44 protein-coding genes, 1 tRNA gene and 1 pseudogene (1 of these 46 cut by a window edge) are annotated in these 42,321 nt (G+C 73.4%); 30 read left to right on the top strand and 16 right to left on the bottom strand.

Going from position 1 to position 42,321, the window contains the following annotated elements:
- Positions 1–292 precede the first annotated feature (292 nt).
- Entirely contained in the window at positions 293–2,716 is a 2,424-nt protein-coding gene (gene fxsT / locus D7294_RS17905; protein ID WP_422070713.1) for an FxSxx-COOH system tetratricopeptide repeat protein, read from the top strand.
- A gap of 1,097 nt (positions 2,717–3,813) precedes the next feature.
- Here fxsT and D7294_RS17895 read toward each other — a convergent pair.
- Positions 3,814–3,885 (bottom strand) — tRNA-Arg (locus D7294_RS17895).
- A gap of 136 nt (positions 3,886–4,021) precedes the next feature.
- Here D7294_RS17895 and D7294_RS17890 point away from each other — a divergent pair.
- The 24 genes and pseudogenes from D7294_RS17890 to D7294_RS17770 all read left to right on the top strand — a co-directional run bounded on the left by D7294_RS17890 (position 4,022) and on the right by D7294_RS17770 (position 29,101).
- The gene (locus tag D7294_RS17890; protein WP_120680878.1) at positions 4,022–4,462 is read left to right on the top strand and encodes a response regulator; all 441 of its coding nucleotides are present in this window, start codon (positions 4,022–4,024) and stop codon (positions 4,460–4,462) included.
- A complete protein-coding gene (locus D7294_RS17885) occupies positions 4,459–5,577 on the top strand; it encodes a DALR anticodon-binding domain-containing protein (protein ID WP_120680876.1) in 1,119 nt (372 codons plus the stop codon). Before D7294_RS17890 ends, D7294_RS17885 begins: the two co-directional genes overlap by 4 nt.
- A 49-nt stretch (positions 5,578–5,626) precedes the next feature.
- Entirely contained in the window at positions 5,627–7,018 is a 1,392-nt protein-coding gene (lysA, locus tag D7294_RS17880) for a diaminopimelate decarboxylase (RefSeq protein ID WP_120680874.1), read from the top strand.
- Between the two features lie 142 nt (positions 7,019–7,160).
- The gene (locus tag D7294_RS17875; protein ID WP_120680872.1) at positions 7,161–8,453 is read left to right on the top strand and encodes a homoserine dehydrogenase; all 1,293 of its coding nucleotides are present in this window, start codon (positions 7,161–7,163) and stop codon (positions 8,451–8,453) included.
- A 67-nt stretch (positions 8,454–8,520) separates the two neighbouring features.
- Positions 8,521–9,606: a threonine synthase gene (thrC, locus tag D7294_RS17870; RefSeq protein ID WP_120680870.1), complete on the top strand. Its 1,086-nt coding sequence runs from the start codon at positions 8,521–8,523 to the stop codon at positions 9,604–9,606.
- 319 nt (positions 9,607–9,925) lie between these two features.
- On the top strand, positions 9,926–10,852 hold the full coding sequence (gene thrB / locus D7294_RS17865) for a homoserine kinase (RefSeq protein ID WP_120680868.1): 927 nt from the start codon (positions 9,926–9,928) through the stop codon (positions 10,850–10,852).
- Between the two features lie 481 nt (positions 10,853–11,333).
- Positions 11,334–13,298, top strand: a complete 1,965-nt coding sequence (rho, locus tag D7294_RS17860) for a transcription termination factor Rho (protein ID WP_120680866.1) — start codon at positions 11,334–11,336, stop codon at positions 13,296–13,298.
- A 174-nt stretch (positions 13,299–13,472) separates the two neighbouring features.
- The gene (locus D7294_RS17855; protein ID WP_120680864.1) at positions 13,473–14,624 is read left to right on the top strand and encodes an LCP family protein; all 1,152 of its coding nucleotides are present in this window, start codon (positions 13,473–13,475) and stop codon (positions 14,622–14,624) included.
- A 120-nt stretch (positions 14,625–14,744) separates the two neighbouring features.
- Positions 14,745–14,969: a 50S ribosomal protein L31 gene (rpmE, locus tag D7294_RS17850; protein WP_120680862.1), complete on the top strand. Its 225-nt coding sequence runs from the start codon at positions 14,745–14,747 to the stop codon at positions 14,967–14,969.
- A 137-nt stretch (positions 14,970–15,106) separates the two neighbouring features.
- Positions 15,107–16,177, top strand: a complete 1,071-nt coding sequence (gene prfA / locus D7294_RS17845) for a peptide chain release factor 1 (RefSeq protein WP_120680860.1) — start codon at positions 15,107–15,109, stop codon at positions 16,175–16,177.
- 25 nt (positions 16,178–16,202) lie between these two features.
- Positions 16,203–17,102: a peptide chain release factor N(5)-glutamine methyltransferase gene (gene prmC, locus D7294_RS17840; RefSeq protein WP_120680932.1), complete on the top strand. Its 900-nt coding sequence runs from the start codon at positions 16,203–16,205 to the stop codon at positions 17,100–17,102.
- Between the two features lie 34 nt (positions 17,103–17,136).
- Positions 17,137–17,784, top strand: a complete 648-nt coding sequence (locus tag D7294_RS17835) for an L-threonylcarbamoyladenylate synthase (RefSeq protein ID WP_120680858.1) — start codon at positions 17,137–17,139, stop codon at positions 17,782–17,784.
- Positions 17,781–18,476: an arsenate reductase/protein-tyrosine-phosphatase family protein gene (locus D7294_RS17830; protein WP_120680856.1), complete on the top strand. Its 696-nt coding sequence runs from the start codon at positions 17,781–17,783 to the stop codon at positions 18,474–18,476. Before D7294_RS17835 ends, D7294_RS17830 begins: the two co-directional genes overlap by 4 nt.
- A gap of 219 nt (positions 18,477–18,695) precedes the next feature.
- Positions 18,696–19,860: pseudogene (locus tag D7294_RS17825) on the top strand (MraY family glycosyltransferase); the annotation flags it as partial.
- A gap of 776 nt (positions 19,861–20,636) precedes the next feature.
- Positions 20,637–21,062 carry a Cg1360 family ATP-synthase-associated protein gene (locus D7294_RS17815; RefSeq protein WP_120680854.1) on the top strand — a complete coding sequence of 142 codons (426 nt, stop codon included), beginning with the start codon at positions 20,637–20,639 and terminating at the stop codon, positions 21,060–21,062.
- 269 nt (positions 21,063–21,331) lie between these two features.
- Positions 21,332–22,141: a F0F1 ATP synthase subunit A gene (atpB, locus tag D7294_RS17810; protein WP_120680852.1), complete on the top strand. Its 810-nt coding sequence runs from the start codon at positions 21,332–21,334 to the stop codon at positions 22,139–22,141.
- Positions 22,142–22,286: 145 nt separating this feature from the next.
- On the top strand, positions 22,287–22,517 hold the full coding sequence (gene atpE / locus D7294_RS17805; RefSeq protein WP_120680850.1) for an ATP synthase F0 subunit C: 231 nt from the start codon (positions 22,287–22,289) through the stop codon (positions 22,515–22,517).
- Positions 22,518–22,565: 48 nt separating this feature from the next.
- Positions 22,566–23,111 carry a F0F1 ATP synthase subunit B gene (locus D7294_RS17800; protein ID WP_120680930.1) on the top strand — a complete coding sequence of 182 codons (546 nt, stop codon included), beginning with the start codon at positions 22,566–22,568 and terminating at the stop codon, positions 23,109–23,111.
- Entirely contained in the window at positions 23,108–23,938 is an 831-nt protein-coding gene (locus tag D7294_RS17795) for a F0F1 ATP synthase subunit delta (RefSeq protein WP_120680848.1), read from the top strand. The genes D7294_RS17800 and D7294_RS17795 overlap by 4 nt, the downstream gene beginning before the upstream one ends.
- Before the next feature lie 135 nt (positions 23,939–24,073).
- Positions 24,074–25,645 carry a F0F1 ATP synthase subunit alpha gene (atpA, locus tag D7294_RS17790; protein ID WP_120680846.1) on the top strand — a complete coding sequence of 524 codons (1,572 nt, stop codon included), beginning with the start codon at positions 24,074–24,076 and terminating at the stop codon, positions 25,643–25,645.
- Between the two features lie 3 nt (positions 25,646–25,648).
- The gene (locus tag D7294_RS17785; RefSeq protein ID WP_120680844.1) at positions 25,649–26,626 is read left to right on the top strand and encodes a F0F1 ATP synthase subunit gamma; all 978 of its coding nucleotides are present in this window, start codon (positions 25,649–25,651) and stop codon (positions 26,624–26,626) included.
- Between the two features lie 2 nt (positions 26,627–26,628).
- Entirely contained in the window at positions 26,629–28,083 is a 1,455-nt protein-coding gene (gene atpD / locus D7294_RS17780; RefSeq protein WP_120680842.1) for a F0F1 ATP synthase subunit beta, read from the top strand.
- A gap of 117 nt (positions 28,084–28,200) precedes the next feature.
- A complete protein-coding gene (locus tag D7294_RS17775; protein WP_174248375.1) occupies positions 28,201–28,584 on the top strand; it encodes a F0F1 ATP synthase subunit epsilon in 384 nt (127 codons plus the stop codon).
- 70 nt (positions 28,585–28,654) lie between these two features.
- A complete protein-coding gene (locus D7294_RS17770) occupies positions 28,655–29,101 on the top strand; it encodes a DUF2550 domain-containing protein (protein ID WP_120680838.1) in 447 nt (148 codons plus the stop codon).
- 56 nt (positions 29,102–29,157) lie between these two features.
- Here D7294_RS17770 and D7294_RS17765 read toward each other — a convergent pair whose 3' ends face one another.
- The 12 genes from D7294_RS17765 to D7294_RS32490 all read right to left on the bottom strand — a co-directional run bounded on the left by D7294_RS17765 (position 29,158) and on the right by D7294_RS32490 (position 36,464).
- On the bottom strand, positions 29,158–29,433 hold the full coding sequence (locus D7294_RS17765) for a gas vesicle protein K (RefSeq protein WP_120680836.1): 276 nt from the start codon (positions 29,431–29,433) through the stop codon (positions 29,158–29,160).
- Complete coding sequence (locus D7294_RS17760) at positions 29,430–29,660, bottom strand: gas vesicle protein (protein ID WP_120680834.1); 231 nt, start codon at positions 29,658–29,660, stop codon at positions 29,430–29,432. Before D7294_RS17760 ends, D7294_RS17765 begins: the two co-directional genes overlap by 4 nt.
- A complete protein-coding gene (locus D7294_RS17755) occupies positions 29,647–30,495 on the bottom strand; it encodes a GvpL/GvpF family gas vesicle protein (protein ID WP_120680832.1) in 849 nt (282 codons plus the stop codon). Before D7294_RS17755 ends, D7294_RS17760 begins: the two co-directional genes overlap by 14 nt.
- The gene (locus D7294_RS17750; protein ID WP_174248374.1) at positions 30,492–30,875 is read right to left on the bottom strand and encodes a gas vesicle protein; all 384 of its coding nucleotides are present in this window, start codon (positions 30,873–30,875) and stop codon (positions 30,492–30,494) included. Before D7294_RS17750 ends, D7294_RS17755 begins: the two co-directional genes overlap by 4 nt.
- Entirely contained in the window at positions 30,872–31,951 is a 1,080-nt protein-coding gene (locus tag D7294_RS17745; protein ID WP_120680829.1) for an SRPBCC family protein, read from the bottom strand. The genes D7294_RS17750 and D7294_RS17745 overlap by 4 nt, the downstream gene beginning before the upstream one ends.
- A gap of 6 nt (positions 31,952–31,957) precedes the next feature.
- Entirely contained in the window at positions 31,958–32,551 is a 594-nt protein-coding gene (locus D7294_RS17740; protein WP_120680827.1) for a hypothetical protein, read from the bottom strand.
- A complete protein-coding gene (locus D7294_RS17735) occupies positions 32,544–32,822 on the bottom strand; it encodes a gas vesicle protein GvpG (protein WP_120680825.1) in 279 nt (92 codons plus the stop codon). The genes D7294_RS17740 and D7294_RS17735 overlap by 8 nt, the downstream gene beginning before the upstream one ends.
- Positions 32,822–33,583 carry a GvpL/GvpF family gas vesicle protein gene (locus D7294_RS17730; RefSeq protein WP_338325662.1) on the bottom strand — a complete coding sequence of 254 codons (762 nt, stop codon included), beginning with the start codon at positions 33,581–33,583 and terminating at the stop codon, positions 32,822–32,824. The genes D7294_RS17735 and D7294_RS17730 overlap by 1 nt, the downstream gene beginning before the upstream one ends.
- Positions 33,580–34,002: a gas vesicle protein GvpJ gene (gvpJ, locus tag D7294_RS17725; protein ID WP_120680821.1), complete on the bottom strand. Its 423-nt coding sequence runs from the start codon at positions 34,000–34,002 to the stop codon at positions 33,580–33,582. Before gvpJ ends, D7294_RS17730 begins: the two co-directional genes overlap by 4 nt.
- Positions 34,003–34,041: 39 nt before the next feature.
- Positions 34,042–34,383 carry a gas vesicle protein GvpO gene (locus D7294_RS17720; protein WP_120680819.1) on the bottom strand — a complete coding sequence of 114 codons (342 nt, stop codon included), beginning with the start codon at positions 34,381–34,383 and terminating at the stop codon, positions 34,042–34,044.
- Positions 34,384–34,599: 216 nt separating this feature from the next.
- Entirely contained in the window at positions 34,600–35,262 is a 663-nt protein-coding gene (locus D7294_RS32495; protein ID WP_120680817.1) for a response regulator, read from the bottom strand.
- Positions 35,259–36,464, bottom strand: a complete 1,206-nt coding sequence (locus tag D7294_RS32490) for a sensor histidine kinase (RefSeq protein WP_120680815.1) — start codon at positions 36,462–36,464, stop codon at positions 35,259–35,261. Before D7294_RS32490 ends, D7294_RS32495 begins: the two co-directional genes overlap by 4 nt.
- A 221-nt stretch (positions 36,465–36,685) precedes the next feature.
- Here D7294_RS32490 and D7294_RS17705 point away from each other — a divergent pair, with 221 nt between their 5' ends.
- Positions 36,686–37,228, top strand: coding sequence for a hypothetical protein (locus D7294_RS17705; RefSeq protein ID WP_120680813.1), 543 nt, complete (start codon positions 36,686–36,688; stop codon positions 37,226–37,228).
- Positions 37,229–37,321: 93 nt separating this feature from the next.
- On the opposite strand, the gene D7294_RS17700 is transcribed toward D7294_RS17705, so the two are convergent.
- The 3 genes from D7294_RS17700 to D7294_RS17690 all read right to left on the bottom strand — a co-directional run bounded on the left by D7294_RS17700 (position 37,322) and on the right by D7294_RS17690 (position 39,657).
- Complete coding sequence (locus D7294_RS17700) at positions 37,322–37,894, bottom strand: cob(I)yrinic acid a,c-diamide adenosyltransferase (RefSeq protein ID WP_120680811.1); 573 nt, start codon at positions 37,892–37,894, stop codon at positions 37,322–37,324.
- Between the two features lie 51 nt (positions 37,895–37,945).
- On the bottom strand, positions 37,946–38,701 hold the full coding sequence (locus tag D7294_RS17695; protein ID WP_120680809.1) for an ABC transporter permease: 756 nt from the start codon (positions 38,699–38,701) through the stop codon (positions 37,946–37,948).
- 164 nt (positions 38,702–38,865) lie between these two features.
- Positions 38,866–39,657 carry an ABC transporter ATP-binding protein gene (locus D7294_RS17690; RefSeq protein WP_120680807.1) on the bottom strand — a complete coding sequence of 264 codons (792 nt, stop codon included), beginning with the start codon at positions 39,655–39,657 and terminating at the stop codon, positions 38,866–38,868.
- Positions 39,658–39,738: 81 nt separating this feature from the next.
- Between D7294_RS17690 and D7294_RS17685 the strand changes: the two genes are divergently transcribed.
- The 4 genes from D7294_RS17685 to D7294_RS17670 all read left to right on the top strand — a co-directional run.
- Positions 39,739–40,407 (top strand): TetR/AcrR family transcriptional regulator, encoded by a 669-nt coding sequence (locus D7294_RS17685; RefSeq protein WP_120680805.1) that lies wholly within the window; start codon positions 39,739–39,741, stop codon positions 40,405–40,407.
- A gap of 103 nt (positions 40,408–40,510) precedes the next feature.
- Positions 40,511–41,362 (top strand): 3-hydroxyacyl-CoA dehydrogenase family protein, encoded by an 852-nt coding sequence (locus D7294_RS17680; protein WP_120680803.1) that lies wholly within the window; start codon positions 40,511–40,513, stop codon positions 41,360–41,362.
- Positions 41,363–41,604: 242 nt separating this feature from the next.
- Positions 41,605–41,898, top strand: a complete 294-nt coding sequence (locus D7294_RS17675; protein ID WP_120680801.1) for an STAS domain-containing protein — start codon at positions 41,605–41,607, stop codon at positions 41,896–41,898.
- A gap of 126 nt (positions 41,899–42,024) precedes the next feature.
- Positions 42,025–42,321, top strand: partial view of an ATP-binding protein gene (locus D7294_RS17670; protein WP_120680799.1) — the 5' end (the start) only. It continues 2,091 nt past the right edge of the window; the window shows 297 of its 2,388 coding nt (coding positions 1–297); it begins with the start codon at positions 42,025–42,027; its stop codon lies beyond the right edge, outside the window.

Here is a 42,321-nt window from a genome sequence, read left to right as displayed (position 1 = left end):
TCCCCGAGGGTGAGCGGGACGAAGCCGGCCGTCTCCTGCGGGTGTTGCTGGAGGAGCACCGCCGGTCTGCCGGTGGGGCGTCGGCCGGGGAGGGGGGCCTGGCCGTCGCGGGGGATGTGAGCATCACTGCTGAGGGCGGTTCCATCGCTGCGGGCGTCGTGCACGGAGGCGCGAGCATCGGAAACCCTTCCGTGCCGGCTCCGCCTCAGGGCTGAGCGGAGACCCGGCGCACCCAGGCCCACGCCACCCCCGGCCGTCCTCTGACCCGGGCGCGCCTGCGCCTTCGGGCGGCGTGTCCGCTTTCGGTGGGGGGATCGCGGTCGGTGGCGATGTCCACGGCGACGTCACGGTGAAGGCATATCGCCCGCCAGTCACGTGGCCGCATCAGGTTGGGGTGATTCCGCCGCGGGCTGGGGCCTTCCAGCGGCGGGTGCAGGCGGGGTGGTTGGGGGAGGCGGTTGCCGAGGGGGGCACGGTGGTGCTGTGCCAGGTGCTGTCCGGGATGGGCGGGGTGGGCAAGACGCAGCTGGCGGCCGAGTATGCCCGCATGGCCTGGGAACGGGGGCGTGAGTCGGGTGGGGTGGATGTGCTGGTCTGGATCAGTGCGGGCAGCCGCGAGGCGATTGTGGCTGCCTATGCCCAGGCGGGTGCGGACCTGTGCGGTGCCGACTCCGGCGATGCCGATCAGGCGGCGCGTGCTTTTCTGGCGTGGCTTCAGCCCAAACCCGGGGCCAGGCCGTGCCGTTGGCTGGTGGTTTTGGACGATGTCACCGATCCCGCCCACCTGCGGGGTCTGTGGCCGCCTGCCTCCCCGTTGGGGCGGGTTCTGGTCACCACCCGCCGCCGTGACGCGGCCTTGACGGGCCGGGGCCGTGTGGTGAGTGTCGGCGTGTTCACCGAGGCCGAAGCGGTCGCCTACCTCACCCAGGCCCTGAGCGCCTTCGGCCGCAGTGAACCCGACGGGCAACTCGCCGCGCTCGCCCGCGACCTGGGATTCCTGCCGCTGGCCCTGGCCCAGGCCGCCGCCTACCTCTCCGACACACTTCTGTCCTGCGCCGGCTACCGTGCCCTGCTGGCCGGCCGGAAGGGGAGGCTCGCCGACCTGGTCCCCGAGGACGGTGCTTTGCCCGACGACCAGCGTGCCACCGTGGCCGCCACCTGGGCCCTGTCCATCGAGCACGCCGACACCCTGCGCCCGGCGGGGCTGGCACGCCCCATGCTGCACCTGACAGCCCTGCTGGATCCCAACGGCATCCCCGCCACCGTCCTGACCTCCCAGCCCGCCCTCACCTACCTGACCGAGAACCGCACCCCCACCAGCACAGGCACCTCCCACCTGCCGGACCGGGTCACGGCTGAAGATGCCACGCTCGCGTTGCGCGCGCTGCACCGGCTCAGCCTCATCGACCACGCCCCCGCCACCCCCCACATCGCCGTCCGCGTCCACCAGCTCATCCAGCGCGCCACCCGTGACACCCTCACTCCCACCCGGCACGACCACCTCGCCCGCACCGCCGCCGACGCCCTCACCGACGCCTGGCCCGGCATCGAACGCGACACCGGCCTCGCCGGTGCATTGCGCGCCAACGCCGCCGCCCTCACCCACGCCGCCGAAGACGCCCTCTACCGGCCCGACGCCCACCCGGTGCTTTTCCGCACCGGCCGGAGCCTCGGCGAAGCCGGCCAGGTCACTGCCGCCCTCACCCACTTCCACCGCATGGCCCAAGCCATCTACCACCACCTCGGCCCCGACCACCCCCACACCCTGATCACCCGCAGCAACCTCGCCCGGTGGCGGGGTGAGGCGGGGGACGTGGCGGGTGCCGCGGCTGCGTTGGAGGAGTTGCTGGCCGACATGGTGCGGGTGCTGGGTCCCGACCACCCCGACACCCTGACCACCCGCCACAACATCGCCTCCTGGCGGGGTGAGGCGGGGGATGCGGCGGGTGCCGCGGCTGCGTTGGAGGAGTTGCTGGCCGACGTGGTGCGGGTGCTGGGTTCCGACCACCCCGACACCCTGACCACCCGCAGCAACCTCGCCTACTGGCGGGGTGAGGCGGGGGACGTGGCGGGTGCCGCGGTTGCGTTCGAGGAGTTGCTGGCCGACGTGGTGCGGGTGCTGGGTTCCGACCACCCCGACACCCTGACCACCCGCCACAACCTCGCCGGGTGGCGGGGTGAGGCGGGGGACGTGGCGGGTGCCGCGGTTGCGTTCGAGGAGTTGCTGGCCGACGTGGTGCGGGTGCTGGGTTCCGACCACCCCGACACCCTGACCACCCGTAACAACCTCGCCCATTGGCGGGGTAGAGCGGGGGATGCGGCGGGTGCCGTGGCCGCGTTGGAGGAGTTGCTGGCCGACTCGGTGCGGGTGCTGGGCCCCGACCACCCCGACACCCTGACCACCCGCCACAACATCGCCTACTGGCGGGGTGAGGCGGGGGACGTGGCGGGTGCCGCGGCTGCGTTCGAGGAGTTGCTGGCCGATCGGGTGCGGGTGCTGGGCCCCGACCACCCCCACACCCTGACCACCCGCCACAACATCGCCTACTGGCGGGGTGAGGCGGGGGACGCGGCCGGTGCCGCGGCCGCGTTCGGGAAGCTGCTGGCCGACGTGGTGCGGGTGCTGGGTCCCGACCACCCCCACACCCTGACCACCCGCAGCAACCTCGCCCGATGGCGGATTAGAGCGACCATTGACAAACCGACCGATTCCTGAACAAAACCGTTAACCGGCGGCGCATGGCCGGAACGAGCCCGAATCGTGCGCCAGAAACGGCGTCAAAGAGTCGGCGGGCACTCAACAACTCGTCTCCCACCGGTTTCTGTGCGATCCCCGGCTGTGCCCGACCGCCCCCCGACGACACCCGCGACGGCGACCTCCTCGCCGCGTTCCCGCCCGAGCCGACGGCGCCCTCATCGGCCAAGCCCGCGTCTCCACCAAGGGCCAACTGCTCGACTGCCGGCTCACGTCGTCCCCTCCCCCGACAGGCTCGGCCGCTCCCTCCGGGACCGGAACCGGCCTGGATCTGCCAGGGCGGTGGAGCCCCTGCCGCCCCGGGTGCGAGCGCTCTGCGGGCGGGCCGCACGGTCGTTGGGCGGCGGCCCCCGCGCGGCTCAGCCGTCGGAGCCGTCCACCTGGCAGTGGTGGCGCTTCCTCGCCGCTCGCCTGCGAGAACACCGCCGTCGGAGCAACAGCCGCCGGCGCGGCCACCGGCCGGCCGTCAGGCCCTGCCGGTGCTGGCGCAGCTGCGGAACGGCAGCACGTGTGCGGGGGAAAATGAGGTCATGGCGATGTGCAAGAAGTGCGGTGCGCGAAAACGCCGTTGGCCCCGTTCTTGCTCCCGGTGCCGTTTCGATGCGGACCCGGTGGACGCGGCCGCGGCCGCCGCCGACATGGCTGTGGCGGCAGGACTGCTCGGCTGGATCAGGCGAGGGGTCATGGGAGTTGTACGGCTTGTGCAGCGCACCCTGGACTGACCGGACCCGGCAGGTGCAATGCGACCAAGAGATTGTTTTCATGTCGAAACGATGTGAAGCGGTACATCGGTGACTCTCGGAGTCATCGACATTGATCACGGCTCCGGACGCCCGCCGACTTCAGGAGCCGTCGAGAAACGCCCGTTCTCGTGCCGGTGGCGATCGTGCCTCCCGGTGAACGAACGCGGCAGGCTCGTCGTCTCGTCCACTCCCGCCACGGATACGCCACAGCCGCCGACGAACAGCCGCACAGCGCTGCCTCCGGCCGCGTACACACGAAAGCCCCGCCTCAGCCAAAACGGCTGGTCGCGGGGCTGATCGGCACCTCAACGAGGGTGCCCCCGGCAGGATTCGAACCTGCGCACACGGCTCCGGAGGCCGTTGCTCTATCCCCTGAGCTACGGGGGCGACGGGAAGAACAGTACCAGGCTCTGGGGTGGGGTCCGCACGCGCGTTTCCGTACGTGGGTGCGGGGGGCGCTACCTGCGGGTAGAAGTTTGGGAAAGGCCGGACGGGGCGCGGGGTACGCGCTTACTCTGGCTGTGTGCCAGGCGCTCCCGGCCGGGTCCTCGTCGTCGACGACAGCCAGGTCATCCGGCAGTTGATCAGGGTCAATCTCGAGCTTGACGGGTTCGAGGTCATGACCGCGTGCGACGGCGCCCAGTGCCTGGAGGCCGTGCCGCTGTTCCGGCCGGACGTGATCACCCTGGACATCGCCATGCCGCGGCTGGACGGGCTGCGGACCGTCGATCGGCTGCGGCTCGATCCCTGTGCCGGGCACATTCCGCTGGTGCTGGTCAGCGCGAGCGTCGGCGGCGGGCGGGAGCTGCCGTGCGGGATCGATGCCGTCATGGCCAAGCCCTTCGAGCCGGCGGAGCTGGTGCACCTGGTGCGCAGGCTCTGTGACGAGGGGCGGCCGCACGCGGTCCAGCTGGCAAAACGGCTGGCGAAGTGCCGCCCGGCCTCTCGTACGCTTGCTCCGTGACCCCTGCCCAGCTCTCCGACGCCGTGCTGCGCTCCGTGCGCGACGCGCTCGGGGTCGCCGCGGCTGCCGACTGGGTGCGGCTGCGGCGGCCGCCGCGCGGGCACGGGCGGGAGGGGGAGTGGGCCACCGGGATCGCCCTGCGGGCGGCGCGGGAGGCCGGCCGGCCCGCCGGGGAGGTGGCGGGGCTGCTGCGGGAGCGGCTGCTGCGCGCGCCCGGCGTGCGCGGGGTCGAGGTGCGCGGGGGCGGGTTCTTGAACATCGCGCTCGACGAAGGGAGCGACGCGGCGCTGCTCGCGGCGCTGGGGGAGAGGGACGCCGGTGGGGCGGGCGGCCGCCCCGGCGGGCGCCTCGCCGAGGACTCCGCGCGGGACGCCGCGGCCTGGGCCGCGGTGGCGGGGGGCGATCCGGGCGGTGAGCTGCTGGTGCAGCGGGTGGAGAATCCGCTGTTCCTGGTGCGCTATGCGCATGCGCGGGCGTGTGCGCTGCTGCGGGGGGGCGTGGCCTTCGGGCTCGCGCCCGATCCGGGCGCCGCGCCCTTCACCCATGCGGCGGAACGCGCCCTGCTGGGTCTGCTCGGCGAACGTCCCCCGATGCCCGCACCCCCGCCGGCCCCGGAAGCCCCGCCCGTCCCGGAAGCCCCGCCGGCCCCGATAGCCCCGCCGGTCCCGATAGCCCCGCCGGTCCCGGAGGCCCCGGAAGCCCCGGAAGCCCTGGCGCACCCGGCAGCGGCCGAGCCCGCGGCGGCCCCGGCACCCGTGCCGGGCGCCGCGCCCGCGGCGGGAACGGTCACGGCGGCGCCCGCGGCGGCGGCACTCGCGGCGGTGGCGCCCGCGGCGGGGACGGGCGCGGTGGCGCCCACGCCGGCCGCGCCCAGGGTGGGGAAGGGGCGGAGTGCGGGGCGTGGGGGGCGTGGGGAGGGCGCGCGGCTCGCGCGGTGGCTGGTGGAGGTCGCCGGGGCGTTCCTGGCCGTGGAGGCGGCGCGGGCCTGCCTGCCGGTGGGGGACGAGAAACCCGGGGCCGTCCACCGGGCCCGGCTGGCCCTCGCGCGCGCCACCGGGACGGTGCTCGCCGACGGCCTGACCCGGCTTGGCATCAGCGCCCCCGATCACCTGTGACAGAGCACGAGCCCGACAGACGCGAGAACAGACGCGAGAAGAGAGCACCATGAGCCGTTCCGCCCACCCCGCAGGCCCCCGGCACGCCGACGTGCTGCCCGAGGGGCACTTCACGCCCCCGCCGCGGGACCCCAACGTCCTGGACGGGAAGGTGTGGGCCCAGACCGTCGGGCGCGGCCCGGGCGGGGAGGTCAGCGTCGGCGGGATCGGGGTGCGGGAGCTGGCCAGGGAGTTCGGCACCCCGGCGTACGTGCTGGACGAGGCCGACTTCCGGGCCAGGTGCCGGGCCTGGCGGGAGGCGTTCGGCCCCGAGGCGGATGTGTTCTACGCGGGCAAGGCGTTCCTGTGCCGGGCGGTCGTGCGGTGGCTGCGGGAGGAGGGGCTGAACCTGGACGTCTGCTCGGGCGGGGAGCTGGCCACGGCGCTGGCGGCGGGCATGCCCCCCGAGCGCATCGCGCTGCACGGGAACAACAAGTCGCCGCGGGAGATCGACCGGGCGGTGGCCGCGGGGGTCGGGCGCGTGGTGCTGGACTCGGTGCAGGAGATCGAGCGGGTCGCCGAGGCGGCCGCGCGGCACGGGGTGCGTCAGCGGGTGCAGATACGGGTCACGGTCGGCGTGGAGGCGCACACCCACGAGTTCATCGCGACGGCGCACGAGGACCAGAAGTTCGGGCTGGCGCTCGCCGGGGGCGCGGCGGCCGACGCCGTGCGCCGGGTGCTGGCCGAGGACTCGCTCGAACTGGTCGGGTTGCACTCGCACATCGGCTCGCAGATCTTCGACCTGGCCGGGTTCGAGGTCTCGGCCAGGCGCGTGGTCGGCCTGCTGGCCGAGATCCGGGACGTCCACGGACGGGAACTGCCCGAGATCGACCTCGGCGGCGGCCTCGGCATCGCGTACACCGCGGACGACGACCCGAGCGAGCCTCACGAGATCGCCAAGACGCTGCGCGACATCGTGGCCCGCGAGTGCGAGGCGGCGGGGCTGCCCGTGCCGCGGCTCTCGGTGGAGCCGGGCCGGGCGATCGCCGGGCCGACGGCGTTCACGCTGTACGAGGTGGGGACGGTCAAGCCGCTGCCCGGGCTGCGGACCTACGTCAGCGTGGACGGCGGGATGTCCGACAACATCAGGACGGCGCTGTACGACGCGGAGTACGCGGTCGCGCTGGTCTCCCGCGCCTCGGCGGCCGGGCCGATGCTGGTGCGGGTGGTGGGCAAGCACTGCGAGAGCGGCGACATCGTGGTGCGCGACGCGTACCTGCCGGCCGACACCGCGCCCGGCGACCTCATCGCCGTTCCCGCCACGGGCGCCTACTGCCGTTCGATGGCGAGCAACTACAACCACACGCCGCGCCCCCCGGTCGTCGCCGTCGCCGGGGGCGAGGCCAGGGTGATCGTGCGGCGCGAGACCGAGGAGGACCTGCTGCGCCTCGACGTCGGCTGAGCCGGCGGCCCGGGCGGCGGCCGATCCGCCGGGCCCGGGCGGCGCGCGGTCGCGCGCCGGTCCGCATAGTGAACGGAAACGAGGGGCTCCGTTCGTGGTGCGTGAGACTGATGACCCCTCGCTGAGCGAAAGGCCAGGTCGCATGGTGCGCACTCGTCCGTTGCAGGTCGCGCTGCTGGGCTGCGGAGTCGTCGGCTCCCAGGTGGCTCGCCTGATGACGACGCACGGGGCCGACCTCGCGGCCAGGATCGGGGCCCCGGTGGAGCTCGCCGGGGTGGCCGTGCGCCGTCCCGACCGGGCGCGCGGCACCGTCGACCCGGCCCTGGTCACCACGGACGCGGCCGGTCTCGTCTCGCGCGGCGACATCGACATCGTGCTGGAGCTGATCGGCGGCATCGAGCCGGCGCGCACGCTGATCAACTCGGCCTTCGAGCACGGCGCGAGCGTCGTGACGGCCAACAAGGCGCTGCTGGCCAAGGACGGTCCCGCCCTGCACGCGGCGGCCGGGAAACACGGCGCCGACCTCTACTTCGAGGCCTCGGTCGCCGGCGCGATCCCGCTGCTGCGGCCGCTGCGCGAGTCCCTGGCGGGCGACCAGGTCAACCGGGTGCTCGGCATCGTCAACGGCACCACGAACTTCATCCTGGACCGGATGGCCTCCGGCGGCACGAGCTACGGAGAGGCCCTGCAGGAGGCGACCGCGCTCGGCTACGCAGAGGCCGATCCGACGGCGGACGTGGAGGGCTTCGACGCCGCGGCGAAGGCGGCGATCCTGGCCGGGATCGCCTTCCACACCCGGGTGGGGCTCGACGACGTGCACCGCGAGGGCATCACCGAGGTCACCGCGGCGGACATCGCCAGCGCCCGCGAGATGGGCTGCGCGGTGAAGCTGCTCGCGATCTGCGAACGGGCCGCGGACGGACGCTCGGTGACCGCCCGGGTGCACCCCGCGATGATCCCGCTCGGCCACCCGCTGGCCTCGGTGGGCGAGGCGTACAACGCGGTGTTCGTGGAGGCGGAGGCCGCCGGGCGGCTGATGTTCTACGGGGCGGGGGCCGGGGGCGTGCCGACCGCATCCGCGGTGCTCGGCGACCTGGTCGCCGCCTGCCGCAACCGGCTCAACGGGGGCCGCGGGCCTGGGGAGTCGGCGTACGCGGCGCTCCCGGTGAGCCCGATGGGCGAGGTGGTCACCCGGTACCACATCAGCCTCGACGTCTCCGACAAACCCGGCGTGCTCGCGCAGTGCGCCATGGTCTTCGCCGATCACGGGGTGTCCATCGACACCGTCCGGCAGACCGGCAAGGGCGGCGACGCGCAGCTCGTCGTCGTCACCCACCGCGCACCCGACGCCGCGCTCGGCGCGACCGTCGACGCCCTGCGCAGACTGGACACCGTGCATGACGTCGCCAGCATCATGCGCGTCGAAGGGGAGTAGCGCCCATGCGCGCCGCACGCACCGAGCCCGGCCCCGGCCGGGCAGCGAACCGAAGGACACGAATGCCATGAACCCGCCCGCCCAGCCCACCGCCACCAGCCGCCAGTGGCGGGGAGTGATCGAGGAGTACCGCGACCGCCTCCCGGTCGCCGAGGGGACGCCGGTGGTGACGCTGCGCGAGGGCGGTACGCCGCTGGTTCCGGCGCAGGTGGTCTCGGAACGCACCGGCTGCGAGGTGTACCTCAAGGTGGAGGGCGCCAACCCGACGGGCTCCTTCAAGGACCGCGGGATGACCATGGCGATCACCCTGGCCAAGCAGGCCGGGGCGCGCGCCGTCATCTGCGCCTCCACGGGCAACACCTCGGCCTCGGCCGCCGCCTACGCGGTGCGGGCCGGCATGGTGTGCGCGGTGCTCGTGCCGCAGGGCAAGGTGGCCCTCGGCAAGATGGGGCAGGCGCTGGTGCACGGCTCGCGCATCCTGCAGGTGGACGGGAACTTCGACGACTGCCTGACGCTGGCCCGCGGCCTGTCCGAGAAGTACCCGGTGGCGCTGGTGAATTCGGTCAATCCGATGCGCATCGAGGGGCAGAAGACCGCCGCGTTCGAGATCGTCGACATGCTCGGGGACGCGCCCGACATCCACGTGCTGCCGGTGGGCAACGCGGGGAACATCACGGCGTACTGGAAGGGTTACCGCGAGTACGCGGCGGACGGCCCGGCCACGCACACCCCGCGCATGTGGGGCTACCAGGCGTCGGGGGCGGCGCCGATCGTGCGCGGCGAGCCGGTGAAGGACCCGACCACGATCGCCACCGCGATCCGCATCGGCAACCCGGCCTCCTGGGAGCCGGCGGAGCGCGCGCGGGACGAGTCGGGCGGCCTGATCGACGCCGTGACCGACCGTCAGATCCTGTCCGCCTACCGGCTGTTGGCCGCGAGCGAGGGCGTCTTCGTGGAGCCGGCCTCGGCCGCCTCCGTGGCCGGCCTGCTGAAGGCCGCGGAGCAGGGGCTTCTCGACCCGGGGCAGCGCGTGGTGTGCACGGTCACCGGGAACGGCCTCAAGGACCCGGAGTGGGCGGTGGCCGGCGCCCCGCGGCCGATCACGGTCCCGGTGGACGCGGACGCCGCGGCCGAGCGGCTCGGCCTGGCCTGAAACCGCCGCCCGGCGGGCCCGGGACCGCCGTTCGGCCCCCGCCGCCCGCCCGGGACCGCGGGCGGCGGCCGGTGGCCAGGGGCGGGCGCCGCCCGACCCCCGGCCGATTCGAGGCCGCCTCGACCCGGCCACCGGCGACACCACGCCGCCCTGTATCGCGTCTGAACCTTCCTTCGATAGGCTGGTATTCGTCCCGGGTGGTGTACCGCACGCCGGCAGGTTCGCGAGGCGGGGGCCACGACCCGCGCGGCCCGCTCGCCGGCACCGCGCGCTCCAGGGGGAACGTGCCGCACATCTCACCAAGGAGAGTCATCGAGCGATGGCCCATCCCGCCTTCCGCGCCGCCGCCGTGCGGGTACGCGTGCCCGCCACCAGCGCCAATCTCGGCCCGGGCTTCGACGCGCTGGGGCTGGCCCTCGGCCTGTACGACGACGTGGTCGTCAGGGTGGCGGACGCCGGGCTGCACGTGGACATCGCGGGCGAGGGCGCCGGCACCCTCCCGCGGGACGAGGACAACCTGCTGGTCCGCTCGCTGCGCGCGGCGTTCGACGTGCTGGGCGGGCAGCCGCGCGGCCTGGAGGTGGTGTGCGCCAACCGCATTCCGCACGGGCGGGGCCTCGGCTCCTCCTCGGCCGCGATCTGCGCGGGCCTCGTGGCGGCCCGCGCGGTGACCACCGGCGGCGAGGCGAGGCTGGACGGCGAGGGCCTGCTCGAACTCGCCGCCGAGATCGAGGGGCACCCGGACAACGTCGCCGCCTGCCTGCTCGGCGGCTTCACGCTGGCCTGGGACGAGGGCGGGGTGGCGCGAGCGGTGCGGATGGAGCCGGCGGCTGGCATCGCGCCCGTGGTGTTCGTGCCGGCGCAGCCGCTGGCCACCGAGACCGCGCGGGGCCTGCTGCCCGCCACCGTGCCGCACGTCGACGCCGCGGTGAACGCGGGCCGCGCGGCGCTGCTCGTCGAGGCGCTGACCAGGCGTCCCGAGCTGCTGCTGCCCGCGACCGAGGACCGGCTGCACCAGGACTACCGGGCGCGGGCGATGCCGGACAGCATGGACCTGGTGGGCCGGCTGCGGGCGGACGGCGTGCCCGCGGTGATCTCGGGGGCGGGCCCCACCGTGCTCGCCCTGGCCGAGGACGGGCAGGCGGAAAAGATCTCCCGGCTCGCCGGCGAAGGCTGGACGGCGAACCGGCTGGCCCTGGACACGGCGGGGGCCAGCGTGCTGCCGCTGGCCGGGGCGGGTCAGTGACGCGAGCGCCGCGCGGAACGAGGCGATCGCGGACGTTCGGCGGCGCGTGTCAGACGGCCGCAAAACGCCCGGGAAGGACCCGGGAACGCCTGGGGAAAAGCCCGGGAAGAGGCGGCAAACAAGCAGAGAGAGGGGGGAATGAAGGCAGCATCCGGTAGTGTTAACCTCAAGTCTGCACGTAGCGTCCCGGCGGGCGCAGTGCGGAATTCCGGGGTCCCACCTCCTGGGGCCACCTTTTCTTCCGGGAGCCTCCACTCATCTGCCTGAGCAGCCTGCCTGGTAGCGCCGAGCGCACGCTCCGGAACCGGTGCGACGGTTCTCTGCGACCCCCGCACCACACGATGAACTGATCTTCCGCCGTAATGCAGTGAAACGGGCGGGATTACCGCACCGGCGGGTCCACCGCACTGGACCGCAGCCGGACAGCACGACCGGTCGCCGAGCCAGACAGGCCGACGTCCGCTCCAGGGAAGGACCCTTCGTGAGCGACACCACCGATCTGATGGGCGTGAGTGCCGACACCGCCGACAAGTCTGCCGGTGCTGCCACCGCCTCCGCCACGGACGCTCCTGCCGCCACCGCCGCGCCCCGGCGCCGGCGCTCTGGTACCGGCCTCGACGGCATGGTGCTGGCTGAGTTGCAGCAGGTCGCCGCCAAGCTTGGGATCAGGGGTACGGCGCGGATGCGCAAGAGCCAGCTGATCGAGGTCATCAAGGAGAAGCAGGCGGCCGGCGGCGCCGCCTCCTCCGCCGACGCCAAGCCGGCCGAGACCGGTGGCGCCGAGAAGCCGAAGCGCCGGGCGACCTCCAGGGCCCGCACCGGTGAGGAGACCGCGGCCCAGCAGCAGATCGAGATTCCCGGCCAGGCCGAGGGCAAGCCGGCCGACGGCGAGCGGGAAGGCGACCGGGCGCAGGAGCGCGAGCGGGTGGACGCGCAGCCCGCGGGCGAGGCCGCCAAGCCGGAGCAGGTCAAGGCGGACGGCCAGGGCGAGCGCCCGGCCAAGCGGGACCGCGGCGACCGGGGCGACCGCGGTGAACGCGGCGACCGCGGCGACCGCGGTGAACGGGGCGAGCGGGGCCGCCGGGAGGGCCGCGACGGGGGCCAGAAGGAGAAGAACGGCGGCCAGGGCGGCCAGAACCAGGGCCAGGGCGGTCAGAACCAGAACAAGGACGGCCAGGGCCGCGGCAATCGCGACCGGGACCGCGAGGACGACTTCGAGGGCGGCAGGCGCGGGCGGCGCGGCCGTTACCGGGACCGCCGCGGGCGCCGGGGCCGTGACGAGGTCGCCGAGCCGCAGCTGGCCGAGGACGACGTGCTGATCCCCGTCGCGGGCATCCTCGACATCCTCGACAACTACGCCTTCGTCCGCACCTCCGGCTACCTGCCGGGCCCGAACGACGTGTACGTCTCGCTTGCCCAGGTCCGCAAGAACGGCCTGCGCAAGGGCGACCACGTCACCGGCGCGGTCCGCCAGCCCCGCGAGGGCGAGCGGCGCGAGAAGTTCAACGCGCTGGTAAGGCTCGACTCCGTGAACGGCATGGCCGCGGAATCCGGCCGCGCCCGCCCGGAATTCAACAAGCTGACCCCGCTGTACCCGCAGGAGCGGCTGCGGCTGGAGAGCGACCCGGGCGCGCTGACGACGCGGATCATCGACCTGGTCTCGCCCATCGGCAAGGGTCAGCGCGGGCTGATCGTGGCCCCGCCCAAGACGGGCAAGACGATGATCATGCAGGCGGTGGCCAACGCCATCACCCGCAACAACCCCGAGTGCCACCTGATGGTCGTGCTGGTCGACGAGCGGCCGGAAGAGGTCACGGACATGCAGCGCTCGGTGAAGGGCGAGGTCATCTCCTCGACCTTCGACCGGCCGTCCGAGGACCACACCACCGTCGCCGAGCTGGCCATCGAGCGCGCCAAGCGGCTGGTCGAACTCGGCCACGACGTGGTCGTCCTGCTCGACTCGATCACGCGCCTCGGCCGGGCCTACAACCTGGCCGCGCCGGCCTCCGGGCGCATCCTGTCCGGCGGTGTCGACTCGGCCGCGCTGTACCCGCCGAAGAAGTTCTTCGGCGCCGCGCGCAACATCGAGGACGGCGGCTCGCTGACCATCCTGGCCACCGCGCTGGTGGAGACCGGCTCGCGGATGGACGAGGTGATCTTCGAGGAGTTCAAGGGCACCGGCAACATGGAGCTGAAGCTCGACCGGAAGCTCGCCGACAAGCGCATCTTCCCGGCCGTCGACGTGGACGCCTCCGGCACCCGCAAGGAGGAGATCCTGATGGGCGGCGAGGAGCTGGGGATCGTCTGGAAGCTGCGCCGGGTGCTGCACGCGCTCGACCAGCAGCAGGCGATCGAGCTGCTGCTCGACAAGATGAAGCAGACGAAGTCGAACGCCGAGTTCCTGCTCCAGATCCAGAAGACGACGCCGGCCCCGAACGGCGACTGACCCAGGGCGGCCGGCCCGCGAAGGCGCCCCTCACCCGGACGGGGGAGGGGCGCCTTCGTCTGCGAGGGCGCGGCCTTCGTGCGTTCCGCGCGCCGCTGCGCGGGGGCCGCCCGCGGCCGGGGGAGGCCCCGTCCCCGACGCGCACAACCCGGCATATCGGGACACAATGGACCGATGAGCGCCCAATCGGACGAGCATGGGGACGAGCGGGCGGTCCGTGCGGGACGCACCCCTCCCGCCGGCGTCCGCGGCCGTGCCGGGCGCCGGGCGCGCACCAGGCGCGGCCGGCTCCTGCGCGCCCTGGTGTACGCCCTCGCATCCGTGGTGCTCGTGGCGGGCGCGGGCCTCACCGCCCTGTACGTCAAGCTCGACGGCAACATCTCCGCCATCGACCTCGACGCCGCCCTCGGCACCGGCCGGCCGGCCGACAGCCCGGGCGGCTCGGTCGACATCCTGGTCCTCGGCTCGGACTCCAGGGCGGGCGAGCACGGCGCCTACGGCAGGCAGCGCGGCGCCAGGGCCGACACCTCGATGATCGTCCACCTCAACGAGGCGCGCGACGCGGCCACCGTCGTCTCCCTGCCGCGCGACACCCTCGTCCGCCGCCCGGCCTGCGAGCGCGCCGACGGCGGCGGACGCTCCCGCGCCGCCGCCAGGGCGATGTTCAACTCGGCCTACAGCGTGGGCGGTCCGGTGTGCGCGGTGAAGACCGTCGAGAAGCTCACCGGGCTGCGGATGGACCACTTCGTCGAGGTGGACTTCGACGGCTTCGCCAAGCTCGTCGACACCCTCGGTGGCGTCGAGGTCACCACCAGGCAGCGCATCGAGGACCCCGACAGCCGCCTCGACCTGCCGGCCGGCACCCACACCCTGGACGGGGAGCAGTCCCTGGCCCTGGTGCGGACCAGGAAGGCCGTGGGCGACGGCAGCGATCTGGGCCGCATCCGGCTCCAGCAGGACTTCGTGCGGGCGCTCGCCGACCGGGTGGGGGGCCTGGACCTGCTGACCGACCCCAAGCGCCTCTTCGACCTCGCCGACACCGCCACCTCCGCCCTGACCACCGACTCGGACCTGGCCTCCGTGCCCAGGCTGGCCTCCCTGGCCCGGGACCTGCACGGCCTGGACGGCGACGACCTGCGGATGCTGACCCTGCCGGTCGCCTACGACCGGGACGACCCCAACCGCGTCGTCCCCCGAGAGCGGCAGGCCGACCGGGTGTGGCGGGCGCTGCGGGAGGACCGGCAGGTGCCGCGTTCCGCGCTGCGCGACTCGGCCGCGGAGAAGGGCGGCGACGAGGGCCTCCTCGCCAGGGAGCGGGCGGAATAAGCCCGGGCCCCACCCCGTTTTGGAGGCACGGGCCGGTACTGGCAGACTGGTCCGTCGGCCCCGGTTCACGGCGCGCACCCGCGCACCGACCCGGCGCCCCCGCGGAACCTAGGAGAAGCCTTGAAGCGCGACATTCACCCGGCGTACGTCGAAACGCAGGTCAGCTGCACCTGTGGCGCCTCGTTCACCACCCGTAGCACCGTCAGCGAGGGAAGCATCCGCGCCGACATCTGCTCCGAGTGCCACCCCTTCTACACCGGCAAGCAGAAGATCCTCGACACCGGTGGCCGGGTGGCCCGTTTCGAGGCGCGTTTCGGCAAGAACGCCGGGTCGACCCGCAAGTAGCGACCCCCTGGCGCCGGGCCGCCGGCTCCCTCGCGGAGCCGCCGGACCGGCGCCTTTCGCGTCCCCGTAAGGGCCCGGCCGCCCACGAGGCCGCGGCCAGGGCACCGCCAGGCCCCACCCCAGAGCAGGAGCACACGATGTTCGAGGCGGTCGAGGAACTCGTCGGCGAGCATGCCGACCTCGAACGGCGGCTCGCCGACCCCGCGATCCACGCCGACCAGTCCACCGCCCGCAGGCTGAACAAGCGCTACGCCGAGCTGACCGCGATCGTCACCGCGTACCTGGCCTGGAAGCGGACCGGGGACGACCTGGAGGCTGCCCGCGAACTCGCCGCCGAGGACCCGGAGTTCGCCGCCGAGGTCAAGGAGCTCACCGCCCGCCGCGAGGAGCTGACCGACGAGCTGCGGCTGCTGCTCGTCCCCCGCGACCCGGCCGACGACAAGGACGTCATCCTGGAGATCAAGGCCGGGGAGGGCGGCGACGAGTCCGCGCTCTTCGCCGGCGACCTGCTGCGCATGTACCTCAGGTACGCGGAGCGGGTCGGCTGGCAGACCGAGATCCTCGACGGGAACGAGTCGGACCTCGGCGGCTACAAGGACGTCTCCGTGGCGGTGAAGCACCGCGGCCAGGCGGCCCCGGGGCAGGGCGTGTGGGCCCGCCTGAAGTACGAGGGCGGGGTGCACCGCGTGCAGCGGGTGCCGGCCACCGAGTCGCAGGGCCGCATCCACACCTCGGCGGCCGGGGTGCTGGTGCTCCCCGAGGCCGAGGAGGTGGACGTGGAGATCAACCCGAACGACCTGCGCGTGGACGTCTACCGCTCCTCGGGACCCGGCGGCCAGTCGGTGAACACCACCGACTCCGCGGTCCGGATCACGCACCTGCCCACCGGCATCGTCGTCTCCTGCCAGAACGAGAAGAGCCAGCTCCAGAACAAGGAGCAGGCGCTGCGCATCCTGCGCGCCAGGCTGCTGGCCGCCGCCCGCGAGGAGGCCGACCGGGAGGCCTCGGACGCCAGGCGCAGCCAAGTGCGCACCGTGGACCGCTCCGAGCGGGTGCGGACGTACAACTTCCCGGAGAACCGCATCTCCGACCACCGCGTCGGCTTCAAGGCGTACAACCTCGACCAGGTCCTCGACGGGGACCTGGACGCGGTCATCCAGGCCTGCGTCGACGCCGACTCCGCCGCCAAGCTGGCGGCGGCGCAGTGAGGCGGGGGTGCGTAGGGTGGGCCACGTGACTGCATCTTCCGCGTCCGGTACCCCGTCGGGGCCCTCGGGGCCCGCCACGCGCTCGGTGCTGCTCGGCGAGGTGGCGCGGGCCACCCAGCGGCTCGCCGACGCCGGGGTCCCCTCGCCCAGGTTCGACGCCGAGGAACTCGCCGCGTACGTGCACGGCGTCGAGCGGGCCACGCTGCACACCGTTCCCGACAGCGAGTTCGACGCCCGCTACTGGGAGGCCGTGGCCAGGCGCGAGGCGCGCGAGCCGCTCCAGCACATCACCGGGCGCGCCTTCTTCCGCTACCTCGAACTCCAGGTCGGCCCCGGCGTCTTCGTGCCGCGGCCCGAGACCGAGTCGGTGGTCGGCTGGGCGATAGACGCGGTCCGGGCCATGGACGTGGCCGAGCCGCTGATCGTCGACCTGTGCACCGGCTCCGGCGCGATCGCCCTGGCCCTGGCCCAGGAGGTGCCCAGGTCGCGGGTGCACGCGGTGGAGCTGGACGAGCGCGCACTGGAGTGGGCCCGCAGGAACGCCGAGGGCTCCCGGGTCGTCCTCCACCACGGCGACGCCAGGGCCGCGCTGCCCGAACTCAGCGGCCAGGTCGACCTGGTGATCTCCAACCCGCCCTACATCCCGCTCACCGAGTGGGAGTACGTGGCGCCCGAGGCCCGCGACCACGACCCCGAACTCGCCCTGTTCTCCGGGGAGGACGGCCTCGACGTGATCCGCGGCCTGGAGCGGGCGGCGCACCGCCTGCTGCGCCCGGGTGGCATCGTGGTCGTCGAACACGCCGACACCCAGGGCGGGCAGGTGCCCTGGATCTTCACGGAGGACCGCGGCTGGGCCGATGCCGCGGACCACCCCGACCTCAACAACAGGCCCAGGTTCGCCACCGCCCGCCGGGTCAACCGGTGAGCACGCGGGCGTCACGAGGAGAGGACCTTCACTGATGGCACGTCGCTTCGACTGCTCGCAGCCGGTCGACCGCAAGCACGGGCTGCGGGAGGCGGAGGCCGCCGTCCGGCGCGGCGACCTCGTCGTGCTGCCGACCGACACCGTGTACGGGATCGGCGCCGACGCCTTCAACGCCACGGCCGTCGCCGACCTGTTCGACGCCAAGGGCCGCGGCCGCGGCATGCCCTCGCCCGTCCTGGTCGGCTCGCCCAACACCCTGCACGGCCTGGTGACCGACTTCTCCGAGAAGGCATGGGAGCTCGTCGACGCCTTCTGGCCCGGCGCCCTGACCCTGGTGGCCAAGCACCAGCCCTCGCTCACCTGGGACCTCGGGGAGACCAGGGGCACCGTCGCGGTGCGCATGCCGCTGCACCCCGTCGCGCTCGAACTCCTCAAGGCCTTCGGCCCGATGGCCGTCTCCAGCGCCAACCTGACCGGCCACCCGGCGCCGCAGAGCTGCGACGAGGCCCAGGAGATGCTGGGCGACTCGGTGGCCGTCTACCTCGACGGCGGCAAGACCCCGGACAACGTCCCCTCCTCCATCGTCGACGTCACCGGGAGCGTGCCGGTGCTGCTGCGCGCCGGGGCGGTGAGCGAGGAGGAGCTGCGGAAAGTCGTTCCCGATCTGGAGACCTCGCGTTGACGGCGCCCGCCCCAAGCCCCGCGGACACCGGCATAGCCACGCCGGAGCCCACGGCCGGCCCGCGGCAGGTCTTCAGGATTCTGCACGTCAGCACCGGCAACGTGTGCCGTTCCCCGATCACCGAGCGGCTGACCAGGCAGGCCCTCGCCGACCGGCTCGGCGGCTGCGCGGTCGGCCTGATCGTGGAGAGCGCGGGCACCTGGGGGCACGAGGGGGCGCCGATGGAGGCGCACGCCGCCCAGCTGCTCGCCGAGTACGGCGCCGACGCCGGCGGGTTCTTCGGCCGCGAGCTGCTCGACGAGCACGTCATCCAGGCCGACCTGGTGCTCACCGCGACCCGCGACCACCGCGCGCAGGTGATCTCGATGGGGCACTCGGCCGGCCTGCGGACGTTCACCCTCAAGGAGTTCACGCGGCTGGTGCGGGCCATCGACATGACCACCCTGCCCGAGGCGGCCTCCCCGGACGGCCTGGTCGAACGCGCCCGCGCGCTGGCCAGGGCCGCCGCCGCGCTGCGCGGCTGGCTGCTGGCGCCCAACGCCGAGGCCGACGAGGTCCAGGACCCCTACGGCGCCCCGCTGCCCTACTTCAGGAGCGTCGCCGAGGAGATCCGCACGGCGCTCGACCCGGTGGTCACCGCGCTCACCGGGGTGCCCTCGCGCCGCCCGCAGCCCAGGCGGGCGCTGTTCTAGCCCTCCCGGCCCGCTCCCGCCCGGCGCGGGCTCCCCGCCCGGGGGCCGGGACGCCCGGTGCGGGCCGCGGAACCCGGGGCGCGCGGCGTCCGTTGTCCCCCCGGGGGCTCACATCCCACCCAGGGGCAAGCCGGGACCAAGGGGACAGCGGGGCCGCCAAGGCAGCGCGAACATGAGAGGGTGTTGCGCGGTAGTCCAGCGAGACCACTGGGGCATCTTGTGCGCGAATACCTGTTGACGCTGTGCGTCGCGGCAGCCGTCACCTACCTGCTGACCGGCCCGGTGCGGAAGTTCGCCATCGCATGGGGCGCGATGCCCGCGATCAGGGCGCGCGACGTGCACCGTGAGCCCACGCCCAGGCTCGGCGGCATCGCGATGTTCGGCGGCCTGTGCGCCGGCCTGCTGGCCGCCTCCCAGCTGACCAACATCGGCGAGGTCTTCCGCCTCTCCGACGAGCCGCGGGCCCTGCTCTCCGGGGCGGCGCTGATCTGGGTCGTCGGCGTCCTCGACGACAGGTACGGGGTGGACGCCCTGCTCAAGCTCGGCCTCCAGATGGTCGCGGCCGGCGTCATGGTGCTCCAGGGCCTGACCATCCTGTGGCTTCCGGTGCCCAAGGTCGGCATGGTCGCCCTCACCCCGCTCCAGGGCACGCTGCTGACGGTGGCCATCGTGGTGGTCACGATCAACGCGGTGAACTTCGTCGACGGCCTCGACGGCCTGGCCGCGGGCATGGTCGGCATCGCCGCGGCGGCGTTCTTCCTGTACACGTACCGGATCTGGTACGGGTACGGCATCGAGGCCGCCGCCCCCGCCACCCTCTTCTCCGCGGTGCTCATCGGGATGTGCCTCGGCTTCCTGCCGCACAACCTGCACCCCGCCCGGATCTTCATGGGGGACTCCGGCTCGATGCTGCTCGGCCTCGTGCTCGCGGCCAGCGCGGTGTCCGTGACCGGGCAGGTGGACCCCGACGCCATCGGCCTCTTCGCCGGGTCCGAGCGCAAGGCCGTCATCGAGACCGCCCCGGTCTACATCCCGCTGCTGCTGCCGCTGACGATCATCGCGCTGCCGTTCGTCGACCTGGTCCTGGCCATCGTCCGCCGCACCTGGAACGGGCGCTCGCCGTTCAGCGCGGACCGCGGCCACCTGCACCACCGGCTGCTGGAGATCGGGCACTCCCAGAGCCGGGCCGTGCTGATCATGTACTTCTGGTCGGCGCTGATCGCCTTCGGCGTGGTCGCCTTCTCCGTGCAGCAGGCGGCGTTCCTGATGCCGGCGATCGTGGTGCTCAGCGCCGTCGGCCTCGTGGTGCTGCTGATGCCCCGGTTCACGCCGCGGGCGCCCCGCTGGGCGCAGTGGATCGTGCCGCCCCGCTACCGGCTGCGCCAGGCGCGGGACACGGCCGCCGCGGAAAGCGGCGAGGAGGCCGGGGCCGGGCAGGCGGGGCGGCAGGACGGGCCGCGGGAGGCCGAGGAGCCGCGGGTCGCGGACGGGGCAGGCCAGGACCGGGCCCCGGCCGCCGCGGCGGCGGCCGACGCGGGCGAGGAGCCGGGGGCGGCCGGGCCGGCCGCCGGGGCCCGGGCGGCGGCGCCCGCCGGGGCCGCGCCGGTCCGGGAGGCCGCGCCCGCGGCGGAGGAGGCGCCGTCCGGGACGGCCGTCGCCGCCTCGGGCGCCGGGGCCGCGGGGGCGCCGGGCGCGGGGGCCGTCGCGGAGACGCTGCCGCCAGCCGAGCAGGTCGGCCCGCCCGCCGAGCAGGTCGGCGGGACGCCGCGCCGCAAGGGCGGGCTGCACGGGGCCACCGCCGTGGGCGGCCGCCGGCGCTTCGCCAGGCGCTCCTAACAGACCCGCTGTGACGCGTCAGCCACGCAACGCTCGAATTACACTCATCCGTGTGAGTTCTTCCACACGAACTGGGTAAAGACCTCATCAAATAGTTTGTGATAGCGTTCACGAAACCGGGCGCAGAAGCCGCGCGCCAGGTCCCGCTCCCTGTAGGTTTCCCGTCAGTTTTTTTGTCAGTCCCCTGCCAACAGCCTGTCCCTGCCTGCCCGTTCGCCCCGTGCCGCCCACACCCGGAGCACGTCGAGCCCCACCGAGCCCCACCGCTTCCGTCCGACCCCCTGTCCCCCCGACAGGGCCAGCAGCCGCCGGAGAGACGCCGCCATGCAGCCCAATGACGTCCGCATCATCCGCGGTGCCGCGCTTCCGACCGCCGTGGTCGGCGTGCTCGGCGCCCTCGCCGGCGCGGTGGTGGCGGGAGCCGAGGGCGCACTGGGGGTGGCACTCGGCGCCGCGGTGGCGGCCGCGTTCTTCGCGATCGGCCTGATCGCGCTCTCCGAGGGCGGGCGCCGCTGGCCGGAGCTGCTGATGGGCCTCGCCTTCGTCGTCTACACGACCCAGCTCGGCCTGCTGCTCGTCCTGCTCCTCCTGCTGCGCGACGCCTCCTTCCTCAACGGCCGGGCGTTCGGCGCGGGGGTGCTGGTGGCCACCGTCGCCTGGCTGACCGGACAGGCCAGGGCGAACCTGCGGCTCAAGGTGCCGTACGTGGAGCCCGAGCCCTCCACCGTCGCGCCGGGTGACCGGCCGTGAGCAGGCACCGAGGACGATCCGGCCGTTGCCGGGGCCGGGTAATCGGCCACCTCGCGGGCTGCTATCGTCCGTCGTCGAGAGCAGGGTGGTACGCCGCGCGCGCGCTGTGCGGGACGGCCGCGCGTCCGCCCGCTCCGCCAGGGCCGTGTGGCGCACGCGCCGACCGGTTTCTCTCCCGCCAGACCCCGTCCAGTGCCGCACCGTGGCATGCAGCCACGCCGACACCCTGAGGTTGCCCTGCCCATGCGCCCTGCCCGAAGGAGCTCACGGTGACACCCGACCAGACGCTCGCCTTCGAGACCGACTGTCACCTCTTCCACGACTGTGGCTACCCCGCGCCGTCGCTGTTCTCGTTCGAGTTCGAGCCGCTCTTCACCCTCGGCCCGATCGAGTTCAACAAGCCGATGCTGATGGCGCTCCTCGGCACCGTCTTCGTGCTCGGCTTCTTCTGGGCCGCGTTCGCCAGGGCGAAGGTCGTGCCGGGCAAGCTGCAGATGGTTGCCGAGATGGGGTACGACTTCGTGCGCCGCGGCATCGCCAGGGAGGTCATCGGCAAGGAGGGCGAACGGTACGTCCCGCTGCTGGTCTCGCTCTTCTTCCTGGTCTGGGTGCTGAACATCTGGGCCGTGGTGCCCTTCGGCCAGATCCCGGTCACCTCGATGATCGGCTACCCGGTGGCGCTCGCCCTGCTGGTCTGGGTCATCTACATGACGCTGACCTTCCAGCGGAACGGCTTCGTCGGCGGCATCAGGAACCTCTGCGTGCCCAGCGGCCTGCCCCGGTGGATCTACTTCCTGCTCACCCCGGTCGAGTTCCTGTCGAACGTCTTCGTCCGCCCGTTCACGCTGGCGGTCCGGCTCTTCGGCAACATGTTCGCCGGCCACGTCCTGATCCTGGTCTTCACGATCGCGACCTGGTACACGCTCGGCTCGATCGTCGGGACGTTCTACTCGGTGACCTCGCTGACCATGACGCTCATCCTCACCGGGTTCGAGCTGTTCATCCAGGCGCTGCAGGCCTACGTGTTCACCGTGCTGACCGCCACCTACATCGCCGGAGCGCTGGAAGAGGCGCACTGATCCGGCCGGGGAGCAGCGCAGGCCCGGCCAACGGCCGCCGGGCCGGCGGCTCTTCCGCCCCACAGACCGCACAGACCCGACACAGACCCCCGGTTGACCCATCGCCACTGGTCCACCGGCCTACCGAGAGAAGGAACTCACCACTATGTCCGCTCTTGACACCCTTGCCGCCCTCGAAGGCAACGTCGGCGCCATCGGTTACGGCCTCGGTGCCATCGGCCCCGGCATCGGCATCGGTTACATCTTCGGCAGCGGCGTGCAGGCCATGGCCCGCCAGCCCGAGGCGACCGGCCTGATCCGGACCAACATGCTCCTCGGCTTCGCGCTCGTCGAGGCCCTCGCCCTCATCGGCTTCGTCGCCCCCTTCGTCTACTGACGGCCCGGCGCGAGACACGAAGCCGACACTGACGAAAGGCACAGCATGATGATGTACCTGGCCTCGGACGAGCCGCAGAACCCGCTGCTGCCCGAGTGGCCCGAAATCGTCATCGGTCTGTTCTGCATCGGCGTCATCTACTTCATCTTCCGCACCAGGCTCCTGCCGACGATCAACAAGGCACTCGAGGAGCGGCGGGAGGCCATCGAAGGCGGGATGGAGAAGGCCGAGGCCGCCGAGGCCGAGGCCAAGCAGACCCTGGAGGAGTACCGGGCCCGCCTCGAAGAGGCCCGGCACGAGGCCGCGCGTCTGCGGGAGGAGGCGCGGGAGCAGGGCGCCGCCCTCATCGCCCAGATGCGGGAGGAGGGCCAGCGGCAGCGCGAGGAGATCATCGCCGCCGGCCACGCCCAGATCGAGGCCGACCGCCGTCAGGCCGCCCAGAGCCTGCGCCAGGACATCGGGCGCCTGGCCACCGAGCTCGCGGGCCGCCTCGTGGGCGAGTCCCTGGAGGACCACGCCCGGCAGAGCCGCGTGATCGACCGGTTCCTCGACGAGCTCGACGAGCGCGCCAGGGCCGCCGAGGTGGCCAAGTGACGGCCGGCGGGCTGGCGAGCCGCGAGGCGGGCCAGGCCGCGCGCGAGCGGCTGAACGCCCTGCTGGACGGCACCGCGGCCGACCCGGCAGCGCTCGCGGAGGAGCTGGCGCTGGTCACCGCGCTGCTGGACCGCGAGGTGGCGCTGCGCCGGGTGCTCACCGACCCCTCGCAGCCCGGTGAGCCCAAGGCCGAGCTGGTCGGGCGGCTGCTCGCCGGGCAGGTCGGCGGCGAGGCCGTCGACCTGGTCGCGGGCATGGTCAGGTCCCGCTGGTCCTCCTCGCGGGACCTGGTGGACGCCCTCGAAGAGCTGGTGGAGTCGGCCGAGATCATCGCGGCGGAGCGGGCCGGCGTCCTCGACGCCGTCGAGGACGAGCTGTTCCGCTTCGGCCGGATCATCGCCTCTTCCCCCGAGCTGCGCAGCACGCTCAGCGGCCGGGACGGCGACGAGCCGGCGCGGGCCGCGAAGGCGGCGCTGGTGCACGAGCTGCTCGGCGGCCGCGCCCAGGAGATCACCGAACGCCTGGTCCGCAGGCTGGTGGACTTGCCCCGGGGTCGTAGCCTTGAGGGAGGTCTCGACGCGCTGAGCAAGCTGGCCGCGGAGCGCAGGAACCGTTCGGTCGCGGTGGTCGTCTCGGCGGTGCCGCTGAGCGAAGGCCAGCGCCGGCGCCTCGGGGACGCGCTCGCCCGGCTCTACGGCCGGGAGATCCGCCTGAACCTGGACGTGGACCCCGCGGTCCTCGGCGGGATCTCGGTGCGGGTCGGCGACGAGGTCATCCAGGGCACCATCGCCGGCCGGCTCGACGAGGTGGACCGCCGGCTGGACTGACGGCGGACGGTCACGCAGCGTGCCCGCGCGGCGCCCACCACGGCGCCACCGCGAGGCGGCACAACACAGTCAGCGGCCCGAGTTGGGCCGTAGCGGATGAACTTACGGGCCCAACAAGGAGAGCAGGGAACCCAGATGGCGGAGCTCACGATCCGGCCGGATGAGATCCGGGACGCACTGGAGAACTTCGTCCAGTCGTACCAGCCGGACGCGGCCTCGCGCGAAGAGGTCGGGACGGTCAGCGTTGCCGGCGACGGCATCGCGAAGGTCGAGGGGCTGCCCTCGGCCATGGCGAACGAACTGCTGCAGTTCGAGGACGGCACCCTCGGCCTCGCCCTCAACCTCGAGGAGCGCGAGATCGGCGTCGTCGTCCTCGGCGAGTTCAGCGGCATCGAGGAGGGCCAGCCGGTGCGGCGCACCGGCGAGGTGCTGTCCGTCGGCGTCGGCGACGGCTACCTCGGCAGGGTCGTCGACCCGCTGGGCAACCCGATCGACGGCCTCGGCGAGATCGAGACCGTGGGCCGCCGCGCCCTCGAGCTCCAGGCCCCCACGGTGATGCAGCGCAAGTCGGTGCACGAGCCGATGGAGACCGGCTACAAGGCCGTCGACACCATGACCCCGATCGGCCGCGGCCAGCGCCAGCTGATCATCGGCGACCGGCAGACCGGCAAGACCGCCCTCGCGGTCGACACGATCATCAACCAGCGCGACAACTGGCGCTCCGGCGACCCGGCGAAGCAGGTGCGCTGCGTCTACGTCGCGATCGGCCAGAAGGGCTCGACCATCGCCTCCGTGCGCGGCGCCCTCGAAGAGGCCGGCGCCCTGGAGTACACGACGATCGTCGCGGCCCCGGCCTCCGACCCGGCGGGCTTCAAGTACATCGCCCCCTACACCGGCTCGGCCATCGGCCAGCACTGGATGTACGACGGCAAGCACGTCCTGATCGTCTTCGACGACCTGTCCAAGCAGGCCGACGCCTACCGCGCCGTCTCGCTGCTGCTGCGCCGCCCGCCGGGCCGCGAGGCGTACCCGGGCGACGTGTTCTACCTGCACTCCCGGCTGCTGGAGCGCTGCGCCAAGCTGTCGGACGACATGGGCGCCGGCTCCATGACGGGCCTGCCGATCGTCGAGACGAAGGCCAACGACGTCTCGGCCTTCATCCCGACCAACGTGATCTCCATCACCGACGGTCAGTGCTTCCTGCAGTCCGACCTGTTCAACGCGGGGCAGCGCCCGGCGCTGAACGTCGGCATCTCCGTCTCCCGGGTCGGCGGCTCGGCCCAGCACAAGGCGATCCGGCAGATCACCGGCTCGCTGCGGGTGGACCTGGCCCAGTACCGCGAGCTGGAGGCGTTCGCCGCCTTCGGCTCCGACCTGGACGCCGCCTCCAAGGCCGCCCTGGCCCGCGGGCAGCGGATGGTCGAGCTGCTGAAGCAGGAGCAGTACAGCCCGTACTCGACCGAGAACCAGGTCGTCTCCATCTGGGCGGGCACCAACGGCCTGATGGACGACGTGCCGGTGGCCGACATCCGCAGGTTCGAGCGCGAGCTGCTCGACTACCTGGGCCGCGAGCACAAGGACCTCATGACGTCCATCCGCGAGGGCGGCAAGATGTCCGACGACACCATCGAGGCCGTCCGTGCCGCGGTGAACAAGTTCAAGCAGCAGTTCCGGACCGCGGACGGCAAGCTGCTGGGCGAGGACTGACCCATGGGCGCTCAGCTTCGCGAATACAAGCGCCGGATCAGGTCCGTCACGGCCACCAAGAAGATCACCCGGGCCATGGAGATGATCGCGGCCTCCCGCATCATCAAGGCCCAGCGCCGGGTGGCCGCGACCTCGCCCTACGCCGACGAGCTCACCAGGGCGGTGGCCGCGGTGGGGCAGGGCTCGGACGTCAAGCACCCCCTGACCACGGCGGCCGAGCGGCCCCGCCGGGCTGCGGTGCTGCTGATCACCTCCGACCGCGGCCTGGCGGGCGGGTACTCGGCCAACGCCATCAAGGCGGGCGAGGCCCTGACCGCCCAGCTGGAGGCCGAGGGCAAGGAGGTCGACACCTACGTCGTCGGCCGCAAGGGCGTGGCGTACTACGCGTTCCGTGAGCGCCCGGTCAGCGAGTCCTGGACGGGCTTCACGGACAACCCGACCTACGCGGACGCCAAGACGGTGGCGGCGCCGCTGATCGAGGCCGTCCAGCGGGAGACCGAGGAGGGCGGCGTCGACGAACTGCACATCATCTACACCGAGTTCGTGTCGATGATGACGCAGACGCCGCGCCGCAGGCGGCTGCTGCCCGCCTCCTTCGGCGCGGAGGCGGAGCAGGCCGCCGAGTCCCCGGTGGGCGTTCCGCCGCAGGACCCGGCGGAGGCCACGGACACCACGCGACGCCGCGGCGAGGTGCTGCCCCTGTACGAGTTCGAGCCGTCGGCCGAGCAGGTGCTCGACGCGCTGCTGCCGCGTTACGTGGAGAGCCGGATCTACAACGCGCTGCTCCAGGCGGCGGCCTCCAAGCACGCCGCGACCCGCCGGGCGATGAAGTCCGCCACGGACAACGCGGAAGAGCTCATCAGGTCGCTCACGCGAGCCGCCAACACGGCCCGCCAGGCCGAAATCACCCAGGAAATCTCCGAGATCGTCGGTGGCGCGAGCGCCTTGGCCGACGCGAGCGCGACGGGAAGTGAACGCTGACCATGACTACTGCTGCCGAGGCGGCCCCCAAGCAGGCCGCCGCGACGGGCCGGATCGCGCGAGTCATCGGCCCGGTCGTCGACGTGGAGTTCCCCGTCGACGCGATGCCCGACATCTACAACGCGCTGACCGTCGAGATCGCCGACCCCGCCCAGGAGGGCGCGACCAAGACGCTGACGCTCGAGGTCGCGCAGCACCTCGGCGAGGGCCTGGTCCGCACCATCGCCCTGGAGCCCAACGACGGCCTGGTCCGCCAGGCCCCGGTGACCGACACCGGCCACGGCATCACAGTGCCGGTGGGCGACGTCACCAAGGGCCGCGTCTTCAACACCCTGGGCCGCATCCTGAACGAGCCCGAGGCCGAGAAGGACATCACCGAGCGGTGGGAGATCCACCGCAAGGCCCCGGCCTTCGACCAGTTGGAGTCGAAGACCGAGATGTTCGAGACCGGCCTGAAGGTCATCGACCTGCTGACCCCCTACGTGCGGGGCGGCAAGATCGGCCTGTTCGGCGGCGCCGGGGTGGGCAAGACCGTGCTCATCCAGGAAATGATCATGCGAGTCGCCAAGCTGCACGAGGGCGTCTCGGTCTTCGCGGGCGTCGGCGAGCGCACCCGTGAGGGCAACGACCTGATCGTGGAGATGGAAGAGTCCGGCGTGCTCCCGCAGACCGCGCTGGTCTTCGGCCAGATGGACGAGCCGCCGGGCACCCGGCTCCGGGTCGCCCTGGCCGGCCTGACCATGGCGGAGTACTTCCGCGACGTGCAGAAGCAGGACGTGCTGTTCTTCATCGACAACATCTTCCGCTTCACCCAGGCCGGCTCCGAGGTGTCCACGCTGCTGGGCCGCATGCCCTCCGCGGTGGGATACCAGCCGAACCTCGCGGACGAGATGGGCGTGCTCCAGGAGCGCATCACCTCCACCCGCGGCCACTCGATCACCTCGATGCAGGCGATCTACGTTCCCGCCGACGACCTGACCGACCCGGCGCCGGCGACGACGTTCGCCCACCTGGACGCCACCACGGTGCTCTCCCGGCCGATCTCCGAGAAGGGCATCTACCCGGCGGTCGACCCGCTGGACTCGACCTCCCGCATCCTGGACCCGCGCTACGTCTCGCAGGACCACTACGACTGCGCCTCGCGCGTCAAGGGCATCCTGCAGAAGTACAAGGACCTCCAGGACATCATCGCCATCCTCGGCATGGACGAGCTGAGCGAGGAGGACAAGCTCACCGTCAGCCGGGCCCGCCGGATCGAGCGCTTCCTGTCGCAGAACACCCACGCGGCGAAGCAGTTCACCGGCCTCGACGGCTCGGACGTCCCGCTGGACGAGTCGATCGCGGCGTTCAACGCGATCGCGGACGGCGAGTACGACCACTTCCCCGAGCAGGCGTTCTTCATGTGCGGTGGTCTCGACGACCTCAAGGAGAAGGCCAGGAAGCTGGGCGTTTCCTGACCGCGGCCCGCGGTACCCGGAAGCTGTGCGTGGGGCGGGGGCACCCCGCCCCACGGCTGCCTGCCCGCCCCATCTATTCTTCGACTAGCCAGGGACTACCAGGGATGAGGAGCCATCGTGGCTGAGCTGCACGTCGAGTTGGTCGCCGCCGACCGCCGGGTCTGGTCCGGAGAGGCGAGCCTGGTCGTCGCGCGCACCACCGCGGGCGACATCGGCATCATGCCGGGCCACCAGCCCCTGCTCGCCGTGATGCAGTCCGGCGCCGTGATCATCAGGACCGCGGGCGAGAGCGGCCAGGGCACGGTGGTGGTCGCGGTGCACGGCGGCTTCCTGTCGTACACGGACGGTAAGCTGTCGTTGCTCACGGAGATCGCCGAGCTGTCCGACGAGATCGACGTCGAGCGCGCGGAGCGTGCCCTGGAGCAGGCGCGGGCCGAGGCCGACGCGGACGCCGAGCGGCGGGCCGACGTCCGGCTGCGCGCCGCCGCGGCGGCGCGCTGACCGCACCGCACCACCGCCCACCAGGGGGGCACGACAGGGAACACGGCACGAGGCGAGGAGGTCAAAAGCGGTGATCCTCGCCTTGCTTGTGCTCGCGGCGCTGCTCCTGCTGCTGGTGTGCGGCCTCTTCGGCTTCGGGCTGCGGCGGCGGCTGATCCAGCGCTCGGGCGGCACCTTCGACTGCAGCGCCAGGTTCCAGCCGCCCCAGGCCGGGCAGTCCCCCGGCAAGGGCTGGCTGTACGGGGTGGCGCGCTACAACGGAGACCAGGTCGAGTGGTTCCGGGTCTTCTCCTACGCGCTGCGCCCGCGGCGGGCGCTGCAACGCGACCGCATCCAGGTACGCGAGCGGCGCCGGCCAGTGGGCGACGAGGAGCTTGCGCTGCTGCCCGGGGCGGTGGTGCTGAGCTGCCGGCACGAGGAGTGGGACGTGGAGCTCGCGATGAGCGAGGATGCGCTGACCGGGTTCCTGGCCTGGCTTGAGGCCGCGCCCCCGGGTCAGCGCGTCAACGTGGCCTGACGGCGGCCCGCGCCGCCCGCACACCCCGCAGCCGGATGCGACCGGGCGGGGTTTTTTCAGTCGCGGGGCAGCAGGGAGCCCAGCGGGCCGAGGTCCAGGTTGAGATCCTCGGGGGCCAGGCCGAACTGGGCGCGCAGCTGCCCCATCCGGTCCTCCAGCAGCATCAGCGTGGTTCCGACGCGTTCGACCTGCTCCTCGGTGAGTTCCCCCGCCTCCACCCGGCGCACCGCCTGCCGCTCCATGAGCTGACGCAGCAGTTCCACGATGGTCAGCACCAGGGCCGCGAGGTCGCGGCCGACGCTCTCCGCGTCGAGGTCGACGCGGGCCGTCACAGCCGCCCCCCGTCGGCCCAGGGCGCCGGCACCCGGTCGCTGACCGAGGCCAGCAGGGCGTGCAGGGAGAGCCGGATCAGGGGCACCTCGGCGATCGCGATCACCAGATCCCCGCTGATCACCACGCCCGCGCCGAGCACCCGGTCGAGCAGGTCCACCAGCGGCAGGCCGAGCGGGCCGTAGGGGCCCTCCTCGCCCTGCCAGGGGACGGGCTCATCCCTCGCCATCGGCGGCCTCCCCCTCGTCCGCGAAGGAGTAGGGCGCCCAGGGGCCGGTCAGCTCCAGCCTGACGTGCGCGGCGAGCGCCGGGTCCCGGCGCAGCCGGGCGACGAGGGCGGCCAGCTCCCGGGCCCGCCCCGCGTCCACCAGGTAGGTCGCGTTGAGCACCTGCCGCTCGGGGCCGCCGGCCTCCTGGCCGTGGCAGCGGAGCCGTCTGGCGGCGACGGCCAGTTCCCCGACCGCCGCGTCGACGCGTTCCGCCGCCAGCCAGGCGGCCTCCCGCCGCGCCTCCCGGTCCCGCTGCCGGCCGCGCAGCCGCTCCAGGTAGGCGCGGCCCGAGGCGGGTGGGTCCTGGGGCGCGCCCGCCTCGGGCACGGGCGCGGCGCCCGCCGCGGCGGCGGGCTCCCGGGGCAGGGCGTAGAGCTTGAGGCCCCACTCGGCGCGGCCGGTCAGCCGGTCCAGGACGCGGTGGAAGCGCGCCGCGTTGCCGGCCACGGCCTGCCTGGCGCGTTCCTCGCTCAGGTAGAGGGTGGCCAGCGGCAGCGGAACGGCCGTGGTGGCGGCGGCCACGGCGGCGACCACCTCGTGGTGCGCCCTGGCGTAGCCTTCGAGTTCGGCGGGCTCGGCGAGGCGGCGGCGCAGCGCCTCCTCGTCGTGTTCCCGCGCCGGCACCTCCTGGGCGACGGCGGCCAGGCTCCCCGCGGCGAGCAGGCGCAGGGCGCCGCCGTCGCGGTGGCCGGGCAGCCCGGCGAGGGCGGGGGCGGCGAGGCCGCGGCAGACGGCGAAGACGTAGACGGCCGTGGCGTTGCGTGCGGGGCGGGCGGTGGTGGCGGTTGCTGTCATGAAGTGCGGCGCTCCCGGCCTCGTTTCCTGGTGCTGGGTACGTCGGCGGACAGGCAGTCGTCCGAGGTCTCCAGCTCCGCGAGGCGTTCGCGGAGGCGGCGGTTCTCGTCGGCGAGCGCGTCCTGGTTGGCGCGGGTGGAGAGGGCGGGTTCGGTCTCCCACCAGTTGATGCCGGCCTTGGTGGCGGTGTCGACGGAGGAGATGAACAGCCGCACCCTGATGGTCAGCAGCTCGATGTCGAGCAGGTCGATCTTGATGTCGCCCGCGATGACGATGCCCTTGTCGAGGATGCGCTCCAGGATGTCGGCGAGGTTGGCCGTCCGCGGCGGGTACGGCTCCAGGGGCTCGTAGGCCTCCAGCGTGTGCCGGGTGTGGGTCACCGCCGCTCAGCCTCCTCGCCGTCCTCGTCCTCGTCGTCTTCTTCGTCTTCTTCCTCTTCGTCTTCGTCTTCGTCGTCTTCGTCCTCGTCCTCGGCTTCTTCGTCGTCCTCGGCCCTCCCGCGCCCGCCGCCCGCCTCCGGGGCGCCGCGGCCGGGGCGCCGGCCGGCCTGCTCCTCCTCTTCGGCCGCTTCGCCCTCGCTGCCCTCGGCGCCCTCGCCCCGCTCGGCGGCCAGGGCGTCCTCGTGGCTGCGGACGATCCGGCCGTCGCGGATCTCGCCGCGCCAGCCCTCGGGCACCTCGTCGGCGACGAGGGTCACGTAGCGCTGGAACGCCTTCAGGTCCAGGCGCAGCCGGCGGCCCTGGGCGCGCCACAGGTTGGCCGTCTTCTCGAAGAAGCCCTCCGGGTGGTACTCGACGACGGCGACGATCCTGGTGAGCCGCGGGGCGAGCTCGTGGAAGGTCACCACGCCGCGGGTGTCGCCCTTGCTGCCCTCCGAGGTCCACTCGATGCGCTCGTCGGGGATCTGCCGGAGGACGGTCGCCTTCCAGTCGCGGTTGGAGGGGCCGATCTTGAGCTTCCAGGTGGTCTCCGGCTGGTCCTCGTCGCCCGAGGGCTCGACGCTCTGCACGCCCTTCATGAACTCGCCGAAGTCCCGGTACTGCGTCCAGTGGTTGTAGCAGTCACGCAGCGGGGCGCCGACGTCGATGCTCTCGATGATGCCGGTCACCTTGACATCCCCGCTCTTGCCCCCGCCGTCGCCGCCCCCGTTGCCCCCGCCGCCCTTGCCGACCAGGCCCTTGGCCTTGCCCACCGTGCCCTCCTTGAGACTCTTGGCGCCCTCCTTGGCCACGGCCTTGCCGGGGGACTCGCCGCCGAGGAGGCGCGCCCCCGCCTTGGGCAGCGCGCCGCCCGTGTCGCCGCTGATCTTCTCGGTGAGCCGGGAGACCCTGTCGCCCGCGTTCTCGGCGAGCCGGCGCGCCTGGGCGTTCAGGAAGTCCACGACCTCGTGACGCAGCCGCTCGAAGCTTTCGCCGAGCTCCTGGGTGGCGCCGCCACCCCGTTCCTCGTTGGCCATGAGCTGCTACCTCTCGCCTCGGCTGCCGGCGTGCGACCGGCCGGCGGCTGCGGACTTCTCCCGTTCCCTGACGCGTTCGCGGGTGCGTTCCCTGGTGCGCTTGCCGTGCGGGCCGCCGTGGGAGCCGCCCTGGGAACCGCCGCCCGAGGGGCCGTTGGCAGCGCCCCCGGCGCCGCCGTTGCCGTGCCGCCCTCCGTTCCCGGCGGCCTCCCGGGACGCGGCCTCCTCCGGCGAACCGTCCTGCTCCCCGGAGTCCTCCTCCTCGTGGCCACGCTCCCCGTCGCTTCGGCCGCCGAGGGCCCGGGTGCGGGCCTGTACGGCGTCGGCGAGGCTGCCGAGGCGCTGGGAGGCCGCGGCGGTGGCCGCGCTCTTGCCGGCGTGGAGCAGGTCCTGGCGCAACTGCTCGGTCAGGGCGGCGAACTGCGGGCTGTCCTTGAGGCGCTTCGCGCCGTGCAGCGCGAGGCGGCCGGGCGTCATCCCGATCTTGCGGCTGACCACGAAGCTCGCGACGGCGAAGGCGAGCTTCGCCTTCCTGCCGCGGCCGAGGAGGTAGCCGCTCGCGATGCCGGTGGCCAGGGCGGCCTTCGAGTTGTCAATCATGGGTGCCTTCCCCGTCGTCCCGGTGGGTGGGCCCGCTCCCGGGCCCGCGGATGCGCTGCAGGCGCACCAGCACGCGTTCCTCCTCGCGTTCGAACGCCGCGTGGCCGATCTCCCCGGCCTCCAGCGCCCGGTGCAGCTCCGCCAGCCGGGCCAGCAGCGCCTCCGGCCCGTACAGCTCCTGGTCGGCGACCTCGGCGATCTGCCCGGCGACCCAGCCGGTGAAGCGCAGCGGCGCCAGCGGCAGCAGCACCAGCCCGGACAGCAGGCCCATCACGACCGCCCGGCGGGATCGGCCGCGGAGTCCCGGTGGGAGGGAACGAAGCTGAAACAGGGCAGCGGGCCGGTCAGCCGCAGGTCGGCCAGGTGCCGGAACTCGCCGGCGCAGCGCGCGGTCGAGGCGGCGAACCGCTCCTGCGCGGCCACGGGCACCAGGAAGGAGACGTTGCGCACGCAGCCCTTCACCTCCGGTCCTGGGGCGGTGGACTCGGCCAGCGGCGTCAGCCGGCGCAGGGTCTCGGCCACGGCCTCGGCGGCCCGCCGGCCGAGGCCGGTCGCGATCGCCTCGCCGAGCCGCAGGCTGGCCTCGTAGCCGGGGCGGCGCCTGGCGCGTTCCCGCAGGCGGCGCACCGTCGGGTCCTCGCGCACCAGGTCGGCGAGCGAGTCCTCGACGGGGAACGCCTTGAGGTTGAACTCCACCCGGCCGGTGAGGCGTTCGAGGGCGGCGAGGTGCCCGTCGGCGTCCTCGGCCAGCCGCCGGGTCACCGCCTGCTCGTCCGGGGCGACCATGCCGAACCGCATCGGCAGCACCGGGCCGTGGTCGGCGAGCGCCAGCAGGGTGTCCTGGTGCGCGAGGAGGTCGCGGCGGCGGGCGAGAAGGCGCTCGGGGGAGGGGCTCACCACCGCGGCCAGGGAGCCGCGGCGCACCGCCCTGAGCCGGCCGGGCGGGGCGCCGACGCCGCGCCGCCCGGGCGGCAGCGGGTGGCCCGCGCGGACGATTCCGTAGACGTACAGGTGCCGGGAGTGCACGGTCACTCCTCTCGCTCGTCGCCGGAACCGCCGCCGGTCACGGACTCCTTGAGCTGCCTGCCCTTCTCCCCGGCCTTCTCCTTCGAGTGCTTCGCCGCGCCCTTCGCCTTCTGCTTGGCGGCCTTCCCGCCGACGCCGCCGAGGCTGCCGGTGGCCTGGTCGACGAACTCCGGCAGGGTGCGGCTGTGGGTGTCGGTCTCCAGGTCGATCCGGTTGCACGCCTCGGCGAAGCGCAGGTAGGTGTCGACGCTGGCGATGACGATCCTTATGTCGATCTTGACGATCTCGATGCCGACCAGGGAGACCCGCAGGAAGACGTCGATCACCATGCCGCGGTCGAGGATGATGTCGATGACGTCGTAGAGGGTCCCGGTGCGGCGCGGGGGACAGGCGAGGTCGTCCCGGTACGTGGTGGTGACGGTCATGGGGGCTCCTTCGGCGGTGCGCGCGGCGGGCGTGGCGGGTCAGCAGTCGTCGGTGGCGCAGCGCCAGTAGCGGCGGACGCGGTGGTATTGGCGCAGCCTGCCGTTCTCGTCGAGTTCCACCTCGTAGGTCGCCATCAGGCTGGTGGTGTCGGGGATGCGCGGGACTTCGAGCACGTCCACGCACACCTGCCAGGCGTCCCCCTCGTGGCGCACTCCCGAGACGCCGTCGGCGGCGTGCCCGGTGAGCTTCTCCAGCCGCCTCGACGCGCGCTTGGCCGCGTCGTAGGCGCCTCGCACGGGCCGGTGGCGCCCCGAGTCCTGGTCGTCCTCACGGGCGCGGTCGCCGCTGTCCTCGCGGTGCTTCGCGTGGTGGTCTGCCATGGCAGCAGTCTGTGCACAGGCCCGGGCGCGCCGCGCGGGCTGATGGGCCGATCGGCGAGGGCCGCTCCGGCCGTTCGTGCGGCACACCCGCGGCGGGCGGCCGAATCCCCTGCGGGGCACGGTCCTTGGCCGCTTCCGCGCCGCCCGCGGCCCACGGCCGGAAGGCCGTCCGCGTCCCCGGGGCGCCGGGCCCGGGGCGGCGGGAGGGGCGGGCGGTCAGCCGTCCTGCCCGGGGGCCAGGGCCTGGGCGGCCAGGGCCGCCTGCACCCGGCTGCGCAGCCCGAGCTTGGTCAGGATGCGGCTGACGTGGGTCTTGGCGGTGGCCTCCGCCATGCCGAGCGCCGCGGCGATCTCGGCGTTGCTCAGTCCGGCCCCGAGGTGCGCGAGGACCTCGCGTTCCCGCGGGGTGAGGTCCGAGGTCCCGGCCGGCCGCGGGGGCGTGGGCCGGTGGGCCGCGGGGGTGCGGGCGAACTCGGCGAGCAGCCGCCGGGTGACCGCCGGGGCGACCACCCCCTCGCCGGCGGCCACCGCGCGGACCGCGGCGAGCAGCGTGGCGGCGTCGCTGTCCTTCAGCAGGAAGCCGGCGGCGCCCGCGCGCAGGGCGCCGAAGAGGTAGTCGTCGAAGTCGAAGGTGGTCAGCACCAGCACCTCGGCGAGTCCCTCGGCGGTGATCAGCCCGGTCGCCGTGACGCCGTCGAGCAGCGGCATCTGCACGTCCATCAGCACGACGTCCGGGCGCAGCTCGCGGGCGAGGCGGACGGCGGCCTCGCCGTCGGCCGCCTCAGCGGCCACCTCGATGCCGGGGGCCCTGCCCAGGATCAGCACCAGGCCCTGCCGCACGGCCTCCTGGTCCTCGGCCACCAGCACCCGAACGGTCACGGCGCCATCACCCTTTCCGCCAGCGGGAGTTCGGCGCTGACCAGCCACTCGCGGCCCGCGCCTTCCGCGGGCCTGGGGCCGGCCTCGAAGCGGCCGTCCAGCAGCGCGACGCGCTCCCGCATGCCGATGAGACCGGCGCGGGCGCCCGGCGCGCGGGCGGCGGAACGCTCCCGGTAGGGGCTGCTGACCGTGACGTGCAGCCGCTCGCCGGCCAGCCGCAGCCGCACCGCGACGCGGCCGGGAGCGGCGTGCTTGACGGCGTTGGTCAGGGCCTCCTGCACGATCCGGTAGGCCGCCAGCTCCACGGGGGCGGGGAGCGCGAGGCCGGGCGGGAGCTCGTCGTGGACGGCGAAGGAGAGCCGGCCGGGCGCGCCGGCCTCCCGGGCCCGGCGCAGCAGGGCGCCGATCCCCTCCAGGCTCGGCGCGAGCCGGGGCTCCGCGGCCGGTTCCGGGCGCTCCTCCGCGCGGAGCAGGCCGATCAGGCGGCGCATCTCGGCCAGGCCCCGGGTGCTGTTCTCCCGGATCACCCGCAGCGCGTCGCGGTCGGCGGCGGGCTCGTCGAGGGACAGGGCGGCGGTGGAGTGGATCGCGATGGCCGAGAGGTGGTGGGCGACCACGTCGTGCAACTCCCTGGCCATCCGGGCGCGTTCCGCGGCGACGGCCTGGGCCCGGTCCATCTCCGCGAGCAGCCTGGTCTGTTCGGCGCGCAGCCGCTCCGCCGCGGCGGCGTCCCGGTGGTTGCGGACCAGGAGGCCGGTGAACGCGGGCAGGACCGTGAGCAGCCCACAGGTCACGCCGAGGGTCAGGCCGGCCGGGTCGCGCACCCAGGCCAGGGCGCCGAGGGTGGCGGCCCCGGTCAGCGCGAGGCTGCCGGGGATGAGGGCGGCGGAGAGCCGGGGCCCGCCGTAGAGCACCGCCGCGTACACGACGTCGGTGAACATCAGGACGGTCGCCAGCTGCGAGCCGGCCAGCTGGTCGCCGGCCAGGGCCGCGGCCGACAGCGGCAGCGCGGCCCGCGGGGCGGTCCGGCGCAGCAGCTCGGCCGCGGTCATGGCCACGAGCGGCAGCAGCACCAGGGGGTCGTGGCCCTGGTCGGTCCAGGGCCATGCGGAGACGCCGGCGAGCCACATCGTCAGGCCGCCGAGCAGGCCGGAGACGGCGATCAGCAGGTCGTCGCGGTGCGGGCGTCGCATGCCCTCCATGACAACACGCCGCGGCGCGTTGCCGAAGCCGCCGGACGCCCCTCCCGCGGCGGACGGTCCGGGGCCGGCGGGGCGTACATCGAACGTCGCACCCGCGGCCCCGCGGATCGGCTCCGGGCAGGAGGCGGCGCGGCGGCGGGCCGCGCCAGGCTGGTGGGGGCGCCTCGGGGTGGGGAGCCAAGGGGGCCCGGGAGGGCCGGGAGAAGGAGGAGGAAGCCGCCGTGCTCGTCGCGCTCACGGCCGCCGCGGAGATCGCGTTCTGGATCGTGCTGCTGGCCGGTCTGGTGCTTCGCTACCCGATGCGGAGGCCCAGGCTGGGCGGCTGGGTGCTGCTGTGCCTGCCGCTGATCGACCTGCTGCTGCTCGCCGCGGCGGTGGCGGACCTGCGCCGCGGGGCCGAGCCCTCGGGCGCGCACGGGCTGGCCGCGCTCTACCTCGGCTTCACCGTCGCCTACGGCCACTACACGCTCCGGTGGGCCGACGGGCACGCCGCCCACCGGTTCGGCGGGGCGCCGCGGCCCCCGCGCCCCCCGCGGTACGGCGCGGCGCGGGCCAGGCACGAGTGGCGGCTGTGGCTGATGACGCTGCTCGCCACGGCGATCGCGCTGCTGGTGCTGCAGCTGCTGGTCTGGCTCTCGGCGGACGGGGCGCAGGCCGGGCCGCTGCGCGGCTGGCAGGGGCGGGCGGTGGCGATCGCCGGCGTGCACGGCTTCATCGCCCTCACGTACACGATCTGGCCCAAGAAGGCACCCGAGGGGGCCTGAGGCCAGCCCCCGAGGGAGCCTGAGGCGCGTCCCCGAGGGGGCCTGAGGCGCGTCCCCGAGGGGGCCTGAGGCCCGGGCCCCCGCGGGGGTGGCTCAGCGGTTCTCGCCGGGGACCCACAGGACGTCGCCGTGCTCCTTGTTGGCGGTCCTGGCCAGGATGAACAGCAGGTCGGAGAGGCGGTTGAGGTAGGTGGCGGTCAGCACGTTCATCGTCTCGCCGTGCTTCTCCAGCGCCGCCCAGGTGGAGCGCTCCGCGCGGCGGACCACGGTGCACGCCTGGTGCAGCAGGGCCGCGCCCGGGGTGCCGCCCGGCAGGATGAAGCTGCGCAGCGGGTCCAGGTCCGCGAGGAACCGGTCGCAGTCCGCCTCCAGGCGGTCGATGTAGGACGCGGCCACCCGCAGCGGGGGGTGCTCGGGGTTCTGCACCACGGGCGTGGACAGGTCGGCCCCCACGTCGAACAGGTCGTTCTGCACGCGCACCAGTACCTCGCGCACCTCGGGCCCGAGCTCGCCGAGGGCCAGCGCCGTCCCGATGACGGCGTTGGCCTCGTTCGCGTCCGCGTAGGCGGTGATCCGCAGGTCGGTCTTTGCCGTGCGGCTGAAGTCGCCGAGCGCGGTGGTGCCCGTGTCCCCGGTGCGGGTGTAGATCCGTGTCAGGTTCACCATGCGGCGAGCCTAGCCGCCGGGGGGCTGCCGGGCGCCGGCCCGGCGGGGGCCTCAGGCGCCGGCCCGGCGGAAGAGCCGGGTGCCGAAGGAGACGGAGACCGCCGCGAGGGCCAGGGCGACCAGCGCGCCGATGCCCACCGAACCGTCCGTGTAGTCCCCGACGAAGGCGGCGCGCGTGCCCTCCACGAGGTAGCGGAAGGGCACGAAGTGGGACAGCACGTCCAGCCAGGTGGGGGCGAGCGCCATCGGGAGCAGGATGCCGGAGAGCAGCATCGCGGGCAGGTTGACGGAGTTGATCACCGGGGCGAACTCCTGCGGGGTGTCGACCCGCATGGCGAAGGCGTAGGAGAGCGAGGCGAGGGAGACGCCCAGCAGGCTGACGAAGGCGAAGCCGATCACCACGCCGAGCACCGGGGCGCGCAGGCCGAAGGCGACGCCGAAGAGGACCAGCAGCAGGGACTGGGTGAGCAGTTGCACGGCGTCCCGCAGGACGCGGCCGAGCAGCAGCGCGAGCCGGCTGACCGGGGTCACCCGCATCCGTTCGATGATGCCGAGCTGCTTCTCCATGATGATGCCGAAGCCGGCGAACGCGGAGCTGAACAGGCCGAGCTGGATGAGCAGGCCGGGCACGAGGGTCTGCCAGGCGTCGCCCTCGCCGCCGAGGGGCACGTCCTGGAGCAGCGGGCCGAAGAAGGCGAGGAAGAGCATCGGCTGCATCAGCCCGAAGATCAGGCTGATCCGCGAGCGCAGGGTCTGCCGCAGGTACCGGCCGAACACGACTCCGGTGTCGGAGAGCAGGGTGGACATGGCGGGGGTGGGTCCCTTTCGAGAGACGGCGGCCGGCGCCGGGCGAGGACGCCGAGCGCGTGACGTGCGTCGGGTGGGTCGGGGTGCATCGGGGGCGCGTTCGGGCGCGTGTGCGCCCCGGGGTGGCGTGGGCGTGGGCGCGGCCTGGCGGTGGGCCTGGCAGCTCAGAGGGCCACGGGGGCCAGGTCGTCCTTCTTGGGCCCGCGGCCGGTGATGGCGATGAAGGTGTCCTGCAGGGTGGCCTGCGGCGAGCCGCCGTACTCCGTCTTCAGGTGCTCCGGGGTGCCCTCGGCGACGACCCGGCCGCCGTCGACGATGATCAGCCGGTCCGAGAGCTCGTCGGCCTCGTCCAGGTAGTGCGTGGTGAGGAAGACCGTCGTGTTCCGCTCGGCGCGGATGCGGCGTATCAGCTCCCACAGGTCGGCCCTGCTGCCCGGGTCGAGGCCGGTGGTGGGCTCGTCGAGGAAGAGGATCTCCGGCCGGTGGATCAGGGCCAGCGCGATGTCAAGGCGCCGCCGCTGGCCGCCGGAGAGCTCGGCGCACTTGCGGTCGAGCAGCCCCTCCAGGTCGAGGTCGCGGGCCAGCTCCTCGATGCGCTCGGCGGCCTCGGCGGTGGACAGGCGGTAGCAGCGGCCCTGGAAGAGCAGCTCCCGCCGCACCGGCTCGTCGGGGGCCACGCCGCCCGACTGGGCCACGTAGCCGATCCGCTGCCGCACCAGGGCGGGCTCGCGCACCAGGTCGTGACCGGCGACGGTGGCGGTGCCCCGGCTGGGGGCGAGCAGGGTGGTGAGCATGCGGAGCGTGGTGCTCTTGCCCGCGCCGTTCGGGCCGAGGAAGCCCAGGATCTCGCCGGGCTGCACGGCGATGTCGACACCGCGGACGGCCTCCACGGTCCCGCGCTTGGTCTCGAAGGTACGGGCGAGGTCGTGTGTCGTGAGGATGGGGGGCGTAGCCATGTGCCCAGCGAACCAGGGTCACTGTAAAAATGCAATGCCTCCAAGTTTTCAGTTCTACAAAGTATGGATACCATCAAGCGCATGGCCGGGTTGAGAGAGCGCAAGAAGCAGCAGACCAGGCGGCACATCTCCGATGTGGCCACCGGTCTCTTCTGTCAGCGGGGCTTCGAGGCGGTCACCGTCGCCGAGATCGCGGAGGCCGCCGACGTCTCGGTCAACACGGTGTACAACTACTTCCCCACCAAGGAGGGCCTCTTCTTCGACCGCGAGGACGAGGTGGTGAGCCGGCTGGCGCGGCGGGTGCGGGAACGCGCGGTCGGCGAGTCGGCGGCCGAGGCCGTGCTGCGCGGCATCCGCGAGGACATCCTGGCCAAGGAGCCCACCGCGGGACTCACCGAGCACTACGGCGAGTTCCTGCGGGTCGTCTTCAACTCGCCCACGCTCACGGCGTACCTGATGCGCATGCAGCGCTCCATGGGCATCGCCCTGGCCGAGGTGCTGCGCGAGGAGGCGGGCGCCGGCCCCGGCGACCGGATTCCCGACCTCATCGCCGGGCAGCTCGTGTGGGTGCAGTCGTACGTCTACCGCATCGCCGGGGAGTTCCGCGGGGCCGCCACCCTCGACGAGAGGGTCGCGCACATGCTCGAAACGCTGGAGGCCGCCGAATACTTGCTCAGCGACCGGGTATTGGGTTATGCCAGGCGGCCCCCCGGCCGGGCGCCGCGTCCCGAGGGGCCCACCCCACCGTGACGCGTGTCTCTTTAGGCCCCCGCGCCGCCCCCTCCGCCTCCCGGGGGACTAGGGTCATGGGCCCCGGGGACTCGCACTTGTCATGGATCGAAGGAGATCGCGCGTGGCCAGGAAGCTCGCCGTCGTGGGCGCCGGACTGATGGGTTCCGGCATCGCACAGGTCGCCGCCCAGGCGGGCTGGGACGTCACCCTGGTGGACACCACGCAGGAGGCACTGAGCCGCGGCCTGAAGGGCATCGAGGCCTCGTGGGCCAAGTTCACGGACAAGGGCAGGCTGAGCGCGCAGGAGGCGGCCGAGGCGCGGCAGCGCATCGTCACCGCCACCGACCTGGACGCCGCGGCCGAGGCCGACTTCGTCGTCGAGGCCGTCTTCGAGCAGGCCGAGATCAAGCAGAGCGTCTTCCGCGCTCTCGACGGCCTGGTCCGCGAGGACACCGTCCTCGCCTCCAACACCTCGGCCATCCCGATCACCAAGCTCGCCGCCGTCACCAGGCACCCCGAACGCGTCGTGGGCACCCACTTCTTCTCGCCGGTCCCGATGATGGCGCTGTGCGAGCTGGTACGGGGCCTGAAGACCAGCGACGAGACGCTCGCCGCCGCCCGGGAGTTCGCCGAGTCCACCGGCAAGACCTGCATCGTCGTCTCCCGCGACGTCGCCGGCTTCGTCACCACGCGCCTGATCTCCGCCCTCGTGGTGGAGGCCACCCGGCTGTACGAGTCGGGGGTGGCCACCGCCGAGGACATCGACCTGGCCTGCCGCCTGGGCTTCGGCCACACCATGGGCCCGCTGGCCACCGCCGACCTCACCGGCGTCGACGTCCTGCTGCACGCCACGGAGAACATCTACGGCGAGTCCAGGGACGAGAAGTTCGCGCCGCCCGAGCTGATGCGGCGGATGGTCGACGCCGGAGACTTCGGCCGCAAGTCGGGGCGGGGCTTCTACTCCTACGGGTGACATCGGTATCGGTGGGAACACGAACGGCAACCCCAAGGCCCCCGGAACCGTCAGTTCCGGCAAGTCCCGGCAGCACGACCGGCACCACCCGGCCCCCGGGCCGGGGCACCACATCGGCACGGGCCACGGCACCACGGTCCCACCACGGCCCCGCAACGGGCGGCAGCCGCCGGCCGTTGCGGGGCACGCAGGGCAGCTCACGGTATTTCGAGGACATTCCAGGTACAGCGGGGGAGCGCACTATGCACATCACGGGCGACCACGCGGAGTTGGTCGTCGGAGGCCGCCTCGACGTGCGGAGCGCCGCGGACGCCAGAGTCGCGCTGCACCGCGCCATGGACGCCGGGCACGGAGACCTGGTCCTGGACCTCAGGGGCCTGGACTCCTGCGACGCCACCGGCCTCGGCGTCATCATGGGGGCGCACCGCAGGGCCGGACGGTGCGGCAGGCGCCTCGTGTTGCGCGACGTGCCCCCGCACATGCAGCGCGTGCTCGTCGCCACCCGGCTGCACCGCATCCTCACGATCGCTCCCTGATCGCCCCGCGATTCTCACGTCAGGAGCGGCACCTGAGTTCGGCGCGCCGAAGGGCGGCGGTAGCGTGGGCACCGCAGGCCGGCGCCGCCGCGCCGCCTTCGAGACAGCGTTCGAGAGACGAAGAGCATGGACCTCAACCACCCCGCCCCACACGGTGAACAGCCCCGAGAGCCGGGACGGGTCGTCGAACTGGTGGCGGGCGACTTCCTGCTCACCGTCAACCCGATCGACGGCAGCGAGATCGAATCCTGCCCGCCGGGCCGCCGCCCGATAGCCCCGCGGCGCGCACCCGCCCCCGGCCCGGCCGCCGAGGAGACGCGGCACACGCCGCTGCTCGACCGCGAGGAGCAGCGCCACCGCCTCCGCCGGCTGCTCTCCCGCGGGCGCTCCGTGCGCCTCACGGGATCGCCGGGCGCCGGCCGC

The sequence above is a fragment of the Streptomyces hoynatensis genome (assembly GCF_003626535.1).
Lineage (GTDB): Bacteria > Actinomycetota > Actinomycetes > Streptomycetales > Streptomycetaceae > Streptomyces > Streptomyces hoynatensis.
This window is presented reverse-complemented; position numbering and strand designations above follow the sequence as displayed.

Coding starts and splice junctions, on each gene's coding strand:
- lysA (WP_120680874.1), top strand. CDS start 5,627: ATGAGCCGTTCCGCCCACCCCGCAGGCCCCCGGCACGCCGACGTGCTG.
- D7294_RS17875 (WP_120680872.1), top strand. CDS start 7,161: ATGGTGCGCACTCGTCCGTTGCAGGTCGCGCTGCTGGGCTGCGGAGTC.
- thrC (WP_120680870.1), top strand. CDS start 8,521: ATGAACCCGCCCGCCCAGCCCACCGCCACCAGCCGCCAGTGGCGGGGA.
- thrB (WP_120680868.1), top strand. CDS start 9,926: ATGGCCCATCCCGCCTTCCGCGCCGCCGCCGTGCGGGTACGCGTGCCC.
- D7294_RS17855 (WP_120680864.1), top strand. CDS start 13,473: ATGAGCGCCCAATCGGACGAGCATGGGGACGAGCGGGCGGTCCGTGCG.
- prfA (WP_120680860.1), top strand. CDS start 15,107: ATGTTCGAGGCGGTCGAGGAACTCGTCGGCGAGCATGCCGACCTCGAA.
- D7294_RS17835 (WP_120680858.1), top strand. CDS start 17,137: ATGGCACGTCGCTTCGACTGCTCGCAGCCGGTCGACCGCAAGCACGGG.
- D7294_RS17815 (WP_120680854.1), top strand. CDS start 20,637: ATGCAGCCCAATGACGTCCGCATCATCCGCGGTGCCGCGCTTCCGACC.
- atpE (WP_120680850.1), top strand. CDS start 22,287: ATGTCCGCTCTTGACACCCTTGCCGCCCTCGAAGGCAACGTCGGCGCC.
- D7294_RS17800 (WP_120680930.1), top strand. CDS start 22,566: ATGATGTACCTGGCCTCGGACGAGCCGCAGAACCCGCTGCTGCCCGAG.
- atpA (WP_120680846.1), top strand. CDS start 24,074: ATGGCGGAGCTCACGATCCGGCCGGATGAGATCCGGGACGCACTGGAG.
- D7294_RS17785 (WP_120680844.1), top strand. CDS start 25,649: ATGGGCGCTCAGCTTCGCGAATACAAGCGCCGGATCAGGTCCGTCACG.
- atpD (WP_120680842.1), top strand. CDS start 26,629: ATGACTACTGCTGCCGAGGCGGCCCCCAAGCAGGCCGCCGCGACGGGC.
- D7294_RS17760 (WP_120680834.1), bottom strand. CDS start 29,660: ATGGCGAGGGATGAGCCCGTCCCCTGGCAGGGCGAGGAGGGCCCCTAC.
- D7294_RS17755 (WP_120680832.1), bottom strand. CDS start 30,495: ATGACAGCAACCGCCACCACCGCCCGCCCCGCACGCAACGCCACGGCC.
- D7294_RS17745 (WP_120680829.1), bottom strand. CDS start 31,951: ATGGCCAACGAGGAACGGGGTGGCGGCGCCACCCAGGAGCTCGGCGAA.
- D7294_RS17740 (WP_120680827.1), bottom strand. CDS start 32,551: ATGATTGACAACTCGAAGGCCGCCCTGGCCACCGGCATCGCGAGCGGC.
- D7294_RS17735 (WP_120680825.1), bottom strand. CDS start 32,822: ATGGGCCTGCTGTCCGGGCTGGTGCTGCTGCCGCTGGCGCCGCTGCGC.
- gvpJ (WP_120680821.1), bottom strand. CDS start 34,002: ATGACCGTCACCACCACGTACCGGGACGACCTCGCCTGTCCCCCGCGC.
- D7294_RS17720 (WP_120680819.1), bottom strand. CDS start 34,383: ATGGCAGACCACCACGCGAAGCACCGCGAGGACAGCGGCGACCGCGCC.
- D7294_RS32490 (WP_120680815.1), bottom strand. CDS start 36,464: ATGGAGGGCATGCGACGCCCGCACCGCGACGACCTGCTGATCGCCGTC.
- D7294_RS17700 (WP_120680811.1), bottom strand. CDS start 37,894: ATGGTGAACCTGACACGGATCTACACCCGCACCGGGGACACGGGCACC.
- D7294_RS17695 (WP_120680809.1), bottom strand. CDS start 38,701: ATGTCCACCCTGCTCTCCGACACCGGAGTCGTGTTCGGCCGGTACCTG.
- D7294_RS17690 (WP_120680807.1), bottom strand. CDS start 39,657: ATGGCTACGCCCCCCATCCTCACGACACACGACCTCGCCCGTACCTTC.
- D7294_RS17685 (WP_120680805.1), top strand. CDS start 39,739: ATGGCCGGGTTGAGAGAGCGCAAGAAGCAGCAGACCAGGCGGCACATC.
- D7294_RS17675 (WP_120680801.1), top strand. CDS start 41,605: ATGCACATCACGGGCGACCACGCGGAGTTGGTCGTCGGAGGCCGCCTC.